The organism is Variovorax stachyos (assembly GCF_051400855.1).
Classification (GTDB): domain Bacteria; phylum Pseudomonadota; class Gammaproteobacteria; order Burkholderiales; family Burkholderiaceae_C; genus Variovorax.
Genome location: NZ_JBLFFN010000015.1, coordinates 1 through 55,969 on the forward strand (window position 1 = coordinate 1; position 55,969 = coordinate 55,969).

Consider the following 55,969-nt stretch of genomic DNA (forward strand, 5'->3'; position numbering starts at 1 on the left):
TTGTTGCCGACGGCAATGCCGCCTTGCTTGAGGTCGGTGCCGCCGCTGTAGCTGTTCTCGCCGGTGAGGGTCAGCGTCCCAGCGCCGGTCTTGGTGAGGCCCCCCACGCCGCTGACGGTGCCGCTCGCCGTGAGGTCGGCATCAGTCTGCAGGGTACCGCCGTCGCTGTCGAGGTTGACTCTGCGCGCGGTGGCGAAGGCGCCGGTGGTGCGCAGCGTGCCGCCATCGAGGACCAGGGGCGTCGAGGCCCGGCCCAGGTTGCGGTCTTGGGCGATCGACAGCGTCCCTTCGGCGATGGCGGTGCCTCCGCGGTAGGTGTTGGTGCCGCTGAGCGTCAAGGTGCCGGGGCCGATCTTGATGAGGGAACCGTCGCCGCTGACGACGCCACTGGCCGTGAGATCGGCGTCCGTGTGAAAGGCGATGCTGCCCTCGCCTAAAACGATCCTTCGCGCAGTGGCGAAGGCGCCGGTGGTGCGCAGCATGGTTCCACCATCGAGATTGAGCCGACCCGAGGCGTCGCCCAGGTTCTCGTCCCTGGAAATGGACAAGGTGCCTTGCAGGACCGTGGTGTCGCCACTGTAGGTGTTGGTGCCGGTGAGGGTCAGGGTGCCCCTGCGGGTCTTGAACAGGTAGCCTTCCCCCGAGATGACGCCGGTGGACGTCAGGTCGGCGTCGGTCCAAAAACCGCCGTCGAAGACTCCGATGGTGATGTCGCGCGGTGTCGTGATTGGCGCGATGTTCTGCAGCGCGCCGCCATTGAGGGACAGCAGGCCCGAGGGCGCACCCAGGTTGCGGTCTTCGGAGATCGCCAGCGTGCCCTCTTCGACGAAAGTGCCGCCGCCGTAGGTGTTGGCGCCGCTGAGCGTCAAGGTACCCTGGCCGAACTTGACCAGCTCACCGTCGCCGCTGATGTCCTGGGCGACGGCGCCGCGCGAGGCTTGTTCGAACCACAGCGTGCCGTTGTTGATGATGCCGCTGCCGCTTTGGATCCCGGACGCCGCGGTATCCAGGACCGCGCCGGCGTTGATGGTCGTCGTCCCGGTGTAGGTGTTGGCAGCCCGGTAGTAGACCCTGCCCGTGCCGGCGATGGTGACGCTGCCGCCGCCGACGGCGCCTTCCAGGATCAGGCCGGAGCCGTCGCTGCCGATGGTGTTGGTGCCTCCCGTGCCCAGGGTGACGGCGCCCCGGAGCAGGGCCTCGCCGGTGCTGCTGGTCAGCGTGCCGCCCATCAGGTTGACGTGTTGCGCTACCCCATACTGCCCGCCCAGGTCCAGGGTGCCGCCGCTGTTCACCGTGGCGGTGGCGCTGCTGGCGCCCAGACCGAAGGGGCTGTTGTCCAGACGCACCGTGCCTGCGTTGATCGTGACCCCTCCGGTGTGGGTGCTGTCGCGGTCCAGGGTCAGCGTTCCCGTTCCGATCTTGATCAGGCCGCCGCTTCCCGACATCACACCGCTGAAGGTGGTGCTGCTGTTGTCGCCTCCTGTCGTCAGCGTGCCGGTACCCAGGGTCACGAAGCCGAACCCGGCGAGGCTGCCGATGGTCTGGCTGAAGTTGTTGAGGTCCAGCGTGGCGCCGCCACCAAGCGTTACCGCGCTGGCCGTGCTGAAGGTGTTGGCCGCTCCGGCTCGCAGAGTGCCTCGGCTGATGGTTGTCGCGCCGGAGTAGCTGTTGGGGCCGGCGAGAACCAGGGTGCCGGTGCCGGTCTTGGTCACGCCGCCCGCGCCCGAGATGGACCCGGTGGAAGTCAGGTCGGCGTCGGTCTGGAAGCCGCCTCCGGCACTGCCGATGGTGATGGCACGCGCTGTCGTGACGGCGGCGGTGTTCTGCAGCGTGCCGCCATCGAGGGTCAGCGGGGCCGTTGCCGCGCCGAGGTTCTCGTCCGAGGAGATCGACAGCGTGCCGCCGGTGACGGTGGTGCCGCCGCTGTAGGTGTTGCGGCCGGAGAGAACCAGGCGTCCATCGCCTCTCTTGGCCAGGCCGATGCTGCCTGCGTTGGCGCCGGTGCCGCCGGAGCCGGTCTGGTCTGCGATCGCGTCGGCCACGGTCTGCGTGTCGCCTGCTCCAGGCGCGAAGGCCAGCGTGCTGCTCGTGCCCTGCATGAAGATGCCGCTGCCGAAGAAAGAGCCGTCTTGCGAATCGCCTGGCCGCCCGCCTTGCCCGCCCCCCACGCTGTTGTCGCGCACCTCGGTGCTGCCCCCCAAGGTGAGCGAGCCACCATGCATGACGAAGATGGCGCCGCCCATGCCTGCGCCGCCGCCGCCGCTGAGATATTCGCCATTGCCGCCGCCGAAGCCGGCGCCTTCCGTCGCGCGATCATAGTTGCCGCCGCCGCCGCCGCCAAAACCCCCAGCTCCCCCCGACCTACCGCCGCCGCCGCCGCCGCCAAAGCCTCCGTCGCCCCCCCTGTAAACCTCCGAAGTGAGACGGCCGGCACCGCCACCGCCACCGCCCAGGCCACCGTTTCCGCCCGTGTTGTCAGCACCGCCGCCGCCACTGTAGGCGCCGCCGTTTTCGCCGGTGTCCACGTTGCCTCCTGCGCCGCCATTCGGTCCACCGCCGTTGCCGTCGGCGGACCCATCGTCGAACAAGCCACCGCCTCCGCGGCCGAGCGAGCTGCCTCCGGATTCCCCCCCATTGCCACCCATGCCACCGCCACCGCCACCGCCGGCGTCATAGATCGTGCCGCCTGCACCACCGATCGCGTTGTTGCCAACGATGAGCACATCGTTCAAGTTCGCCCCAGCCCCGGTGGCCACGAACACCGCGCCGCCCGCGCCCATGCCGCCGCCGCCCGGGGTGACGCTCCGCCCGCCTTGCCCTCCCTGGGCACGCAGGTTCCGCATGGTCAGCTCATTGACAGTGGTGGTGCCCGAGCCAATGAAGAAGCCCCGGAATTGCCCCGCGCCGTCGAGCGTGAAGCCGTGACCGTTGATGGTCAAGGTCCCGACGCGCTCTACCACCGGCAGGTGCGCGCTCAGCGTGATGGACGCGGTCAGATCGATGACCGTGGCGGTCCCCGCGATGCAGGCGGCCAGTTCGGTGGTGCTGCCTGCGGTACACGCATAGGCGCCGGGCATACCGGCGCACAAGATGGCGGCCGTCAGCGCCGAAACCCGCGCGATGCCGCTGCGCTTGCCTCGCGAAAGGGTGTTCTCGGGAGCGGCAACCCAGGCGCCTAGAGCGGGGTTCCAAAGGCTGCGATGCGTTCTGTTCATGGGGATTCGCGGCTCGTTCAGGGATCCACGCGCGCGTGGCGCACGTGGCGGGCGATGCCACCTGAGCGAGGCCATGCTCCTCCGCATACAAGCCGGAAGTTCAGGCCGCAGTTCTTGGAACCCGAGGGATCAGCGGCCAGGGAATGCTAGGAATTCAGGGCGGCGCAATCAGACTGAAGCGACAAAAAGCGAGAATTCATTCGCCGTGCGGAGGGCACGGGACGTCCATGCCCTCGACGGCTGCGGAAAAAGAAAAGGGCACGCAATGCGTGCCCTGTTCGAACGGCTGGCGGCGTGCGCGACGCCTGGTCGCAGAACTACTGCTCAGCCAGCTCGTCGGCCCGCGCCTGCGCCGCGGCGAAGTCCAGGTCGCCCGAATAGATCGCGCGCCCGCAGATCACCCCCTCGACGCCATCGGCCTCCACGGCGCAGAGCTTGTCGATGTCGGCCATGTTCGAGAGCCCGCCGGAGGCGATCACCGGGATGGTGAGCGCTTGCGCGAGCTTGACGGTGGCATCGATGTTGATGCCCGAGAGCATGCCGTCGCGGCCGATGTCGGTGTAGATGATCGACTCGACGCCGTAGTCCTCGAACTTCTTGCCCAGGTCGGCGACCTCGTGGCCGGTGAGCTTGCTCCAGCCGTCGGTGGCGACCTTGCCGTCCTTGGCGTCGAGACCGACGATGATGTGACCGCCGAAGGCGCTGCAGGCGTCCTTCAGGAAGCCGGGGTTCTTGACCGCGGCGGTTCCGATGATCACGTAGCGCAGGCCGTCGTCGATGTAGCGCTCGATGGTGTCGAGGTCGCGGATGCCCCCGCCGAGCTGCACCGGGATGTCGTCGCCCACCTCCCGCAGGATCGCCTTGATCGCGGCGTGATTCTGCGGCTTGCCCGCGAAGGCGCCGTTGAGGTCGACCAGGTGCAGCCGCCGCGCACCGGCCTCGATCCACTGGCGTGCCATGGCGGCCGGGTCCTCGCTGAAGGTGGTGGACTGGTCCATGTCGCCTTGCTTGAGGCGAACGCAGTGGCCATCCTTGAGATCAATCGCAGGAATAAGGAGCATGGTGCGGGATTGCGCGGAGCGCGAGCGATGAAGCGCAGCGAAAAACTGCTTCAGGGATTCCAGTGGAGAAAGTTTCTGTACAGCTGCAACCCATGGTCCGCACTCTTCTCGGGATGGAACTGGGTTGCAAAAATATTATCGCGTGCAATGGCGGCGGTAAAGCGCTCGCCGTATTCGGCCTCGCCCGCGCTGTGGAGAGCATCGGCCGGCCGTGCGTAGAAACTGTGCACGAAGTAGAAGTAGCTGCCGTCCGGCACGCCTGCCCACACGGGGTGCGGGCGGGTCTGCAGCACCTGGTTCCAGCCCATCTGCGGCACTTTGTAGCGGCTGCCGTCGGGCTGGGTGCGGCCGGCCAGCTCGAACTTCAGGACCCGGCCCGGGATGAGGCCCAGGCCTTCGGTCGGGCCTTCGTCGCTCGCCGACAGCAGCATCTGCATGCCCACGCAGACGCCGAACAGGGGCTTGGAAGCCGCCGCCTCCAGCACCGACTCCTGCAGGCCGGAGTCGCGCAGCTCGCGCATGCAGTCGGGCATGGCGCCCTGCCCCGGCAGCACCACGCGGGTGGCGCGGCGCACCACCTCGGGGTCGGCCGTCACGAAAACCTCGACCCCGACCTGGTCGGCCGCATGCTGGACCGCCTGCGACACGGAACGCAGGTTGCCCATGCCGTAGTCGACGACCGCAACGGTGTTCTTGCTGCTGTTCAGAGTGAACCCTTGGTCGAAGGAACGACGCCGGCCGAGCGCGGATCGAGCTCGAGCGCGGCCCGCAGCGCCCGCGCGAAGGCCTTGAAGACCGTCTCGCACTGGTGATGCGCATTGACGCCCTTGAGGTTGTCGATGTGCAGGGTGACGAAGGCGTGGTTGGCGAAGCCCTGGAAGAACTCGTAGGTGAGCTGGCTGTCGAAGCCGCCGATCATGCCGCTGGTGAAGGGCACGTGCATCACCAGGCCGGGCCGGCCGGAGAAGTCGATCACCACGCGGCTGAGGGCCTCGTCCAGCGGCACGTAGGCGTGGCCGTAGCGGCGGATGCCCTTCTTGTCGCCGACCGCCTTGGCCACGGCCTGGCCCAGGGTGATGCCCACATCCTCCACCGTGTGGTGGCCGTCGATGTGCAGGTCGCCCTGGCATTCGATCTCGAGGTCGATCAGGCCGTGGCGCGCGATCTGGTCGAGCATGTGGTCGAAGAAGCCGATGCCGGTCGAGAGCTTCGAGCGGCCGGTGCCGTCGAGGTTGAGCGCGACCGAGATCTTCGTCTCGGCCGTGTTGCGCGTGACGGAGGCCGTCCGCGCGGCGGCGGCGACGACTGCTTCAGGGGCCTTGGGGGTGTTCATAGCGAGGCTTCGAGGGCCGCGAGCATCTGCGCATTCTCTTCGGCGGTTCCGACCGTCAGGCGCAGGCAGTTCGCGAGCAATGGGTGCATTCTAGAAACGTTCTTGACCAGCACCCCGCGGGACTTCATCCCTTCGAAGGTCCTGGCCGCGTCCGGCACGCGCACCAGGATCATGTTGGCGTCGCTGGGCCAGCTCCTGACGCCTGGAAGGCCGGCCAGCACCTCGAAGATGCGGGCACGCCCTTCGCGGATCCGGGCCGCCTGCTCCGCGAACACCTCGGCATGCTCCAGCGCGAAGAGCGCGCACTCGCAGTTGAGCACGCTGATGTTGTAGGGCGGACGCACCTTGTCGACCTCGGCGATCAGCGCCTGCGGCCCCATCATGTAACCCAGCCGGACCCCCGCCAGGCCGAACTTGCTGAGGGTGCGCATCAGCAGCACATGGCCATGACGCGCCGCCCGGTCGATGTAGCTGCGGGCCGCGAAGGGCTGGTAGGCCTCGTCGATGACGACCAGGCCGCCCTGCGCGCGCTGGGCCTCGACGATCTTCTCGATCACGACGTCGTCCCACAGGTTGGCAGTCGGATTGTTGGGATAGGCCAGGTAGACGATGGCCGGCTTCTCGCGCGCAATGGCCGCGTGCATGGCGGCCTCGTCGAGCTCGAAATCGGCGGTGAGCGGCACGCCGACGAAGCGCAAGCCCTGCAATTGGGCGCTCATCGCGTACATCACGAAGCCGGGCTCCGGCGCCAGGATGGCCGCTCCGGGCAGGTCGCAGGCCATGGCGAGCAGCGAGATCAGCTCGTCGGAGCCGTTGCCGAGCATCAGCCCGAAGCCCTCGGGCAGGCCGGCGTAGACGGCCAGCGCGCTCTGGAGGTCGCCGCTGCGCGGGCCCGGGTAGCGGTTCAGTGCCAGGGTGCCCAGGCGCTGGCCCAGCGCGGCCTGCAGCGCGGGGGGCAGGGCATAGGGGTTCTCCATCGCATCGAGCTTGAGCAGGCCGCGCGCGTCCTGCACGGCATAGGCATGCATGGACTGGACATCGGCGCGGATTCGGCCCAGGGCCCGGGTGGTGTCGTCGGAAGCGGAGGTCATTCGATTCAGGGGCAACGGTAGCTGTTGCGCAGCGCGGCGGAGAGCACCAGTTGCACCGGCATGTCGGCCTCGTAGCTGTCGGCGTTGCGCGTCAGTTCGGTCTGGTAGAGCGTCCTCGCCATCGAGGGTTCGAGCCGGCGGCCGTTGACGCAGAACAGCGGCTTCTGCCCGGCGCGCTGCTCGGCCTCGCTGGCCTCGCGCAGGCCCTCGAGGACGCCGACCAGGTAGTAGTTGGCGTAGGTCTTGCCATCCTTCTCGTTGGCTTCGAGCAAGCGCAGCTCGCGAATGCTCATGGCCTGGCAGGCGGCAGCGGCGACCACCAGGCCCAGGAGCACCAGGCAGCGGAGTGGCCGAAGCGTCAGGATCGCCATGCCGAACCCCTCAACGCAGGCGCATGCGGGCGGCCTCGGCGTGCGCCTGCAGGCCCTCCCCTTCGGCCAAGGTCACGGCGATGCGGCCCAGCGGCTGCGCGCCCGCTTCGCTGACCTCGATCAGGCTGGAGCGCTTCTGGAAGTCGTAGACCCCCAGCGGCGAGCTGAAGCGCGCCGTGCCGCTGGTGGGCAGCACGTGGTTGGGGCCGGCACAGTAGTCGCCCAGGCTTTCGCTGGTGTAGGCGCCGAGGAAGATCGCGCCGGCGTGCCTGAGCAGCGGCTCCCAGCGGTGCGGCTCGCGGCTGCTGACCTCCAGGTGCTCGGGCGCGATGCGGTTGCTGATCGCGCAGGCCTCTTCCATGCTCTTCGTGTGGATCAGCGCGCCGCGGCCGTTGAGCGAGGCGGCGATGATCGCGGCGCGCGGCATCGAGGGCAGCAGGCGGTCGATTTCCTGTTGCACCTGGTCGATGTAGGCCGCGTCGGGGCACAGCAGGATGCTTTGCGCGAGCTCGTCGTGCTCGGCCTGGCTGAACAGGTCCATCGCCACCCAGTCGGGGGGCGTGCTGCCGTCGGCCAGCACCAGGATTTCGCTCGGCCCGGCGATCATGTCGATGCCCACGGTGCCGAACACCCGCCGCTTGGCGGCAGCCACATAGGCGTTGCCGGGACCGGTGATCTTGTCGACCGCGGGGATGGTCGCGGTGCCGTAGGCCAGCGCGCCCACGGCCTGGGCGCCGCCGATGGTGAAGGCGCGCGTCACGCCGGCGACGTGGGCGGCGGCGAGCACGAGGACATTGCGCTCGCCCTTAGCGGCCGCCTCGCTGCCCGCCCCCCCGGTGGCGACGCTCCCCTTGGCGGGCGTCGGGACGGCCATGATGATCTCGGCCACGCCGGCCACGTGCGCGGGAATCGCGTTCATCAACAGGCTGGACGGGTACGCCGCTTTGCCGCCCGGCACATAGATGCCCACGCGATCCAGAGGCGTGACCTTCTGGCCCAGCAGCGTGCCGTCGGCGTCGCGATAGCTCCAGCTCTCGCCGCTGGCCTTCTTTTGTGCCTCGTGGTAGCTGCGGATCCGCTCAGCCGCCATGCGCAACGCGTCGCGCTGCACTGCAGGGAGCGAATCGAAGGCGGCCTTGAAGTCCGCTTGCGTCAGCTCCAGCTGCTGCACCGACTCGGCCTCCAACCCATCGAAGCGCCGTGTGTAGTCGAGCACGGCCGCGTCGCCGCGCCGGCGCACATCGGCCAGGATGTCGGCCACCACCTGTTCGATGGCGGCATCGGTGTCGGCCGACCAGTGCAACCGCGCCTGGAAATCGGCTTCGAAGCCGGCAGAAGCGGTCGACAGACGGGCGGGAGCGGCTTTCACGTTCATGTCAGCGCCCGCCCGGCCGCCCGAAGGGCGCTGAGCGCCCCCTCGGGGGGCAGCGATACACGAAGTGATGAGCGTGGGGGCATTTCATGTCAGGCGGAGGGAATGGCGGAGGCGAAGGCGTCGATGATGTGCCGGATGGGCGCCTGCTTGAGCTTGAGCGCGGCCTGGTTGACCACCAGGCGCGCGCTGATGTCCATGATGCGCTCGACCTCGACCAGGTGATTGGCCTTGAGCGTGTTGCCGGTCGACACCAGGTCGACGATGGCATCGGCCAGGCCGGTGAGTGGCGCCAGCTCCATGCTGCCATAGAGCTTGATCAGGTCCACGTGCACGCCCTTGCTGGCGAAGAACTCGCGCGCCAGGCCGACGTACTTGGTCGCGACCTTGATGCGCGAACCCTGCCGCACGGCCGAGGCGTAGTCGTAATCGGCGCGCACCGCCACGCTCAGGCGGCAGGTCGCGATGCGCAGGTCCAGCGGCTGGTAGAGGCCCTGGTTGCCATGTTCGAGCAGCACGTCCAGCCCGGTCACGCCCAGGTCCGCGCCGCCGTACTGGACGTAGGTGGGCACGTCCGATGCACGCACCAGCACCACGCGCACCTCCGGGCGCGTGGTCGCGAGGATCAGCTTGCGCGATTTCTCCGGGTCCTCGCTGACCTCGATGCCAGCCGCGGCCAGCAGCGGCAGGGTCTCGTCGAAGATGCGGCCCTTGGACAACGCGAGCGTGATCACGGCTGGTACTCCGCCGGCCCGGCCACGCGCTCGATGTCGGCACCCAGGCCGCGCAGCTTGCTTTCCATGCGGTCGTAGCCGCGGTCCAGGTGGTAGATGCGGTCGACCAGGGTTTCGCCCTCGGCCACCAGGCCGGCAATCACCAGGCTGGCGGAAGCGCGCAGGTCGGTCGCCATCACCGTGGCAGCCGACAGCTGGCGCACGCCCTCGATCACCGCCACCTTGCCGTCGGTCTGGATCTTGGCGCCCAGGCGCAGCATTTCGTCCACGTGCATGAAGCGGTTCTCGAAGATCGTCTCGGTCACGGTCGAGGTGCCCTCGGCGATCACGTTGAGCGCCATGAACTGGGCCTGCATGTCGGTCGGGAAGCCGGGGTACTCGGTGGTGCGGAAGCTCTGCGCCTTCAGGCGGCCCTGGCTGCGCACGCGAATGCCCTGTTCGACCGCATCCACCTGCACGCCGGCTTCGTGCAGCTTCTCGATCACGGCCTCGAGGTGGTCGGCACGGCCGTGACGCAGCAGCACCTCGCCCCCGGTGGCCGCCACGGCGCACAGGAAGGTGCCGGCCTCGATGCGGTCGGCCACCACGCGGTGCATGCAGCCGCCCAGCTTCTCCACGCCCTGGATACGGATGCGGCTGGTGCCCTGGCCTTCGATCTTCGCGCCCATTTCGATCAGCATCTCGGCCAGGTCGGTGATCTCGGGCTCTTGCGCGGCGTTCTCCAGCACGGTCTCGCCGTCGGCAAGCGCCGCGGCCATCAGGAAGTTCTCGGTTCCGGTGACGGTCACCATGTCGGTGGTGATGCGCGCGCCGTGCAGGCGCCGGCGGCCGCCCGCGATGCTCGCCACCATGTAGCCGTGCTCGACCACGATCTCGGCACCCATGGCCTGCAGGCCCTTGATGTGCTGGTCGACCGGACGCGAACCGATGGCGCAGCCGCCCGGCAACGAGACCCGGGCCTTGCCGAAGCGGGCCAGCAACGGGCCCAGCGCAAGCACCGACGCGCGCATCGTCTTCACCAGTTCATAGGGCGCCTCGGGCGCGTGCAGCGGACCGGCGTCGAGACGCACCGTGCCGTTGTCGTCGCGCTCGGCCGCCACTCCCATGTTGCGCAGCAGCTTGAGCATGGTCGTGACGTCGTTGAGCCGCGGCACGTTGTGCAGGGTGACGGCGCGGTCGCTCAGGAGCGCCGCGCAGAGCTCCGGCAAGGCCGCGTTCTTCGCGCCGGAAATGAGTACCTCGCCGCGGAGCTGGCGCCCGCCGCGAATCAGGAGTTTGTCCATGAACGGTCCAGCGACTAGGAGTTTTGAGCCGCCCATTCGGCGGGCGTATAGGTTTTCATCGAGAGCGCGTGCACTTCGTCGGTGTGCATTTTGGCACCCAGGGTGGCGTACACGCGCTGGTGTCGCTGGATCGCGCGCTTGCCCTCGAACTCGGTGGACACGATGGTCGCGTACCAGTGGCGGCCGTCGCCCTCGAGCGCGATGTGCTCGCAGGGCAGGCCGGCCTGGATGATGGATTGCAGCTCTTCGGCGGTCATGTCTTGGAAGGGGTCAGCCCCGGATCTTGTAGCCGATGCGCAGCAGATGGACGGCGATCGCGCTCACCACCAGCCAGGCGCCGCCGACGATGGCCAGGCTCACCCATGGCGAGATGTCGCTGACGCCGAAGAAGCCGTAGCGGAAGCCGTCGATCATGTAGAAGAAGGGGTTCAGGTGGCTCACCGTCTGCCAGAAGGGCGGCAGCGAATGAATTGAATAGAACACGCCCGAGAGGAAGGTCATGGGCATGATCAGGAAGTTCTGGAACACGGCCATCTGGTCGAACTTCTCGGCCCAGAGCCCGGCGATCAGGCCCAGCGTGCCGAGGATGGCCGCGCCCAGGAAGGCGAAGACCACGATCCACGACGGCGCGACGAAGCCCGGCACGGCGAAGAAGGCCGTCACGGCGAACACGCCCAGCCCGACCACGAGTCCGCGCACGATGGAGGAACCCACGTAGGCCAGGAACCAGCCCCAATGCGACAGTGGTGTGAGCAGGATGAAGACCAGGTTGCCCATGATCTTGCTCTGGATGATGGACGACGAGCTGTTCGCGAAAGCGTTCTGCAGCACGCTCATCATCACCAGGCCCGGCACCAGGAAGGCGGTGTAGCTGACCGAGCCGTAGACCGTGACGCGGCCTTCCAGCACATGGCCGAAGACCATCAGGTAGAGCAGCGCGGTGAGCACCGGCGCGCCGACGGTCTGGAAGCCGACCTTCCAGAAGCGCAGCGTTTCCTTGTAGAGCAGTGCGCGCCAACCCAATGCGTGAACCATCATGAGAGCCCCCACGCTCGGCACTTCGTGTCCTCGCTGCCCCCCGAGGGGGCGTGAGCTTGCTTGGGGCGGCCCGGCGCGGCGCTCATCTTGCGACCTCCAGCGGCGTCTGCTCGCCCGCCATCAGATCGATGAAGACATCCTCGAGATCGGCCTTACGCATCTCGACATCTTCCACGTCGAGCCCGGCCTCGCGGATCGCCGCCAGCAATTGCTCGACCTCGCGTGCGTTCTGCGCCGGCAGCTGCACGATGCGACCCGTGATGCGCGCATGCCGGGCCAATTCCCAGGGCAGCATGCCGTCGGTCTTGAAACGCAGCACGTTGCTGGCGGCCGAACGCAGCAGCTCGCTGGTGCGGTCCAGCGCGATCACCCGCCCCTGCTTGAGCATCGCGATGCGGTGGCACAGCGCCTCCGCCTCCTCGAGATAGTGGGTGGTCAGCAGCACCGTGCTGCCCTGCTTGTTGAGCTTGGCGACGAACTGCCACAGGGTCTGGCGCAGTTCCACATCGACGCCGGCCGTGGGCTCGTCAAGCACGATCACGGGCGGCTTGTGCACCAGTGCCTGGGCGACCAGCACGCGCCGCTTCATTCCGCCGGAGAGCTGGCGCATGTTGGCGCCGGCCTTGTCGGCCAGGCCGAGGCTGCTCAGCAGCTCGTCGATCCAGTCGTCGTTGTTCTTGATGCCGAAGTAGCCCGACTGGATGCGCAGGGACTCGCGCACATTGAAGAAGGGGTCGAAGACCAGCTCCTGCGGCACCACCCCGAGCTTGCGGCGCGCCTGGCTGTACTCGCGCTGGACATCGAAGCCGTGGACGCTGATGGCACCCGCGGTGGGCCTGGACAGGCCGGCCAGCATGCTGATCAGCGTGGTCTTGCCGGCACCGTTGGGCCCGAGCAGACCGAAGAACTCGCCCTCCTCGATCTGGAACGTGACCTCATCGACCGCACGCAGCCCAGGTTTTCCCTCGGCACGCTGCTGGCGCGAGCCAGGATAGGTCTTGGAGACCGATTGGAAGGAGATCGCAGACATGGGAGCCCGCGATTTTAGGGCTCCGCCGTTTTTCCGCTTTCGGGCGGGACAAAGGCCTGACGGCGGCCCACTGCTGCGCTAGATCATGGCGCGGCGGGCAGGAGGCCCGCCACGCCGTACAGCGACGCGAGCTCCCGCAGGCGCGGCGGCAGGCCCTTTACCGCGAAGCCGCGGCCCAGCGCACTGGATTCGCGCCGGCATTCGAGCAGCACCGCGAGCGCCGAGGAATCGAACTGTGCGAGCGCGCTCGCGTCCACCACGGTGGACGACGCGGCCTGCCCGGCGAGCCCCTGCCGCAGCATGAGCACGCAGGCCGGCGCCTCGTCGTGCGTGAGCTTGGGCGGCAGGACCAGCATCGAAAGTTCAGCTCTTGCCGTTGCGCTTGTTGCGCTCTGCCAGCGCAGCGATCAGGCCGTCGATCCCCTTGGCGTTGATCTCCTGCGCGAACTGGCTGCGGTAGGTATCGACCAGCCAAACGCCCAGGACGTTGAGGTTGTAGATCTTCCAGCCGCCCGCCGCGCCGGGCGTCTTCTCGAGCCGGTAATCGAGCTGCACCGGGTCGCCGCTGCCGCGGACTTCCGTGCGCACCAGCACTTCCTTGTCGTCGGGCGAGCCGCGGAAGGGGCGCACGACAACGCTCTGGTCGCTGACCTGGTCGAGCGCGCCGGCGTAGGTGCGCACCAGCAGCTTCTTGAACTCTTCCTGCAGGCGCTGCTGCTGCTCGGGCGTGGCCTGGCGCCATGCCGGGCCGACGGCCGAGGCGGTCATGCGCTGGAAGTTGACGTTCGGCATGATCTTGGTGTCTACCAACACCATGATCTTGTTGACGTCGCCGGCCTTGATCGACTTGTCGGCCTTGATGGTCTCGAGCACGTCGGTCGACAGGCGCTTGACCAGCGCGTCCGGTGCCTCGTCGGCGGCGTGGACCGGCCGCACGAAGGCGGCGGCGCCCGCGAGCAGCAGGCCGGCGAGCATCAGCCGCGCCACGGAGCGTCGTTGCAGGATCTGAATCATCGATGGTTCCCTTGTTGAAAATGTCGAGCCCTTGGGGCCAGTGACGAATTGGAGCAGAGGCCTGTCAACGGGGTTCCCGCCCCCGTGCAAAGCGCGCAACGGGATGCAAGCGCCGGATACACGGTCAATTGCCGTCGTTCGGCAGGTCCCCGTCATGCACCTCGTTCTTTCGGCGCTGCAGATAGGCATCGCGCGTGAACGTGTACTTGTCGAGCGCCGCGTTGTCGAGCAGTTGGCTGGCGCGCAGGAAGTTCGAGCGCGAATCGACCACGCGAACGAAGTAGAAGGAGTTGCGCCACGGAATGTCGTGGATCTGGTTCAGCAGGTCGCCCTGCCGATCGACCGTGAGGGCCGCCGTGTCGCGCACCGTCGATGAACCCAGCAATGGGAGCACCACGTACGGACCGCTCGGAACGCCCCAACGGCCCAGGGTCTGGCCGAAGTCTTCGGAGTGGCGATCGATGCCGGCCTCGGTGGCGACGTCGAGCAGGCCGCCCAGCCCGAAGACGGTGTTGACGTTCACGCGCATGAAGGTCTGGGCACTGTGCTCCAGCTTGAGCTGCAACACGCTGTTGGCGAAACTCCACACGTCGGAAAGGTTGCCGAAGAAATTGTTGACCCCCGTACGCACGAAGGAAGGCAGCACGCGGCGGTAGGCCGTCGCCGCCGGCACCAGCACGGCGTCGTCCACGACGTCGTTGAAGCGCATGACACCTCGGTTGAAGGGTTCGAGCGGATCGGCCGGATTGGCCCTGGGGCCCGAGGCGCAGCCGGTGGCCAACGCCAGCGCTGCAATGGCGCCAAGGTAGCGCAGGGCCGAGGCGGTGCCGCTGAGCACGCGCGGCAAATCGAAGGGGGATCGTGGTTTCATTTCTTGTTGCTGTTGCCCGCGGGCGTGCTGCCCTCGGCCGCCTTGCTGTAGAGGAACTGTCCGATCAGGTTCTCCAGCACGACGGCCGACTGCGTCGCGGTGATGGTGTCGCCGGCTTGAAGGGTCTTCTCCTCAGCCCCCGCCTCGATCCCGATGTACTGCTCGCCGAGCAGCCCACTGGTCAGGATCTTGAGGGAGCTGTCCTTGGGGAAACTGTAACGGCTCTGCAACGCCAGCGTGACGTTGGCCTGGAAATTCTTGTCGTCGAACGTGATCGATTCGACACGACCGACCACCACGCCCGCGCTCTTGACCGCGGTCTGCGGCTTCAGGCCGCCGATGTTGTCGAAACGCGCATTGACGGAATAGGTCTTCTGGAAGTTCAGGCTCAGCAGGTTGGCGGACTGGAGCGCGAGGAACAGCAGCGCCGCCGCGCCGATAAGCACGAACAAGCCAACCCAGACGTCATTCTTGGAACGTTGCATGGAGTGCCTTTTGCCTTTTGCTTTCTAGATACTGAACATCATCGCGGTCAGCAGGAAGTCGAGCCCCAGCACCGCGAGCGAGGCCACGACCACGGTGCGCGTGGTGGCACGGGACACGCCTTCGGGCGTCGGCTGGGCTTCGAAGCCCTGCAGCAGCGCGATGAAGGTGACGGTGAAGCCGAAGACGATGCTCTTGACCACGCCGTTGCCCACGTCGCGCCAGACGTCGACGCCGCCCTGCATCTGCCCCCAGAACGCGCCCGGATCCACGCCGAGCATCAGCACGCCGACCACCCAGCCACCGATCACGCCGACCGCGCTGAACACGGCTGCCAGCAGCGGCATCGTGATGACACCAGCCCAGAAGCGCGGCGCCAGGATGCGCTGCACCGGATCGACCGCCATCATCTCCATGGCGCTGAGCTGTTCGCCGGCCTTCATGAGGCCGATTTCCGCGGTCAGCGACGTGCCGGCGCGGCCCGCGAACAGCAAGGCCGAGACCACGGGGCCGAGCTCGCGCACCAGGCTCAGCGCCACCAGCAGGCCCAGGGCGTCCGACGAGCCGTAGCGCTGCAGCGTGTAGTAGCCCTGCAGCCCGAGCACGAAGCCGACGAAGAGGCCCGAGACCGCGATGATGGCGAGCGAGTAATTGCCAAGGAAATGGATCTGGTCGCGGACCAGGCCGAAGCGCCGCAGGCTGCCCGCGCCGCGCAGCGCGAGGCGCAGGAACAGGCGCGCGCCCATGCCGAGATCGCCCAGCTTGCCGCGCACGGCAAAGCCCACGTCGGCCGGCCTGTACCAGCTCATCCGCGCTCCCCGTGCGCGTTGTTGCCGAAGTCCTGCTCCACCGGAATGCCCGGGTAATGGAAATGGACCGGGCCGTCGGGCAGCGCGTTGACAAACTGGTGGACCAGCGGATCGCTGCTCTGGCGCACCTCTCCCGGCGGGCCCTGCGCGGCGATGCCGCCGTTGGCGAGGATGATCACGTGGTCCGCGATGCGAAAGGTCTCTTCCAGGTCGTGCGACACCACGACGCTGGTCAGTCCCAGTGTGTCGTTGAGCTGGCGGATCAGGCGGGCGGCGGTGCCCAGCGAGATCGGGTCGAGGCCGGCGAAGGGCTCGTCGTACATGACGAGGTCGGGGTCGAGCGCGATCGCCCGGGCCAGCGCCACCCGCCGCGCCATGCCGCCGGAGACTTCGCTGGGCATCAGGTGGCGCGCGCCGCGCAGGCCGACGGCGTCGAGCTTCATGAGCACGATGTCGCGCACCAGCGCCTCGGGCAGGCGCGTGTGCTCGCGCAGGGGGAAGGCGACGTTGTCGAAGACGCTCATGTCGGTGAACAGGGCGCCGAACTGGAACAGCATGCCCATGCGGCGACGCGCGACATAGAGCGGGTCACTGCCCATGCTGCCGATGTCCTGGCCGTCGAACAGCACCTCGCCGCGCTGCGCACGCACCTGGCCGCCGACGAGGCGCAGCACGGTGGTCTTGCCGCCGCCCGAAGCCCCCATGAGCGCCGTCACCTTGCCGCGGGGCACGGTGAAGGAGACGCCGTCGAGGATGGCGCGTTCGCCGTAACCGAAACGGACGTCGCGGAATTCAACCAGTGAGGACTCGGGTGGGTTCATGGACAACAGAAAAGCCGGGGCGCCTGAGGCATCCCCGGCTCGCGGTGGTCATCCATGATAAATGAAGCACAGGCCGTGCCCATCCACCGAAGTAAGGGGCTAATCCCCGCCTAATTCAGCATTTCGGCACCTTCAGCGCGGCAGGTCGCTGTAGCCCATCAGGAACTCGTCGACCGCGCGGGCGGCCTGGCGCCCTTCGCGGATCGCCCACACCACCAGCGACTGCCCGCGCCGGATGTCGCCGGCGGCAAACACCTTGGGAACGTTGGTCGCATAGCCGCCGACGAAGTCGACGTTGGCCTTGGCGTTGCCGCGGGCGTCCTTCTCGACGCCGAAGGCATCCAGCACGCCGGCGACGGGGCTCACGAAGCCCATGGCCAATAGCACCAGGTCGGCCTTCAGCACCGTCTCGGTGCCCGGCACCTCGATCAGCTTGCCGTCCTTCCAGTCGACGCGAACGGTCTTGAGCCCGGTGACCTTGCCCTTCTCGCCGATGAATTCCTTGGTGGAGATCGCGAACTCGCGCTCGCAGCCCTCCTCGTGGCTAGAACTGGTGCGCAGCTTGTAGGGCCAGTACGGCCAGGTCAGCGGCCGGTTCTCTTCCTCCGGTGGCTGCGGCATCAGCTCGAACTGGGTGACGCTGGCGGCACCATGCCGGTTGCTGGTGCCCACGCAGTCGGAGCCGGTGTCGCCGCCGCCGATCACGATCACGTGCTTGCCGTCCGCGCGGATCTGGCCCTTGACCTTGTCGCCGGCATTGACCTTGTTCTGCTGCGGCAGGAACTCCATCGCGAAATGGATGCCATCGAGATCGCGCCCGGGCACCGGCAGGTCGCGCGACTGCTCGGCGCCGCCGGTCAGGACAATCGCGTCGAATTCCTTGTCGAGCTGCTCGGGCGTCACCGTCTCCTTGGCCCAGTTGATGACCTTGGAGCCCTTGCCCAGCGGGTCCTTGGCGGCGCCGACCACCACGCCGGTGCGGAACACCACGCCCTCGGCCTTCATCTGCTCGATGCGGCGGTCGATGTGGATCTTCTCCATCTTGAAGTCGGGGATGCCGTAGCGCAGCAGGCCGCCGATGCGGTCGTTCTTCTCGAACAAGGTGACATCGTGGCCGACGCGCGCGAGCTGCTGCGCGGCCGCCATGCCGGCCGGGCCGGAGCCCACCACCGCGACCTTCTTGCCGGTCTTGTGCCTGGCCGGACGCGGCGCGACCCATTGCTCCTCCCAGGCGCGATCGATGATCGCGTGCTCGATCGACTTGATGCCGACCGGGTCGTCGTTCACGTTGAGCACGCAGGCTGCCTCGCACGGTGCGGGGCAGATGCGGCCGGTGAACTCGGGAAAGTTGTTGGTCGAGTCCAGCACCGTGAAGGCGCTCTGCCAGTCGTCGCGGTAGACCAAGTCGTTGAAGTCCGGAATGATGTTGTTGACCGGGCAGCCGCTGTTGCAGAAGGGCGTGCCGCAGTCCATGCAGCGCGCGCCCTGCACCTTGGCCTGCTCCGCGTCGAGGCCGATGACAAATTCCTTGTAGTGCTTGACGCGCTCCTCGACGGGCCTGTAACCCTCCTCGACGCGTTCGTGTTCCATGAAGCCGGTGATTTTTCCCATCGTGTTTCCTGGTTCTGTTCTTCGTCTGTCGCCGTGCTCAGGCAGCGACCGCCGGCTTCGTCAGCGCGTGCGGCTCGAGCCCCACGTGCGCGTTGTTGCCGCTGCTCGTGAGCTCGACCTTGCGGTCGTGGATCTCGGCCAGCGCGCGCTTGTACTCGTTCGGGAACACCTTGACGAAGCGCGTGCGCGCCACGGGCCAGGTGTCGAGCAGCTCGCGCGCGCGCTTGCTGCCGGTCCAGCGGTGGTGGTCCTCCAGCAGCTTCTTGAGCTTGGCCTCGTCGGTCTCGCCTTCGTGCCAGATCTTGCGGTGCACGCTCGCCGTCTGCTCGGCCGAGGTCAGCACCTTGTCGAGCGAGACCATCGCCAGGTTGCAGCGCGAGGCGAACTGCCCGTCCTCGTCGTAGACGAAAGCGACGCCGCCGCTCATGCCGGCCGCGAAGTTGCGCCCGGTCTTGCCGAGCACCACCACCGTGCCGCCGGTCATGTACTCGCAGCCGTGGTCGCCCGTGCCTTCGACCACCGCGGTGGCACCGGACAGGCGCACCGCGAAGCGCTCGCCCGCGACGCCGCTCAGGAAGGCCTCGCCGGTGGTCGCGCCGTAGAGCGCGGTGTTGCCGACGATGGTGTTGCGCGTGGCCTCGCCGCGGAAGTCGAGGCTGGGACGCACCACCACGCGGCCGCCCGACAGGCCCTTGCCGGTGTAGTCGTTGGCGTCGCCGATCAGGTACAGCGTGATGCCGCGCGCCAGGAAGGCGCCGAAGGACTGCCCGCCCGTGCCCTCGAGCTGGATCCGGATCGAGTCGTCGGGCAGGCCCTGCGGGTGCACCCTGGTCAGCGCGCCCGAGAGCATGGCGCCGACCGAGCGGTTGACGTTGCGCGCCACCTCGATGAACTGCACCTTCTCGCCCTTTTCGATGGCGGGACGCGACTTTTCGATGAGCTTGTTGTCCAGGCTCTTCGCGAGGCCGTGGTCCTGCGCCTCGACGTGGTAGCGCGGCACGTCGGCCGGCACGTTCGGCTGCGCGAACAGGCGGCTGAAATCCAGGCCGCGCGCCTTCCAGTGCTCGATGCCCTTCTTGGTGTCGAGCAGATCGGCGCGGCCGATCAGGTCGTCGAACTTGCGGATGCCCAGCTGCGCCATGATCTGGCGCACTTCCTCGGCGACGAAGAAGAAGTAGTTCACCACGTGCTCGGGCTTGCCCGAGAACTTCTTGCGCAGCACCGGGTCCTGCGTGGCCACGCCGACCGGGCAGGTGTTGAGGTGGCACTTGCGCATCATGATGCAGCCCTCGACCACCAGCGGCGCAGTCGCGAAGCCGAACTCGTCGGCGCCCAGCAGCGCGCCGATGGCAACGTCGCGGCCGGTCTTCATCTGGCCGTCGGCCTGCACGCGGATGCGGCCGCGCAGGCGGTTGAGCACCAGGGTCTGCTGGGTCTCGGCCAGACCGATCTCCCACGGGCTGCCCGCGTGCTTGATCGAGGACCAAGGTGAAGCGCCGGTGCCGCCGTCATGGCCGGCGATCACGACGTGGTCGCTCTTGCACTTGGCGACGCCCGCGGCAATGGTGCCGACGCCGACCTCGCTGACCAGCTTGACGCTCACGCTCGCATGCGGCGCGACGTTCTTCAGGTCGTGGATGAGCTGCGCCAGGTCTTCGATCGAATAGATGTCGTGGTGCGGCGGCGGCGAGATCAGGCCCACGCCGGGCACGGAGTAGCGCAGCTGGCCGATGTAGTTGGAGACCTTGCCACCGGGCAGCTGGCCGCCCTCGCCCGGCTTGGCGCCCTGCGCCATCTTGATCTGCAGCTGGTCGGCCGAGACCAGGTATTCGGCGGTGACGCCGAAGCGGCCGGAGGCGACCTGCTTGATCTTCGAGCGCAGCGAATCGCCGTCCGCCAGCGAGAGGTCGACCTCGACGTTGGCCTCCCCGATCACGCTCTTGAGGGTGTCGCCCTGCTTGATCGGGATGCCCTTGAGCTCGTTGCGGTAGCGCGCCGGGTCTTCGCCACCCTCGCCGGTGTTGCTCTTGCCGCCGATGCGATTCATGGCCACCGCCAGGGTCGCGTGTGCCTCGGTGCTGATCGAGCCCAGCGACATGGCGCCGGTGGCAAAGCGCTTGACGATCTCGCTCGCGGGCTCCACCTCGTCCACCGGAATGGCCTTGGCCGGGTCGATCTTGAATTCGAACAGGCCACGCAGGGTGAGGTGACGCCGGTTCTGGTCGTTGATGAGCTGCGCGTATTCCTTGTAGGTGTTGAAGTTGTTGGCGCGCGTGCTGTGCTGCAGCTTGGCGATGGCGTCCGGCGTCCACATGTGCTCTTCGCCGCGGACGCGCCATGCGTATTCGCCGCCGGCGTCCAGCATGCTGGCGAGCACAGGGTCGTCGCCGAAGGCCGCCTTGTGCATGCGGATGGCCTCCTGCGCGATCTCGAACACGCCGATGCCTTCCACCCGGCTGGCGGTGCCGGTGAAGTACTTGGCCACCGTGTCGCTGTTGAGGCCGATGGCCTCGAAGAGCTGGGCGCCGCAGTAGCTCATGTAGGTGCTGACGCCCATCTTCGACATGATCTTGGACAGGCCCTTGCCGACTGCCTTGACGTAGTTGTAGATCGCCTTCTCGGCGCTCAGGTCGCCCGACAGGTCCTCGTGCATCGCAGCGAGCGTCTCCATGGCGAGGTACGGGTGCACTGCCTCGGCGCCGTAGCCGGCCAGCACGCCGAAGTGATGGACCTCGCGCGCCGAGCCGGTCTCGACCACCAGGCCCGCCGTGGTGCGCAAGCCCTCGCGCACCAGGTACTGGTGGATGGCCGAGAGTGCCAGCGGCGCGGGAATGGCGATCTGCGTGGCACTGATCGCACGGTCGCTCACGATCAGGATGTTGTGGCCGCCCTTGATGGCGTCGACCGCTTCGGCACACAGCGATGCCAGCTTGGCCTCGACGCCCTCCTCGCCCCAGGCGAGCGGGTAGGTGATGTCGAGCGTGTAGCTCTTGAACTTGCCCTGCGTGTAGGCGCCGATGTCGCGCAGCTTCGCCATGTCGGCGAAGTCGAGGATCGGCTGGCTCACCTCGAGCCGCATCGGCGGGTTCACCTGGTTGATGTCCAGCAGGTTCGGCTTCGGGCCGATGAAGGACACCAGCGACATCACGATCGCCTCGCGGATGGGGTCGATCGGCGGATTCGTGACCTGCGCGAACAGCTGCTTGAAGTAGTTGTAGAGCGGCTTGTTCTTGTTGGACAGCACGGCCAGCGGGCTGTCGTTGCCCATCGAGCCGATGCCTTCCTCGCCGGCGGCGGCCATCGGACTCATCAGGAACTTGATGTCTTCCTGCGTGTAGCCGAAGGCCTGCTGGCGATCCAGCAGGCTGACCTGGCTCACCGGCGCCGAGACGCCGTGCGCCTCGACGCTGTCGAGCTTGATGCGCAGGTTCTCGATCCACTGCTTGTAGGGCTTGCTGTTGGCGAGGGTGGCCTTGACCTCCTCGTCGTCGATCATGCGGCCCTGCTCCAGGTCGATCAGGAACATCTTGCCGGGCTGCAGGCGCCACTTGCGCACGATCTTCTGCTCCGGCACCGGCAGCACGCCGGATTCGGAAGCCATGATCACCAGGTCGTCGTCGGTCACGCAGTAGCGCGAGGGGCGCAGGCCGTTGCGGTCGAGCGTGGCACCGATCTGGCGGCCGTCGGTGAAGACGATGGACGCCGGGCCGTCCCACGGCTCCAGCATCGCCGCGTGATATTCATAGAAGGCGCGGCGGCGCGGGTCCATGGTCGCGTGCTGCTCCCAGGGCTCCGGGATCATCATCATCACCGCCTGGCTGATCGGGTAGCCGGCCATGGTGAGGAGCTCGAGGCAGTTGTCGAAGGTGGCGGTGTCCGACTGGTCGGCGAAGCTGATCGGGTAGAGCTTCTGCAGGTCGGCGCCCAGCACGGGCGAGGACATCACGCCTTCGCGCGCCTTCATCCAGTTGTAGTTGCCCTTGACGGTGTTGATCTCGCCGTTGTGGGCGACGTACCGGTAGGGGTGGGCCAGCGGCCACTCGGGGAAGGTGTTGGTCGAGAAGCGCTGGTGCACCAGGCCGAGGGCCGAGATGCAGCGCTTGTCCTGCAGGTCGAGGTAGTAGGTGCCGACCTGGTCGGCCAGCAACAGCCCCTTGTAGACCACCGTGCGGCTCGACATGCTGGGAACGTAGTACTCCTTGCTGTGCTTGAGCTTCAGGCGCTGGATGGCGGCGCTGGCGGTCTTGCGGATCACGTAGAGCTTGCGCTCCAGGGCGTCCTGCACGATCACGTCGTTGCCGCGGCCGATGAAGACCTGGCGCAGCAGCGGCTCCTTCTTGCGCACGGCGGGCGACATGGGCATTTCGCGATTGACCGGGACATCGCGCCAGCCCAGCAGCACCTGGCCTTCCGCCTTGATGGCACGCTCCAGCTCCTGTTCGCAGGCCTCGCGCGAGGCGTGCTCCTTGGGCAGGAAGATCATGCCGACGCCGTATTCGCCGGGCGGGGGCAGCGTCACGCCCTGCTTCGCCATCTCGTCGCGGTACAGGACATCCGGCAGCTGGATCAGGATGCCGGCGCCGTCGCCCATCAGCTTGTCAGCGCCCACTGCGCCGCGATGGTCCAGATTCTCGAGAATCTTCAAGCCCTGCAGGACGATCGAGTGGCTTTTCTCGCCCTTGATGTGGGCCACGAAGCCGACGCCACAGGCGTCGTGCTCGTCAGCGGCGGAATAGAGACCGTTTTGTTGGAGATACTCGATCTCGGCAGCCGTGGTCATGGCGCACTCCTTCAGTTTTTCGCGGGGAAGGGAAGGATATTGCGTTGCACAAACAATGCCAAGCGCTTTATTAGGGGTCAGAACACGATTAAATTCCGACCCTGAAGCTCGGAATAAAAACGGGGACACATCAAAACCGAAGCGCGCGAGGCCCTCCGTTCCGGGGGAAATCAGGCCCGGGAGGCGGGCGGCCGCCCCGGCCGGGACTTCAGGACGCGCCGCGAGGTATCCCTTTGAAGCGCCTCGAGAAAGTCGCGATCCCCCGCGGCCCACCCATGGAGGGTGGCTTCGGTCAGCACGGCTTGGTCGGCCGCCGCAACGCCGCCGCGCACAAGATCGGCGTAGGCGGCCTCCCGGGCAAATGGCGTGTTGCCCAGCGACCAGTAGAGCGGATGCGGCGTCACCAGCCTGTCGTGCCGCAGCCCGGCGTAGTGCGCATGGCTGGACCACGGGTAGTCGCGGGCCTCGGCCACGAGGCCGGCGCGCACCGGGTTCAGGTCAATGTAGGCCATGCAGGTCAGCAGGTACCGTTCGGTCTGGATCAGCGTGGACTTGTAGCGCCCCTCCCACAGGGTGCCGGTGCGCCCGTGCCGGTCGTTGTAGTAGCGCACGTAGCGCCGGCCGATGGCCTGCATCCATAGCGGCAGCCCGTCGGCGCTCGCGGGCGTGGCCAGCAGGTGGTAGTGGTTGTCCATCAGCACGTAGGCGTGCAGCGCGATGCCGAAGCGCGCCGCGTTCTCGCCGAGCAGGCCCAGCAGCATTTGGCGGTCTGCGCGGTCGACGAAGATGGCCTGGCGGTTGTTGCCGCGCTGGATGACATGGTGCGGCTGCTCGGCCAGCGTAAGACGGGGAAGGCGGGCCATGGCGGAATCACCCGAGGCGGAAGCGCGTCTCCAGCAGCGACTCCAGCCCGAACTCGGCCAGCAGCTGCTCGAGCCGAGCCGCAGCGCTGGCTTTGCGCTGGCCGGTGCGCCGGGCGATGATCAGCTCGTTCTTCAGGCTGTGCTCCCAACCCACCAATTCAGTCACCGTGACCTGGTAGCCGTTGGCCTCCAGGTAGAGGCACCGCAGGACGTTGGTGAGCTGGCTGCCGATTTCGCGCGTGTGCAGGGGATGACGCCAGAGCTCGGCCAGGGGCGTGCGCGAGAGCGACAGCGCCTTGGTCTGACGCAGGCAGGCGGCGACCTCGGCTTGGCAGCAGGGCACGAGCACCATGAAGCGCGCCTGCTTGGCCAGCCCGAAGGCGATGGCGTCGTCGGTGGCGGTGTCGCAGGCATGCAGCGCGGTCACCACGTCGATCTGCGCCGGGAGCTCGGCCGCGTCGGCCGAATCGGCGGCGCTGATGTTGAGGAAGGCCATGCGCTCGAAGCCCAGCCGCTTGGCCAGGGCGCGCGACTTGTCGACCAGGTCGGCACGCGTCTCGATGCCATACACCTGCCCGCCGCCGCGCGGACCGAAGAACAGGTCGTACAGGATGAAGCCGAGATAGGACTTGCCGGCGCCATGGTCGGCCAAACTGGCGTGCGCGCCCTCCTCCGGCAGCTCGATGAGTAACTTCTCGATGAACTGGAACAGGTGGGAGACCTGCTTGAGCTTGCGGCGCGAGTCCTGGTTGAGCCGCCCCTCGCGCGTGAGGATGTGCAGCTCCTTCAGCAGTTCGACCGACTGGCCAGGGCGCAGGATCTCCTGCAGCTCGGATTGCGCCTTCGAGGCTTTGGCAATGGCCTTGCCGTTCATCGCGGGGCTCCGCCGGGGCCGACATCCAGGGCTGCCCAGCCCTGGGCGCCGAGCTGCTCCAGGATCTGCATGTTGCGCCGGAAGATGGCCTGCGCATCGGGAAAGGCCTCGACGGCACGGCTCACGCTGTCCTCGCGCAGCAGGTGCAGCGTCGGGTACGGCGCGCGATTGGTCGCGTTGGTGATGTCTTCGGGCTCCGCGCCGGCGAACTGGAAGCGGGGATGGAAGCTCGCCAGCTGGAGCTGGCCCTCGAACCCGGCGCGCGCCAGGCGACGCTCGGCGCGCGCCGTCAAATCGTTGAAGTCGAGGAAATCGGCCAAGGTGTTCGGTGCGATCAGGAGGGTGGTGTCGCGGTCGGAAGCACTGCAGGCAGCCAGCGCGCGCGCTTCGTCCAGCAGTGCGTCGACCAAGCCGCCATCGTCCTCGTGCAGGTACAGCGCATAGTGGATCTGGCCGCGCGCATGCACCGCCTTGGCGAAGGGGCAGAGGTTGAGCCCGATCACCGCGCGCTCGAGCCAGCGCTGCGTGTCCGCCTGGGCTTGCGCCGCGGTGATGATGGAATTGCCGCTCATCCTGCAGTCCCCCTGCGGGATCTCGCCGGCGCGACGCGCGCCGCCAGCGCCAGGCCGGCAAGCGAGCACGCCAGGGTCACGCCCCAGGTCCATTGCCAGCCGCCGACCCGATGGGCGATCCAGGCGACCACGGGCGGCGCGATGAACTGGCCGAGCGAAGAGGCCTGCTGCATCATCCCCACGGTCGTCGAAATCGTCGACGGGCTGGGCGCGAGCCGGGTGGAAAGCATGAAGAGGGTTGCCGGGATCATCCCGCCGGCCAGCGAGAACAGGCAGACGGCGACATAGCGCAATGCAGGTGGCAGGCTCGCAGTGCTGCCGGACAGGCCGATCTGCGCGAAGGCCGCCACGCCGCCGAGCGCCATGACGACGAAGCCCCAGCGCAGCAGGCGCCCCGGCGCGACGCCGTGCTGCAGGAAGCGGCCGCCGCTGATGTTGCCGACGATGTTCATCGCGGCGGCTAGCGCAGTCAGCGCCGCGTTCCAGGCGGCCGGCACGCCGGCGTCGGCATAGATCGCGGGAAGGAAGCCGATGACGGCCATCCATTGCGCGGAGTAAACGCCGAAGGCCAGGGCCAGCGTCCGAGGGCCGCTGGCGCGGAACGTGTCGAGGAGGGGCGCGGTCCAGCGCGACGCCGAAGAGGCCGCAGGCGCCGTGGCTGACCGCCGGTCCGCCGGCACTGCGAGCAGGACCCACAGCGCCGCGGCAGCCGAAACCGCCGAGAGCACCCACCACCAACCCGGCCAGCCGCCCCAGGCGATCAAGGCCGGGCCGAGCAGGAGCGCCAGCGCCACGCCCAGCGGCATGTAGGCGCCCCAAAAGCCAAGCGCCTTCTTCTCCGCGGTCGACGGCGAGAGGGCGCGAATCAGCCCCGGGCCGGGCATCACGGCCAGCAAGAAGCCGACGCCTTCGAGTGCGCGCAAGGCAAGCAGCCAATGGATGGCGCCGGGGCCGGGGTCGACCGTGCGGCCGACCCAGCCGCCAAGCACGCTCGCAACTGTCACCACGGCCAGGCCCGCCAGCATGCTGCGACGCAGGCCGATGGCATCTGCCACCAGTCCGAACACCATGCCGAGGCACATGCCCGCAACCTGCACCAGCGACAGCAGGAAGCCTGCTTCGACCAGATCGACGCCCAGCGTCGCCTGCAACGCCGGCACGGCTGGCGGCAGCTTGCCCAGGTGCAGGGCCGCAGCCACGCCGGCAAACACCACGGCCAGCGCCGGGCGGGAAACGGGGGCGTGCGACAACGTGCGGCTCATTGGAGCACCTTCGCCTTCGGAACGGCCGGGCGGCTCATTGGTCCCACTGCCTTCCCGTCAGGCGTTCGTACTCGCGGATCGCGAAGCGGTCGGTCATGCCGGCGATGTAGTCGGCCACTGCACGATGGCGGTCGTCGCGCTGCGTGTAGGAAGCCGGCATCTGCCGGGCATCGTCGATGTAGGCCGCGAACAGCTCGCGCACGACCTCCTTCGCCCGGCTCGTGGTCTGGACGACGCGCGGATGCCGGTAGAGGTTGCGGAAGAGGAACTGCTTGAGCTCGGTGGACTGCGTTCGCATGGCGTCGCTGAAGAGCACCAGCGGCGCGGAACGGCGCACGCCATCCGCATCGCCCGGCGCTGCCGCCTCGAGTGCACTGCGCGTCGCGTCGATCACGTCGTAGACCTGCGCGCTCAGCATCCGCCGGATGGCTTCGTAGAGCACGCGCCGGCCCTGCAGCTGCGGATGCTCCGCCAGCGTCTCGCGCAGGTAGCGGCTGAAAAGCGCGACCTCGCCCAGCCGCTCGAGGCCGATGAGCCCGGAACGCACGCCATCGTCGATGTCGTGCGCGTTGTAGGCGATCTCGTCGGCGAGGTTGCACAGCTGCGCCTCGAGGCTGGGCTGCGTGCGATCGAGGAAGCGCCGCCCCACCCCGCCGGGCTCCACGGCCTCCAGGCGCTCGGCATTGGCCCGCGAGCAATGCTTGAGGATGCCTTCCCGCGTCTCGAAGCTCAGATTGAGTCCGTCGTACTGCGGATAGCGATGCTCGAGCGCATCCACCACCCGCAGGCTCTGCAGGTTGTGCTCGAAGCCGCCGTGCGCCTCCATGCAGGCATCTAGCGCATCCTGCCCGGCATGACCGAAGGGGGTATGGCCCAGGTCGTGCGCGAGGGCGATGGCCTCGACCAGATCCTCGTTGAGCCGCAGCGAGCGCGCGATCGAGCGGCCCAGCTGCGCAACCTCGAGCGAGTGGGTGAGCCGGGTGCGGAAAAGATCGCCCTCGTGGTTGAGGAAGACCTGGGTCTTGTAGACCAGCCGCCGGAAGGCAGTGGAATGCACGATGCGGTCGCGGTCGCGCTGGAAGGCGTCGCGCGTGGGAGCCGCGGCCTCGGCATGGCGCCGGCCGCGGGACTGCGCCGGATGGCTGGCGTGGGGTGCCAGGCTCATCGTCGCCCCGATGTTCGATTCAGGCAGCACAGCACTGCGCCAGCACCTCGCGCACGAGGGCGTCGGGGGCGCTGCGCACGACGGCCGAGCCGGGCTTGTCGATCACCACGAAGCGGATCTCGCCCGCTTCAGACTTCTTGTCGATGCGCATCAGCTCGAGGTAGCGCTCGGCCCCGAGCGCGGGAGCGACCACGGGCAGCCCCGCCCGGTCGATCAGCGCCGACAGCCGCCGGACAAAGGCCGCATCGACGCCGCCGAGCCGCTGCGACAGTTCGGCGGCCAGGACCATGCCGCAGCCGACCGCTTCGCCGTGCAGCCAGCGGCCGTAGCCCAGGCCTGCCTCGATCGCATGACCGAAGGTGTGGCCGAAGTTCAGGATCGCGCGCACGCCGGTCTCGCGCTCGTCCTGCCCCACGACCGCGGCCTTGATCTCGCAGCTGCGCCGGACCGCGTGGGCGAGCGCGGCCGGCTCCCGCGCCACCAGCGCTTCGATGTTCGCTTCGATCCAGTCGAAAAAGCGCATGTCGTAGATCGGGCCGTACTTGATGATCTCGGCCAGCCCCGCGCTGAGCTCGCGCCGCGGCAGCGTGGCGAGCGTGGAGAGATCGCACAGGACGAGGCGCGGCTGGTAGAAGGCGCCGATCATGTTCTTGCCGAGCGGATGGTTGATCGCCGTCTTGCCGCCCACCGACGAGTCGACCTGTGCGAGCAAGGTGGTCGGCACCTGCACGAAGGGCACGCCTCGCATGTAGCTGGCAGCGGCGAACCCGGTCATGTCTCCCACGACCCCGCCGCCGAGCGCGAAAAGCACCGTCTTGCGATCGCAGCCATGGCGCAGCAGTGCATCGAAGATCAGGTTGAGCGTGGGCCAGTCCTTGTGCGTCTCGCCGTCGGGCAGCTCCAGCATGTGCACGGCCCGGAAGCGGCCGGCCAACGCCCTGCGCAGCGACTCGCCGTAGAGCGGTGCCACGGTGGTGTTCGTGACGATCAGCGCCGCGGCCGCTGCAGGCACGGCGTCGAAGCTCCCGGGCTCGCGGAGCAGCTCGCTGCCGATCAGGATCGGATAACTGCGCTCGCCGAGCTGGATCTCGACGCATTCGGGGGAGGCGGACACTCGCATGGCTCCGAGTTTAGGCGCATGGCGCGCTGCCCCGGCTCAGCCGGGCGGATCGCTTCCGGAGCCCGGGGATATGACGCCGGCGAGCTCCAGCTGCATCACGATGATGTTCACCAGCATCGCAACCGAGGGCCGGCCGGTCTCGACCACATCATGGGCGGCCTCGCGGTAGAGCGGGTCGCGCGCACTGTAGAGCTCGTGCAGCCGACCCAGCGGGTCCGCCACCTGCAGCAGCGGCCGCTTGACGTCGTGCCGCAGGCGCCTGAACAGGTCCTCGGGGGAGGAGCGCAGGTAGATCACATGGAAGTGCGAGCGCAGCTGGATCCGGTTGGCCTCGCGCAGCACGGAGCCGCCGCCGGTGGACACGATGCCCCGGGCCGAGGCCGCGAGCTCGGCGATCACGCTCTCTTCGAGGTCGCGAAAACTCTGCTCGCCTTCGCGTTCGAAGTAGTCCCGGATGGAACAGCCGATGCGGCGTTCGATGACCTCATCGCTGTCGATGAAGGGCAGCTGGAGGCGCTGCCCGAGACGCCGGCCTACCGCGGATTTTCCGGCGCCGGGCAAGCCGACGAGTGCGACCGCCACGCGGTGCTGCGAACGCCCACGCGCCTCAGCGCGCGGCGTTCCGGTCGGTAATCATCTTCGGGGTGATAAAGACGAGCATTTCGGTCTTGTTGGCAACGCGTTCGCGCTTGCGGAACAGCGCCCCGACATAGGGCACTTCACCGAGCACCGGCACGCGCGATTCATCGTTGGTTTCGGTGAGTTCGAAGATACCACCGATGACCACCGTGCCGCCGTTCTCGACCAGCACCTCGGTCTGCACGTGCTTGGTGTTGATCGCGAAGCCGGCGGTCGTTGCCTGGCCGACCGTGTCCTTGTTGACGTCCAGCGTCAGGATGATGTTGCCCTCGGGCGTGATCTGCGGCGTGACCTCGAGCTTGAGGTTGGCCTTGCGGAAGGCAATCGACGTGGCGCCGCTGGAGGTCGCGACCTGGTAGGGCAGTTCCGTGCCCTGCTCGATCAGGGCCTTGGTCTGGTCGGCCGTGACCACGCGGGGGCTCGACACCACCTTGCCCTTGCCGTCGGCTTCGAGGGCGGAGATTTCCAGGTTCAGCATGCGCGAGAAGCTGGAATTGAACAGCGAGATGGCGAAAGTGCCGGGCGCATTGCCGTTGCCGGCCACGCCGGTAGAGGGCAGATTGACGAAGTTGGAGTTGGTGAAGGTGGTCAACGCGCTGCCCGGCGTGGTTGCGGTAGCCGGAGTGACGACGGGGAATGCGCCGATGTTGCCGAAGACCGGACGCCCGTTGTTGGAGCCCACGGTGCCGCCCGCGAGGCCGCCACCGAGCCGCACGCCCAGCGACTTGCCGAAGGTGTCGGAGGCCTCGACGATGCGTGCCTCGATCAGCACCTGGCGCACCGGAATGTCCAGCTTCTGGATGAGCTCGGCAACCTGCTGCAGGCGCGAAGGAATGTCCGACACGAAGAGCTGGTTGGTGCGCGATTCGGCGATCACGCTGCCGCGCGGGCTCAGGATACGGGTCGTGGTTCCGGAGCCGCCGCCGCTGGAAGCGCCCGTGCCCGTCAGGCCCTGGGCGATGGCGATGGCCTTGGTGTAGTTCAGCTGGAAGGACTGGGTGCGCAGGGGCTCCAGGTTCTGGATCGCGGCCTGGGCCTCGAACTCGAGCTTTTCCTTGGCGTTGATTTCGTCCTTGGGCGCGATCCACAGCACGCTGCCGTTCTTGCGCATGCCCAGGTTCTTCGCCTGCATGATGATGTCCAGGGCTTGGTCCCAGGGCACGTCCTTCAGGCGAAGGGTCAGCGCGCCGGTCACCGAGTCCGAGGTCACGATGTTGAAGTTGGTGAAGTCGGCGATCACCTGGAGCAGCGAGCGGATCTCGATGTTCTGGAAGTTCAGCGACAGCTTCTCGCCGGTGTAGCCCACGCCCTGGGTCAGCTTGGTCGGGTCCACCTTGCGCGGCCGCACCTCGACCACGAACTGGTTCTCGCTCTGGTAGGCGCTGTGCTCCCAGTCGCCCTTGGGCTCGATGGTCATGCGCACCCGGTCGCCGGCCTGCTGGGTGGTGACGGTCTGCACCGGCGTGCCGAAGTCCGACACGTCGAGGCGGCGGCGCAGCCCCTCGGGGAGCGTCGATTTGGTGAATTCCACCACCAGGTTGCGGCCTTGCTGGCGGATGTCGACGCCCACCTGGTTGTTGGCCAGATCGACGACCACGCGGCCCGTGTTGTCCGAACCCAGGCGGAAATCGACGTCGCGCAGCGGCAGCGTGTCGCGGTTGCGGTTCTCGGCGAAAGCCTGGGGCGTCGAAGAGACGAGCGCGGCACCCGGGACGGGCTCCAGTGAAACCAGGAGCGACTTGCCCTGGATCTCGGCCTTGTACGCGGTGGCCTGCTTGAGGTTCAGCACCAGACGAGTACGCTCACCGGCCTGGACCACGTTGACGGAACGCAGATTGCCCTGATTGACGTCGATGGTCGAGCGGCCGATGGCGTTGGTCACGCCCGGGAAGTCGAGAGCGATGCGCGCCGGCGCCTGGATCGCGAAGCCCGTCGGCACGGCGGCCAGCGGTTGCGTCAGATCGACGCGGATGACTTCGGCACCCGACTGCATCGAACTGGTGACCGACTCGATGGCGTTCTGGGCATGCGCCGCCGCCGCCGCGCCGAGCGTGAGCAGGCTGACGCCGACCACGCGCAGCCACTGCGCGAACTTTGATTTCTTGGGTTTCATTTCGACCTCTCTTGCAACTGCAGCGTCGCCACGCGTTCGATCCATTCACCGGCGGCGTCCTGCACGATTTCACGCAAGGCGAGTTCGGTTTCGCTGATACGGGTGATGCGCCCGTAGTTGAGTCCCAGATAGTTTCCGACCCGAACCTGGTAGAGCAGCTTGTCGACGGTGACCAGGGCCACCGGCTGACCATTGCGGTTCATGCTGCCTACCATTGCCATCGAGTCGAGCGGGAAAGCCTCGAGCGCTTCCTTGCGACGCGCCAGCTCCGGCGCGATAAGACCCGAGGTGCTCGGCTGGGCCGAATCGCGGCGCAAGGCCTGCGTGAGCTTCTGCATGTTGAAGGGCTCGAACGCAGTGCCCTCGGTATAGGCCTGGGGCGTGAATTTCTTGGGCTCCGTGATGGGCGGCACCGTGGGGCGCACATTCGCCCGTTGTTCGGCCATCCATTGCTGGAGCTCTTCCTGGTCCGAGCCCATGCAGCCGCTCAGGCCGACGGCCGCAACGCCGAGGCACACCGCAATAGCAAGCCTGCTCATTTCTTCTTCGCTCCCGCCGCGGCGCGCTTCTGCGCGGCCTGCTCTTCATCGTCCAGGTAACGGAAGGTCCTCGCCGTGGCGTCCATCGTCAACATCCCGTCTTTCGCGGGAACGACGGCCAAGTTGTTCAAGGTCACAATGCGCGAGAGATTGGCAATGTCGGCCGCAAAGGCACCCATATCGTGATAGCGGCCCGTCACGCGCACGGCGATCGGCAGCTCGGCGTAGTAGTCCTTCACAACCACCTGGCCCGGGCGGAACAGCTCGAATTGCAGGCTGCGGCCGAGACCGGCCTGGTTGATGTCGGAGAGCAAGGCATCCATCTCGGCCTTGCTCGGGAGCTGCTTCTCGAGCAGCGTCACGTACTGCTGTACCTGCTCGCGCTGCTTTTTCAGCAATTCGAGATTGGCAGCCTGACCCACCTTCTTCTGGTAGTCGGCCCTGAGCGCGACTTCCTTGGCTCGCTCGGCCTCGAGCTCGTCGTTCGAATTGGTGAGCCAGACGAACCATAGGGCCACCAGGACCAGGACAGTGACCAGCACGCACAGCGCGTAGCGCGGCACCGGAGGCCAGACGGAGGGGTCGTTCGGATTCAGCCCGCGGAACTGGTCGCCGAAGCGCTGCAGACTGCCGGCAAAGTCGATGTTGGAGGATGCGCGTTGGGTTGCCATGATGCCCCTCAGCCCTTTCCTGCGGCCGACGCTGCGGCACCGCCGGCCCCGGGGGCGGCCTTCTGCGCATCCGTGGGCCGCTTGAGCCCGATGCGCATCGTGAAGTTCGCCACGCGCCGCTGGTCGCGGGGGCTCAGATTGACATTGCCGGACGTGATTTCCACCAACTCCGGCTTGACCAGCCACGGGCTGTTGTTGCCGAGGTTGCGCAACAGTTCCGAAACCCGCTCGTTGGACTGCGCCTGACCCAGGAGGGTGACGGTCTGGTTGTCCTGTTTCATGCTCGTCAGGTAGACGCCGTCGGGCAGCTGCCGCACGAGCTCGTTGAGCAGGTGCACCGGCATGTTGCGGTCGCCCTGAAGATCCTCGACGGCCTGCTGGCGAGCGCGCAAGGCGGCAATTTCAGCCTGGAGGGTGGAGATTTCCTTGATCTCGGCTTCGAGCTTCTTGATCTCGGCCTGGAGGAAGCTGTTCTTGCCCTGCTGGCTGGAGATCTGGGCCTGGTACCAGAGATAGGCGCCACCCGCGATCAGGAAGCCTGCCACTGCCGAGGTACCCAGAGTGGCATAGAAGGTTTCCCGCCGGCGCTTGCGCGCAGCCTCCCGGTGCGGGAGCAGGTTGATCAGGATCACTGCAGGAACCTCCGCATGGCAAGCCCGCATGAGGTCAGGTACGAAGGCGCTTCGCGCCGCACCTTCTTCTCGCGGATGCCGCTTCCGATCTCCATGCCGTCGAAGGGATTGACCAGCGAGCAGGCAAAGGAGGTCTGCCGCGTCACGGCACTGGTGAGGCCCGGCAACGCCGCCGACCCGCCCGCCAGCAGCACATAGTCGACGCGGTTGTGCGGCGTGCTGGTAAAGAAGAACTGCAGCGCGCGCGCGATCTCCTGGGCAATGCTCGCCACGAAGGGCTTGAGCACGCCCGAGCCGTAGTCGTCGGGCAGGTCGCCGCTTCGTTTCTTGGTCTCCGCCTCTTCCGCGGAAAAGCCGTACTGCCGCACGATCAGCTGCGTCAGCTGGGCGCCGCCGAAGGCCTGGTCGCGGTCGTAGAGCACTTCCTGGTTGCGAAGCACTTGCATGCTGGTCGTGAACGCGCCCACCTCGAACAGGGCCACCACGGCGTCGCGGCCCTGGCCGGGCAATTGCTCGATCAACCGCGCGGTCGCCAGTCGCGACGCATAGGATTCGACATCGAGAATCACCGCCTTGAGACCTGCCGCTTCGGCCAGCCCCTGTCGGTCCTGGACCTTCTCCTTGCGCGAAGCCGCAATCAGGACTTCGACATCCCCGGTCGAATTGGCACTCTGCCCGATGACGCAGAAGTCCAGGCTCACCTCGTCCAGGGAGAAGGGGATGTACTGGTTGGCCTCGGATTCGACCTGGATCTCGAGCTCCTGCTCGCTCATGCCGCCGGGCAGGACGATCTTCTTCGTGATGACGGCCGACGGCGGCAGGGCGAGGGCGGCATTCTTGGTACGGCTGCCGCTCTTGCGGACGGCGCGCCGGACCGCCTCGGCCACTTCGTCGAACTTCTCGACGTTGCCATCGGTGATCCAGCCTCGCTCCAGCGGTTCTATCGCGCAACGTTCCAGAATCAACTTGCCGCTGGCGTCGCGGCCGAGCTCAACCAGCTTGACACTGGATGAGCTGACGTCCAACCCGAGCAAGGGCGCGGGTTGACGGCTGAACAGCGATCCCAAGGCAGCCAAGTTATATCCCGTTGTGTTTGTAACGATTGGAAATATTTGCGTGTGGGTGCATGCTAGCAGGAGGTGTACAGCCATCCAAGCGCCTTCGCCTCAACTGTCGCATCAAGCGTTGTCAAAAGGGAACGTAACAGTCTCGATTCACAACTTACGTCACAAATGCGAGTACTTGGGTTTTATGTGCCTCCAAGGGGCCGTTCGAGGGCCTCGCTTTTATAATTGGCGCTGACTTCAACCTCGCTTCATGCCCGAAAAAATACGCCCCAACGGGCCTGCCAAGACGCCCACTCCTGCTCCGCGGCCTGTCTGGCTCACCTGGTTTCTGCGCTTCGTGGTGTGGGGACTGGGCATCGCAGCGGCTGGCGTGGTGTCCTTGGTCTGCGTGGTCGCCGTGGCCCTGGCCGTGGCCTACCCGAACCTGCCGGACATTTCCGATCTGGCGGATTACCGGCCCAAGCTGCCGCTGCGGGTGTTTTCCTCCGAAGGCATCCTCATCGGCGAGTTCGGCGAGGAACGTCGTAATCTGACGCCCATCGCAACAATCCCCAAGGTGATGAAGGACGCGGTGCTGGCCGCCGAGGACGCCCGCTTCTACGACCACGGCGGGGTCGACTACAAGGGCCTCGTGCGCGCAGGAATCGCCAACATGAATCGGGTGAAGAGCCAGGGCGCCTCCACCATCACCATGCAGGTCGCGCGCAACGTCTACCTGAGCTCCGAGAAGACGCTGACCCGCAAGATCTACGAAGTGCTGCTGACCTTCAAGCTCGAGCACCTGCTCAGCAAGGACCAGATCTTCGAGATCTACCTGAACCAGATCTACCTGGGCAACCGCGCCTACGGCTTCGCGGCCGCCTCGGAAGCCTACTTCGGCAAGCCGCTCAGGGACATCACCATTGCCCAGGCCGCCATGCTCGCCGGCCTGCCGAAGGCGCCGGGCGCGAACAACCCGGTGAACAACCCCACGCGCGCGCGCGGGCGCCAGCTCTACGTGATCGACCGGATGCAGGAAGCCGGCTTCATCACCGCCGAACAAGCGGCCGAGGCCAAAAAGGAAGAGCTGCACCTGCGCGACGGGGCCGACCCCACCCGCCTGCATGCCGAATACGTGGCCGAGACCGTGCGGCAATTGATGTACGCGCAATACGGCGACAGCACCTACACGCGCGGCCTCAAGGTCTACACCACGTTGGTGGCTGCCGACCAGGCCGCAGCCTACAAGGCGCTGCGCAAGGGCATCATGGACTACGAGCGCCGGCAGATCTACCGCGGCCCCGAGAAGTTCGTCGATCTGCCCAACGATCCCAAGGAACTGGACGAAGCCGTGGACGATGCGCTGGCCGAGCATCCCGACAACGGCGACGTCATGTCGGCTGTCGTGCTCAAGGCCAATGCCAAGGAAATCAATGCCGTGCGTGCCAACGGCGATGCGGTGCAGATCACCGGCGAAGGGTTGCGGCCGGCGCAGTCAGGACTGTCGGACAAGGCACCGCCCAACATCAAGATTCGCCGGGGCGCCGTGATCCGCGTCGTCAAGACGCCGAAGAACACCTGGGAGATCACCCAGTTGCCCGAGGTCGAGGGCGCCTTCATTGCGCTCGACCCGCGCGACGGCGCCGTCAAGGCCATGATCGGCGGCTTCGATTTCGACAAGAACAAGTTCAACCACGTGACGCAGGCCTGGCGTCAGCCGGGCTCCAGCTTCAAGCCCTTCATCTACTCGGCGGCTCTGGAGAAAGGGTTCACGCCCGGAACCGTCGTCAACGACGCGCCGCTCTTCTTCGACGCCGGTACCACCGGCGGCCAGCCTTGGGAACCCAAGAACTACGACGGCAATTTCGAGGGCCCGATGTCCCTGCGCCGCGCGCTGGCCAAGTCGAAGAACATGGTTTCGATCCGCGTGCTGCAGTCGATCGGCACGCGCTACGCACAGGATTGGATCGGCAACTTCGGCTTCGAGCGCGAGAAGCACCCGGCCTACCTGCCGATGGCCCTCGGTGCCGGCGTGGTCACGCCGATGCAGATGGCAACGGCGTATGCGGTATTTGCCAACGGCGGCTATCGCGTGAATCCCTATCTCGTGACGCGCATCACCGATCACAAGGACAAGGTGCTGGTGGAAACCCAGCCGCCGCTGCTCAACGAGACCATGCGCGCCATCCCGCAGCGCAACGCCTTCATCATGGACAGCCTGCTGCAGGAAGTCGCACGCACCGGCACGGCCGCCAAGGCACAGGCCATGCTGAAGCGGCCCGACATCTACGGCAAGACCGGCACCACCAACGACTCGCTGGATGCCTGGTTCGCCGGCTTCCAGCCGACGATGGCAGCGGTGGCCTGGATGGGCTACGACACGCCGCGCAAGCTGGGCGACCGCGAGACCGGCGGCGGGCTGAGCCTGCCGATCTGGATCAGCTTCATGGAGACCGCCATCAAGGGCGTGCCGGTGACCGAGCTGACCGCCAAGCCTCCGCCCGGCGTGGTCAACGTGGGCGGCGAGTGGTACTACGACGACTATGCACCGGGTCGCGGCGTCGCGACCCTGGGCGTCGACACGGGCCCGACGCCGCCAGCCGAGGCGATCTCGGGCGCGCCCATCGGTCCGGCGCCGCAGCCGGAAGAGCGCAGCCGAATCCTCGATCTCTTCCGCAACTGATCACCTCAGTCGATCGCCTCAGCCGGCGCTGAACTGCAGCGGCACGCCGGCCTGCGCGCTCGCCTCGCGCGACAGTTGGGCGAAGAACTCCTCGCTCGTCTTCGTGTCGATCCATGCACGGCCGTCGTGCCGATAGTGGTAGCCGCCCGAGCGCGCCGCAAGCCAGATCTCCTGCAAGGGTTTCTGCAGGTTGATGATCAGCTGACTGCCGTTGCGGAAGGTAATGGTGATCATGCCCCCCACGCGCTGGTTGTCGATATCGGCATCGGTCGTGTCGTTGATGCGGTCGCAGCCGCGTTCGACGGCGGCCAGCACGGCCTCGGCGCGGTCCATGTACTCGGGGTCGGTCATTACAATTTCGTCATGCTGAATGTTCGTCAAATTCTAGTGAGCGCGATTGGCCTCGCGATTGTCGGGGTCGCGCTCGCCGGCTGCGGCCAGAAAGGTGCGCTCTACCTGCCCACCGAGCCCGCTGCGGCGAATCGCGCCACCCTGCCAGGGCTGCTCCTACCGGGTTCGGGCAGCGCGGATCGTGCAGCGAGCCCCGGAACGGGTGCTGCGCCCGCTCCCGCAGCTGCCAGCAGCGCACCCGCGCCCCGCGAAGGAACGAAGTGACGAGCGCCGAACGCCTCCCTGGCCATCCCTACATCGCGTACAAGAACGGCACGCTGCACGTCGAGGCAGCGGCGCTGCCCGAACTGGCACGCGAGCACGGCACGCCGCTTTTCATCTACTCGAAGCAATGGATGCTCGACGCACTGGCCGCGTACCAGCGCGGCTTCGAAGGACGGGACGCGCTGGTCTGCTACGCCATCAAGGCCAACTCCGCGCTGGGCGTGCTGCGCATCTTTGCCGAGGCGGGCTGCGGCTTCGACATCGTGTCCGGCGGCGAGCTCGCGCGGGTGCTGGCGGCGGGCGCAGATCCGGCCAAGGTGATCTTCTCGGGCGTCGGCAAGACGAAGCAGGAGATGCGGCAAGCGCTGGCTGCGGGCATCGCCTGCTTCAACGTGGAGAGCGAAGCCGAGATCGACGTGCTCAACGCGGTCGCGCTCGAGGAAGGAAGGCGCGCCGCGATCAGCGTGCGCATCAATCCCAACGTCGATCCGAAGACGCATCCCTACATCTCGACCGGTCTCAAGGGCAACAAGTTCGGCATCGCGCACGATCGCGCGCTCGCCATCTACCGGCACGCCGCCTCGCTGAAGGGCCTGCGGGTGGTCGGCATCGATTGCCATATCGGCTCCCAGATCACCGAGGCCGCGCCCTACCTCGAGGCGCTGGAGCGGGTGCTCGACCTGGTCGAGGCCATCGAGAAGGCCGGCATCGCACTGCACCACCTCGACTTCGGCGGCGGGCTGGGCATCGACTACAACGGCGACACGCCGCCCGCAGCCGATGCGCTGTGGCGTCAGCTGCTCGGGCGCCTCGATGCGCGCGGCTTCGGAAAGCGCAGGCTGATCGTCGAGCCGGGGCGCTCGCTGGTCGGCAATGCCGGCGTCTGCGTGACGGAAGTGCTCTATACCAAGCCCGGCGAGGCCAAGAATTTCTGCATCGTCGATGCGGCGATGAACGATCTGCCGCGGCCTGCGATGTACCAGGCCTACCACCGGATCGTCCCGCTGACGCCACGCCAGGGTGAGACCGTCAGCTACGACGTTGTCGGCCCGGTCTGCGAGAGCGGCGACTGGCTCGGCCGCGACCGCGCGCTCGATGTGCAGGCGGGCGACCTGCTGGCGGTGCTGTCTGCTGGCGCCTATTCGATGGCGATGGCGAGCAACTACAACACCCGCGGCCGCGCGGCCGAGCTGCTGGTCAGCGGCGATCGCGCCACGCTGATCCGCCGCCGTGAAAGCATCGAGGACCAGTTGCGCAGCGAGCAGTTCGAGGGCTGAGCGCCCTCGCCTTCATTTGCTCAACTGCACGCGCCCGGCGGGTGCAGGCTGCGGCACCTTCCTGCTCTTGGCAAAGTTCCAGACGCGCCATCCGAGCAGCACCGCGACGATGGCGGCATAGACGAAGACTTCGGCGAAGTCGTTCTTCCCGGCCCGCATCCAGAAGAAGTGCAGCAGGCCGAGGCCAGCGATCACATAGACCAGCCTGTGCAGCGTCTGCCAGCGCTTCGCGCCCATCGCCTTGATCGCGCGGTTGAAGGAGGTGGCTGCGAGCGGCGTGAGCAGCACGAAGGCGCTGAAGCCCACCAGGATGAAGGGCCGCTTGGCGATGTCCTTGGCGATCTCCGGGATGTCGAAGCCCATGTCGAACAGGCTGTAGCTCAGCAGGTGGACCACCACGTAGAAGTACGCGAACAATCCCAGCATGCGGCGAAAGCGGGCCAGTGCATTGGTCCTGGTCATCACGCGCAGCGGGGTCACAGCCAGGACGATGCAGATGAAGCGCAGCGTCCAGTCGCCGGTCGAGCGGATCAGGTACTCAGCCGGATTGGCGCCCAGCCCATCGGTGAACGCACCGTAGGCCAGCCAGGCGAAAGGCAGCAAGCACAGCACGAACACCAGGGGCTTGGCCGCCGGATGCAGGAGCAGCTTGTTCATGGCCGGCCAGGTCAATAGAACTTCTTGAGGTCCATGCCGGCGTAGAGCTGGCCCACCTGCGCCTCGTACCCATTGAAGATCAGCGTCTTGTGGCGCTTGGCGAAGAGACCGCTGCCGTCGCCGATGCGGCGCTCGGTCGCCTGGCTCCAGCGCGGGTGGTCGACGTTGGGATTGACGTTCGAATAGAAGCCGTACTCCTGCGCCGCCGCCTTGTTCCAGGCCGTGCCCGGCTCCTTCTCGACGAAGCGGATCTTGACGATCGACTTGGCGCTCTTGAAGCCATACTTCCACGGCACCACGATGCGCACGGGCGCGCCGTTCTGGTTGGGCAGCACTTCGCCGTACATGCCGAAGGTGAGGAGCGTCAGCGGATGCATCGCCTCGTCCATGCGCAGGCCTTCGGTGTAGGGCCAATCAAGGACGCGCGAGCCGACGAAGGGCATGGTCTTGGGATCGGCCAGCGTAATGAACTCGACGTACTTGGCATTGCCCTGCGGCTCGACCCGCTTGATGAGCTCGGCCAGCGAGTAGCCGACCCACGGGATCACCATCGACCAGCCTTCGACGCAGCGCAGCCGGTAGATGCGCTCTTCCTGCGCACTGAGCTTCAGCAAGTCCTCGATGGCGTACTTGCCCGGCTTCTTGACCAAGCCTTCGACCTCGACGGTCCAGGGCCGCGTCTTCAGCGTGCCGGCGTTCTTCACCGGATCGCCCTTGTCGGTGCCGAACTCGTAGTAGTTGTTGTAGCTGGTGGCGTCCTTGTAGTCGGTGAGCTTTTCCATGGTCTGGGCACCAGGGACTGCCGACTTCTCACCCTTCAGCGGGGGCAGCTTGCCTGGGGCGCTGGCCTGGGCCAGTGCTTCACGGCCGGCCCAGGAGGCCATGGCCGCGCCGGTGGCCAGCAACTTCAGCAGATCGCGGCGCCCCTCATAGATCGCGCGCGGCGTGATTTCGCTCGGATGCGGATGGATGAAGCCCTGGTCCTTGGATCGAATCAACATGGGTCGCCTTTCGCCTGTTTTGCTGTACTGGGATCTATTCGTTCCCAATGCTGATTCGGTTACGCGCCGGACGTTCCGCGGGTTTCAACGTGCCCGCTGCCCTGCGGGCAGCGCCTGCTACAAGGTCCCGTAGCTGTGCAGGCCGCTCAGGAACATGTTGACACCCAGGAAAGCGAAGGTGGTCACGGCCAGTCCGCCCAGCGCCCACCAGGCCGCCACGGTGCCCCGCAATCCCTTGACGAGCCGCATGTGCAGCCACGCCGCATAGTTGAGCCAGACGATCAGCGCCCAGGTTTCCTTCGGGTCCCAACTCCAATAGCCGCCCCAGGCGTCGGCGGCCCAGAGCGCGCCGAGCACGGTGGCGATGGTGAAGAAGGCGAAGCCGACGGTGATCGACTTGTACATCACGTCGTCCAGCACCTCGTTGGCCGGCAGCCGTGCCGCGATGCGCTTGCGGCCCAGCAGGATGCCCGCTGCGATCAGCGCCGAAATCGCCGCGTAGACGAACCAGTAGCTGCCCCCCGCCTCCTGCGCACGCTGGCGGAATGCCACCGGGACGAAGCACAGCGCCACACCCAGGAGCCACATCGGCGTGAGCTTGTACCAGCGCGTCTCCTGCGCCTGCTCCTTGATGAGGTAGGCGAAGGCCACCATCGCCGCCAGCGCGAAGGTCCCGTAGCCGATGAAGTTGGCCGGCACGTGCAGCTTCATCCACCAGCTTTGAAGGGCAGGCACCAGGGGTTGGATCTCGTGGGCCTCGCGCACCAGCGTGTACCAGAGCAGGAAACCGACCGCCGCACTCACCACCAGCATCACGAAGGCGCCCAGCGCCCGGGTCCCGTAGCGCGACTCGAAGTACAGGTAGAACGCTGCCGTCAGCCAGCAGAACAGCACGAAGACTTCGTAGAGATTGCTGACCGGGATATGGCCGATGTCCGGGCCCAGCTGATGGCTTTCGTACCAGCGCACCATCGTGCCGATCAACGCCATCGTGACCGCTGCCCAGGCCAGGCGTGAGGCGATCAGGTCCATGGTGTCGGCCTGCCGGCCGCCGAAGAAGCCGATCCAGTAGAACAGCGTACTCATGAAGAAGAGGACGCTCATCCACAGGATGGCCGATTGGCTGGACAGGAAGTACTTGAGCCAGAACACGGTGTCGGCGCGCCCCAGGTCGCCCTGGTAGGAAACGATGCCCAGCAGCGCCGCCGCGGCCACCACGATGGCCAGGACCTGCAACGGCCGCCAGAACCAGCCAAGCCAGACGGCGAAGGGCATGGCGGCCAGCAGGATCACCTTTTCGTAGATGTCCATCGCGCTCGCGTACTGCGCAAAGGCGAAGAGTCCGCCGGCCAGGACCAGGGCGGCGAACACCCAGTCGAAAGCGTTGCGGCGCGACAGGAAGCCGTCGTTCAGTGTGAGAGTGGTGGTGGTCATTGCTTAAGCCTCCGCGCTGTGCGCTACGGTATTCGCCCTGGGAGCAGCCCGGCTCATGGAGCGCCGTCCTTCCCGATGGCGAGCAGCCTGTTCTTCAGGCGCTCGAACTCGCGGTCGCTGTCGATGGTCTTGCGATTCACGGAATAGGCCATCGTGGCCGCCGTGCCGCCGGCACCCGCGTCTTTCGCGAGCCACACCCAGAGCCTGCGCTCGCGAACGTACAGCATGGCAAAAATGCCCACGATCAGCAACAGGCAGCCCAGGTAGACGACGTTCTTGCCAGGGGCGCGGGCGACCTGGAACACGCTCGCCTGCACCTGCTTGAAGTCGGTCATCATCATCGCCACGGGCGCGGGATAGAAGTAGGCGTCGCTGATGGCCAGCACCGCCTGCGTCAGGAAGGCCTGGGATTTCTCGTCGGCGGGCAGCGGCGCCAGGCCCGCCTTCTCGCGGCTCAGGTTCAGCACCTCGAAGAGCGCGTCGTTGAGGATGCGCACCAGCACGGCGCCGGCGCGCTCGCGCTCGGCCTCGGGCACGTTCGCCTCCATGAATTCGGCGATTGCCTGCCACCCGCCGCCGCTCACCGCGTCGGCCTTCGCGCGTTCGGCGCCGGCGAACAGCGCGAGCGCGCGGCCGGCCGAGATGCGCAGTTGCGCGGCCAGCTCGGGTCGCTTCGGGTCGGCGGCGCGCGCGATGTAGCGCTCGATCGCGCGCGTGCGGGTGTCCGCGTCGGCCAGGGCTGCGCGCATGCGCACGAAGCTGTCGATCGAGCCCTGCTCGTCGGCCGGCACCCGCAGGTAGCGGAAAGGCTCCTCCGGCCGCTCGCGCATGCCGAGCAGGAACACCGGTTGGCCGTCGCCGGTGTCGACCGGCACCATGTAGTTCTGGTACTCGCGCGCCTGGCCGGCGGCATCACGCAGCTTGTAACCGATGCTGGGGCCGATGTTGCGCAGCACCTTGGGCTTGTTGGTCTTGTTGGCCGCGCCCAGGCGCGACTCGATGTCGTTGCGCAGGTCGACCTTGCGCACGTCGGCACCGCTCTGCATGGCGCCGGCGTCGCCGAAGTTCTCGACATTGATCACGCGCAACGCCGTGTACTCCAGCGTCAGCCGCTCGCTGCCGTTGGTGATCTCCGAGCTGTTGCCGATGATGCCCTCGACCTCGAAGGGCTTGGCCGCAGCCGCCATCGGCACCGCCTTGAGCTTCACGGTGGAACCGCCGTCGTCGAAGCTCGACTGGTAGATCTCGATGCCCTTGTAGCTGGCGGGATGGTTCACCTCGATCCGCGCGGGCACCTGCTCGCCGGTCGCGCGATCGTGCAGCACCACCTCGCTCGCGAACAGCTTGGGCATGCCGGTCGAGTAGTAGTCGACGATGAATTTCTTGAGCTCGATGGAGAAGGGCAGGTCCTGCAGCAGCACGCCATCGGCCTGGTTCAGGATGGCAACGCTGGCCTGACCCCCTTCGGGCACGAGGATGTTGCCGCGGAAGGTGGGGTTGTTCGGCGACAGCCGATGCTGCGGCGCCACATCGGCGATCAGCCCGCCGCCGGTGTAGACGCTCTTGCCGTTGAACCAGGTCTGGGCGCGCACCACCAGGTTGCCGTCGAGCAGCCCGCCCAGGCACACCAGCACGATGGCGCTGTGCGCCGCGATGTAGCCGAGCTTGTGGGCGCCGCCCGCCCGCGCCGCCACCATCCAGCCGTCGCCGTCGCGGTGCTGCAGCTTGACTTTCCAGCCGCCGCCCGCGAGCAGCTGGCCGATGCGGTTGGCCGCGACGTCCGGCGTTTCGTCGAGCGCGGTCTCGGCACGCTGGCCGAAGGCACGCAGGCTCTGGACGCGGATGCTCTCCTTGAAGTTCTTCAGGTCGGTGAAGATGCGCGGCGTGTTGCGGGCGATGCACAGCGAGGTGCTGACCACCAGGAAAGCCAGGATCAGCAGGAACCACCAGGCGCTGTAGATCGAATCGAGCCGCGCCGCACGGAACACCTCGGCCCAGAAGGGCCCGAACTGGTTGACGTAGTTGTTGATCGGCTCGTGCTGCTTGAGCACCGTGCCGATGATGGATGCGATGCAGATGACCGTCAGCAGCGCGATCGCGAAGCGCATCGACGACAGCAGTTCCACCGCCGCACGGACCGCGTGGGGACCGCGGCGGACGCGAAGGCCATGGGTGGAGACTGTTGACATGGACGCGGGGGTGGAAAGCAAAAAGGCGGGCCATCCTCGCTGGATCGGCCCGCCCTGTTGGGGTTTGTTATCGGCGGTTAGTTCACGCTGGTGCCGGGGCCGTCAACGCAGGCCGGCAATGTAGTCGGCCACGGCCTTGATTTCGCGGTCGTTGAGCTTGGCGGCCACGCCGATCATCTGGGGGCTGTTCTGGCGGGTGCCGTCGCGGAACTGATCGAGTTGGGCAATGGTGTAGTCGGCATGCTGGCCGCCCAGGCGCGGGTACTGGGCCGGGACGCCGGCGCCGTTCGGGCTGTGGCAGCCGGCGCAGGCCGGGATCTGACGATCGGCGATACCGCCGCGATAGATCTTCTCGCCCAGGGCGACCAGGTCCTTCTCTTTCGCGAAGCCGGGCTTGACCTTCTTGGAGCCGACGAACCAGGCGACGTTGCGCATGTCCTCCTCGGACAGCGCCGAGGCCAGCGGCTTCATGATCGGGCTCTTGCGCTTGCCGGACTTGAAGTCCTGCAGCTGCTTGAGGATGTATTCGGGGTGCTGTTGCGCCAGCTTGGGGTTGGCCGCGATTGCCGAGTTGCCGTCGGCGTTGTGGCAGGAGGCGCAGCTCTGGCTGTTGGGCGGGGTGTTGTTGAAGATGGTGTCGCCCTTGGCTGGATCGGGCTTGGCCACCTTGGCGGGCGCCGCGGCGGGAGCAGGCTTGGCGCCCGGATCGTCGGCCGCGAAGCCGATGCTGGCGGCGGCGCCCATGAGGGCTGCAAGCAGGAAACGGGCAAACAACTTCATATCGGGGGCTCTGGATTTATGGCGCAAAACCGCGCGATTCTACAATGGCGCCCCGTTACCGAGGCTCCACCCATGACCACCCCGAGCCGCAAGCCGGCCGCCCCCTTCTCCCGCACGGCCGCAGTCGTGGATGCCGCAGCGGCCGAACGCGCCCGCATCGCGCGCGGCTGGCTGCATACCGCCCACTTCCTCACCAGCGCCCCGCAGCTGGAGCACCTGCCCACCCTCGAGTTGCCGGAAATCGCCTTCGTGGGGCGGTCGAACGCCGGCAAGTCGACGGCCATCAACACCCTTACGCAGCAGACCCGCCTGGCCTTCGCCTCCAAGACGCCCGGCCGCACCCAGCACATCAACCTGTTCGGCGTCGGCAAGCAGAAGGTGGACGACGCCGTGCTGGCCGATCTGCCGGGCTACGGCTACGCGGCCGTGCCGCGCGAGGCGAAGCTGCGCTGGCAGCGGGTGATGGGCAACTACCTGATGACGCGCGAGAGCCTGCGCGGCGTGGTGCTGATGTGCGACCCGCGCCACGGCCTTACCGAACTCGACGAGATCCTTCTGGAGGTGATCCGCCCGCGGGTCGAGCAAGGCCTGAAGTTCCTGGTACTGCTGACCAAGGCCGACAAGCTGACACGCTCGGACGGCGCCAAGGCGCTGTCGATTGTGCGACTGCAGGCTGGCGGCGGTGAGGTCAAACTGTTCTCGGCCTTGAAGCAACAGGGAGTGGACGAGGCGGCTGAACTGCTGTGGCGCTGGGCCCATCCGCAGGACGAGCTGCCCGCAGAACCGACCGAAGGAGACAGCCCGCCATGATCCAGACCTTTGCCCGAGCGCTGCCGAACGGCACCACGCTGAGCTGCCGCGCCGCCGGCGAACCCGGCCGTCCCTTGATGGTTTTCCTGCACGGCTTTCCTGAAGCCGCCTTCATCTGGGACCTGTTGCTCGAGCATTTCAGCCAGCCTGAGCACGGCGGCTGGCGCTGCGTGGCCCCGAACCTGCGCGGCTTCGAGAAGTCGAGCTCCCCGACCGAGGTGTCGGCGTACCGTGCGCACCTGCTGATCCAGGACATCGAGCAGCTCGCGCAGAGCGAGCGCGAGGACGGCCGCATCGAAGCGCTGGTCGCGCACGACTGGGGCGGGGCCTTCGGCTGGGGCTATGGCAACCAGCATGCGGACAAGCTGGGCCGGCTCGTCATCATCAATTCGCCGCATCCGGGCACCTTTGTGCGCGAGCTGCGCGACAACCCCGCCCAGCAGGCCGCCAGCGCCTACATGAACTTCCTGGCGCGACCGGACGCCGAAGCGCTGCTCGCGGCCGACGACTACAAGCGGATGTGGCTCTCGTTCACCCAGATGAAGGCCGGGCCGGAGGGCTACGGCTGGCTGACCGAGGAGGTCAAGGCCAAGTACCGCGAGGTGTGGGACCACGGCCTCACGGGCGCCTGCAACCTCTACCGGGTAACGCCGATGAAACCGGCCGTGCCGGGCCAGCCTGCCGCCGGACTACCCGAGCTGCCGCGCGAACGGCTGGTGGTGGAGGTGCCCACCTTCGTCTTCTGGGCGCTGGATGACAAGGCCCTGCTGCCGGGGCTGCTCGACGGCCTGGAGGACTACGTGCCGAAGCTCGACCTCAAGAAAGTGCCCGATGCCACGCACTGGATCGTGCACGAGCAGCCCGAATTCGTGGCCAGCGAGATCGAGGCCTTCCTGCAGCGGACTCAGTAGACCGGCGCCGCGCCCTCGGGGCGCGTCTTGAAGCGCCGGTGCACCCAGTAATACTGCGATGGCATGGTGTCGATGTAGCCCTGCAAACGCTGGTTCATCAGCGCGGTGTCGGCCACCACGTCGTCGGTCGGGAAGTCCCGCCAAGCCGGCAGCACCTCGATCTCGTAGCCGGTGGGCGTGAGCTTCGAGACGACCGGCACCACCTTGGCCCGCCCCAGGCGGGCGAAGCGCGACAGCGAGGGCACGGTGGCCGCAGGCACGCCGTAGAAGGGCACGAAGACGGTCTGGTCGCGGCCGAAGTCCATGTCGGGCAACAGGTACAGCAGCCCGCCCTTGCGCAGCCCCGCGATGATCGGCTTGATGCCGTCGACCCGGTTGAGCGTGATCACGTTGCCGAAGCGCTTGCGGCCCTCGCGGATCCACTCGTCCACCATCGGATCGCGCTGCGTGGTGTAGATGGTGGTGGAGGGCCGCGCCGTGTGCATGGTGAGCGCGGTGGCCGCCGCATCGAGGCCATAGAAATGTGGCGCGAAGAGGATCATCGGCTCCTTGCCGTTGGCGATCTCGTCGATTTCCTGCGGCGAGCCCTTCACCTGCAGCCGCGCGGCCACGATCTTTTCGGGCGCATGCCAGAGCCAGCTGCGGTCCAGCCAGGACTGCGCCACGTAGACGAAGGTCTCCCGCGCAATGCGCCGCCGCTCGGCAGGCGATTTGTCGGGGAAGCACAGCGTCAGATTGGCGTCGACCACGCGCCGGCGCGGCGCTGCGACGGCATGCAGCACGTGGCCCAGCACGGTGCCGAAACCGCGGACCAGCGGCAGCGGGACATGGGCCAGGGTGCGCATGAAGACGATGCCGAGCCGCGAAAGCACGCTCATCGCGCGGCCTCCGCTTCGGTCAGCGCGGCTGCTTCGCCGCGCGGCTGCTTGTAGCGCGCGTAGTCCCAGACGTATTGGCCCGGCAGTGCACGGATCAGTGCTGCGATGCCTTCGTTCATCGCGGCGGCGGCGGCCTCCGGCGTGGCCTTCGGGTCGCCCAGGGCAGTGCCGTCGAAGGGCATCAGGCGAATGACATAGCCCGCCCCACGCGGCAGCCTTTCGCATACGCCGAAGAAGACGCGCGCCCCGGTCTGCTGCGCCAGGCGCGGCAGCAGCGTCATGGTGTAGGCAGGCCGGCCGAAAAAGGGCGCCCAGACGCCCTGCCCCAGCGGCGGCACCTGGTCCGGCAGGATGCCGGTGTAGCCGCCGGCCCGCAACGTGCGGATCAGCCCGCGCACGCCGGCCACGCTCGTGGGCAGCATCTGCAGGCCGCGCCGCTCGCGCGAGCCGGCTCCGATCAGCTCGGCCATCCATTTCTTGCGGGCCGGACGAAAGAGGGCCGTGATCGGGCCGTAGGTGTCGACGAAGCGCTCGCCGAGCGCCTGCCCCAGGATCTCCCAGCAACCGACATGCGGCGAGGCGACGATCACGCCCTTGCGCGCCGCCAGCGCGGCCTCGAGCTCGGAGGCGCCCTCCCAGCGCACGATGCGCGGCAGCACGCTCTCGCCCTGCGGCCGGGCCCACAGCCAGGGCAGCTCGGCCACCATGGCGCCGGCGGCGCCGATGGCCGGGCGGTACTGCGCAGGCGTGAAGCCGGCGCGCTCGGCGTTGTCCTTGAAACGCTGGCGATAGGTGGGCGAACCCCACCACACCAGCCAGCCCAGGCAGCGGCCGGCGGCTTGCATCCACCGCAACGGCACATGGGCGAGCAATCGAAACAGAAGAATCATCCAGTTGGAGGGGGTGAAAACCAGGACGCGCACGCGGGCTATCGCGCGGCTCGAATACAATCGAAATTGTCGCTGAGTTATGGAACTACTTGCAGGGCGACGTTAAACATCACTGCTAAAGCGTTCGCCGAACTCCGAATGGATTGGCAACGCGCCAATTCAACTGCTTGGAGTTTCATCGATATGGCGAACGACTTCCTCTTCACCTCCGAATCGGTCTCCGAAGGCCATCCCGACAAGGTCGCGGACCAGATCTCGGATGCCATCCTCGACGCGATCTTCGCCCAGGACCCGCGCAGCCGCGTAGCCGCCGAGACGCTCACCAACACCGGCCTGGTGGTGCTCGCCGGCGAGATCACGACCAACGCCCACGTCGACTACATCCAGGTGGCGCGCGACACCATCAAGCGCATCGGCTACGACAACACCGACTACGGCATCGACTACAAGGGCTGCGCGGTGATGGTCTGCTACGACAAGCAGTCCAACGACATCGCCCAGGGCGTGGACCACGCGAGCGACGATCACCTCAACACCGGCGCCGGCGACCAGGGCCTGATGTTCGGCTACGCCTGCGATGAGACGCCCGAGCTGATGCCCGCGCCCATCTACTACGCCCACCGCCTGGTCGAGCGCCAGGCCCAGCTGCGCAAGGACGGCCGCCTGCCCTTCCTGCGCCCGGACGCCAAGAGCCAGGTCACGATGCGCTACGTCGACGGCAAGCCGCACAGCATCGACACCGTCGTGCTCTCCACCCAGCACCACCCCGACCAGAGCGAGACGCCGACCAAGATGAAGGCCTCGTTCAACGAAGCCATCATCGAGGAGATCATCAAGCCGGTGTTGCCCAAGGAGTGGCTGAAGGACACCAAGTACCTGATCAACCCGACCGGCCGCTTCGTCATCGGCGGCCCGCAGGGCGACTGCGGCCTCACGGGCCGCAAGATCATCGTCGACACCTACGGCGGCGCCTGCCCGCACGGCGGCGGCGCCTTCTCGGGCAAGGACCCGAGCAAGGTGGACCGCTCGGCCGCCTACGCGGCGCGTTCCGTGGCCAAGAACATCGTGGCTGCGGGCCTGGCGCGCCAGTGCCAGATCCAGGTCGCCTACGCGATCGGCGTGGCGCGCCCGATGAACGTGACGGTCTACACCGAAGGCACCGGCGTGATCCCCGACGACAAGCTCGCGGAGCTCGTGCAGGAGCATTTCGACCTGCGTCCGAAGGGCATCATCCAGATGCTGGACCTGCTGCGCCCGATCTACGGCAAGACCGCGGCCTACGGCCACTTCGGCCGTGAAGAGCCCGAGTTCACCTGGGAAGACACGAGCAAGGCAGCGGCGCTGCGAGCCGCCGCCGGCCGCTGAGGGTGCAGGGCGCCTCCTTGGGTCAGGCGCCCTCGCCCTGCAACAGGCGGCGCACCTCTTCATCGCTGGTCTGGCCGAAGTCCTCGTACCAGATGCCCACCGCGCGGAACGGCTCGGGCATGTGGACGCAGACCACCTCGTCGGCCACCGTGCCGAGCAGTTGGACGGCCTCTCTCGAGCCCACGGGGACCGCCACCACGATGCGCCGCGCCTGCATCGCGCGCACCGCAAGCACGGCCGCGTGCATGGTGGCGCCGGTGGCGAGGCCATCGTCGACCAGGATCGCGACGCGCCCGGCCAACAGCAGCGGCGCGCGCTCGCCGCGGTAGAGCTGCTCGCGGCGCGCCAGTTCGGCCTGCTCGCGTTCGACCACCTGCTCCACCTCCGCATCGGCCACAGGCCACATCCGCGGGATATCGGACATCACGCGCACGCCGCCGGGGCCGATGGCGCCCATCGCGAGCTCCTCCTGCCCCGGAAAGCCGAGCTTGCGCACCACCAGCACATCGAGCGGTGCCTGCAGCGCCTGGGCGACTTCCCAGGCTACCGGCACACCGCCGCGCGGCAGCGCCAGCACCACCAACTCAGACTGGCCGCGCCACGCCCCCATTGCGCTCGCGAGCACGCGGCCGGCTTCGTATCGATCCTTGAATTCCATCTGCGCCCCTCATCCTGGCAGCGGGAATTCAGAAACGATACGCCGCCCCCATGCCGACCGTCCAGTTGCGTCCCGGCGCGGGCTCGAAGTAGCGAGCATTGCCCTCGTTGACGATCACCGACCCGACATAGCGCCGATCGAAGAGGTTGTCGACCCGCGCAAAGGCGTTGAAGTCCCAGCGGGCCCAGCGCTTCACGTAGCCGGCATAGAGCGAGGCCACCGCATAGCCCGGCGTGCGCGCGTTGTTGCGGTCGTTGGCCGCGATGCCGCTGAGCGCGCGCAGCTCGGCGCCGGCGCGCCAGCCCTCGGGCGGCACCCAGCCGAAGGAGGCGAAGAGCGCGTGCTCGGCGATGCCGGGGATGCGGTTGCCGGCGGGTACCGTGCTGGCCGCGCTGCAGGGAGAAGGCGAGCAGAAGCCATCACGGTAGCGCGCGTCGAGCCAGGTGTAGGCCAGCTGCGTGCGCCAGTGGTTCAGGGTCTCGTGCTGCCAGGCAAGTTCGAAGCCATCGCGCTTCGTGCGACCGGCGTTCTGGAAGGTGGCGCGGCCGCCGACGTTGGTGTTGGTCACGATCTCGTCGCGGGTGCGGGTCTGGAACAGGGCCGCGGTCAGCAGCCCTCCCGCGAGGCGCGCCTTGGCCCCCACCTCGACGCTGGTGTTGACCGAAGGCTGCAGCCCGAAATTGAGCCCGCCGATGCCATCGGCGCGGTAGGACAGCTCGTTGAGGGTCGGCGTCTCGAAGCCACGGCCGGCGGAGGCGTAGAGCGCCAGGTCGGGCGTGGCCTGGTAGCGCAGCGAGGCCACGGGCAGGGTCTTGCCGTAGCGCGCGCTGCCGCTGTCGTCGCGGTTGGGGCCGACGATGTAGAGGTCGTGCGAGGAGAAGCGCACGTTGCTGCGGCGCACGCCGGCTTCCAGCGTCCAGCGATCGGTGAAGCGCCAGCTGGCCTGCACATAAGGATCGAGGTTGCGCACCTCGTTGCGCTCGTCGCGGCGCGGTCGGCCCTGCACGCCGAGCGCCAGCGGCGCCGCCGCGCGTCCGAAGAAGTTCTCGAAGCCGCGGCGCTTCTCTCGCAGGTTGTCGTAGGCCAGGCCGGCGACCAGGTCGAAGGGCCGATCGGCCAGCTGCAGGTTGGCACTCCAGCGCAGGTCCACGCCGCCGTAATCGCGTGACAGGTCGATCACCCCGCCGGCGTGCAGCGGGTTCAGCTGTGCCGAAGGCGGGATCGACTGGAACTGCACAGTGCTGCGCTGCCCGCCGTAGACCATCAGGCGCAGCGCGTTGCGCGCATCGATGCGGCGCTCGTAGATGAGGCCCAGCTGCTGCTGGTCCACCGTCTTGCGGGTGTCGAACTGCGTTGCCAGGGCGGCGCCGCGGGGATTGAGCGCGTACTGCTCGGCCGACAGGCCCAGCGGGTCCTGGGCGTAGACATGCACGCTGTTGAAGACCAGGGTGAGCTTGCTGCCGTCGTCCAGGCGAAAGCCCAGCTTGCCGTTCTGGATCTCGCGGTCCGCCGCGCTGTGCTCGCGCCAGCCGTCGGTGTGGAAGCGGCTCGCGCTCAGGGTGTAGTCGACGGCGCCGGCCGAACCGCTGAGCTTGCTGCCGGCGCGCCAGGTGCCGAAGCTGCCGCCGGCCACCGAGAAGCCCAGCGTGGGCGGCCCCTCCCCTTCCTCGGTGAAGACCTGCACCACTCCACCGGACGAATTCCCGTAGAGCGCCGAAAAAGGCCCGCGCAGGATCTCGACGCGTCCAGCCGAGCCGATATCGATGTTGGAGGTCTGGCCCTGGCCGTCCGGCAGCGTCGCCGGGATGCCGTCCACGTAGAGGCGCACGCCGCGCACGCCGAAGGTGGAGCGCGCGCCGAAGCCGCGGATGGACAGCTGCAAGTCTTGCGCGTAGTTCTGCCGGTTCTGGACCTGCAGCCCCGGCACCGGGCCCAGGCTCTCCGAAAGGTTGACCCCCAGCCGCGCATCGCGCATCTCGCTGCCTTCGACCCGGTCGACCGAGCCCGGCACGTCGAAAGGCCGTACTTCGCCGCGCGGGGTGGACACGGTGATCTCGCGCAGCATGGGCGCGGGCGGGGCGTCCTGCGCCTGGATGGCACAGGAGGCGGCGGCGAACAGGCCGGCCGTGGCGAGGCGGGATTTCATCGCGGCGATTCTGCGGCCAGCCGCCGTGCCGCCGTGGCGGGCAAGACCCTATGGCGCGGTATGCGCCCTTGAAACTACGAGCCCCTGCGCGGGCGTCGCCAGCCGTACCAGAAGCCTGCCCCGGTCGGGATGCCGAGCGCGACCCAGGCCACCGCATCGCCCAGCCCGCCGTCGCTGAAGAGCGCCGACACCAGGCCGACGCAAGTGAGCACCCCCAGCACGATCGGCCAGCCCCACAGGTGCCAGAAAGGACGGCGTGGCTTCGTCATGACCCCACCTTCGCCGTGACGGCCGGCCGCCCCGCCGGCGCCGCCGGCACGCCCTGTGCCGGTGCACCCGCCGGTGCCCCGGCGGGCACGGCCTTGCCGCGCTTGAGCCACAAGTACAGGCCGCTGCCCAGCACGATGATGGTCGCGATGTCCAGCAGCGCCCAGAGGATCTGCATCGGCATGCCACCGTAGTCGCCGAAGTGCAGCGGCTGCGAGACCAGCAGGGCCGTGAGGTACCAAGGCAGCTGCGGACTCGCGGTCACCTCTGCGGTCCTGGCATCCACCAGCACCGGCTGCAGCAGGCGCGAGGTGAAGGGTTCGTTGCCGCGCAGGAAGACCGTGTTGTGGTGCGGGCTCGAGAAGGCCGTGCCCGGGAAGGCGATGAACGAGACCTTCATCCCCGGTGCGCGCTCGAGCGCGACCTCCAGCGAACGCTGCACCGAGCCGCGCTCGGCCTTGGGCGTCTCCGGCTGGCCCTTGTAGGGCGCGAGCAGCGCACTGAGCTGGTCGTACTGCCAGTACTTGATCACCAGGTCGGCCCAGGTGTTGATCATGCCGGTGGCGCCCACGGTGAAGGCCCACACCAGCGTGACGATGCCCAGCAGGTTGTGCAGGTCCAGCCACTTCAGCCGCGGCCGGCGCTCGCGCCGCACGGTGCCGAAGTCGAGCTTGCGCATGAAGGGCGCATACAGCACCACCCCGCTGACGATGGCCACGAGCAGCAGCAGGCCCATGAAGCCCAGGAACAGCTTGCCGGGAAGCCCGGCGAAGAGGTCGACGTGGAGCTTGAACATCACCCACATGAAGCCTTCGTCGAACTTCGGCTGCGCCAGCACCTGGCCGGTGCGCGCGTCGACCGCGACCGACTTGAAGTCGTCGGTGGGCGCGGGCGTCGGCGTGAGCGTGACGAACCAGAGGCCGTCGTCGTCCTCGGGCTGCGAGACGAACTGCACCACGCGATCGGGATGCAGCGCATGTGCCGTCGCGATCACGCGATCCAGGCTGGCGCGCGGCGTGCCAGGTGCCATCTTCGGCGCCTCGACCTCGGTGCCCAGCAGGTGGCCGATCTCGTGGTGGAAGATCAGCGGCAGCCCGGTGATGCACAGGAGCAGCATGAAGACGGTGCAGACCAGGCTGCTCCACTTGTGCACCCAGGCCCAGGTCTTGATTCGTCTGGTGTTCATCGCGGGAACTCCTCGGGTCTAGAAGCGGTACGTGGCGCTGGCCACGACGTTGCGGCGCGTGCCCCACCAGCAGTCGCCGCGCGACAGGCAGGTGCTGAAGTACTCCTTGTCCGTCGCGTTGTTGATGTTCAGCGCATAGCGCCAGTTGGCGGTCTCGTAGGCGAACACCAGGTCCAGCAGGGTGACGCTGGGGATGCGTGGGCCGTAGCCGCCGAAGGACACGTCGCGGAACGCGCCCATGTGGCGCACGCCGGCGCCGGCCGAGAAGCCGGGCACGCCCGCGATCGCGAAGCGGTACTTGGCCCACACGGCGGCCTGGTGGCGCGGCAGGCCCTCGAGTTGCGGGTCGAGGTCGGTGTAGTTGTAGTGCGCCGTGACGTCGAGGTTGGGCGTGATCGAGCCCTTGGCCTCCAGCTCGACGCCGCGCGTCTTGGTCTCGCCGAGCTGCGTATAAATGTTGGGGAACGGTTGCGCGACCTGGTTCTTCTCGCGCAGGTCGTAGACCGCGGCGTTGAAGGCAAGGCCGCGCCCCGGGGGCTCGTACTTGACGCCCACTTCCCACTGCTCGCCGCGCAGCGGCGCGAACACCCGGCCGTCGCGGGGCGACTGCGGCGTGAAGGACTCCGCATAGCTCACGTACGGCGACCAGCCCGAGGGGAAGGCATACAGGACGCCGAAACGCTTGCTGGTCGCGCTGTCCCTGGCGTCTTCGCTGCCTTCGGAGCCGGCGACCACCCGGTCATGCCGAAGGCCGGCGATGAAGTTCCAGTTGCCCAGCTTGATCTGGTCCTGCAAATAGATGCCGGTCGCGCGCTGCGTGGTGCGCGGCCGCGCCGCGCGTTCCGGCTCCACCCGGTTGCCGTAGAGCGGCGCATAGGCGTCGATCTCGCTCGTGGAGATCCCCGCCCACACGTTCTCACGATGGCGCTGGTAGTCGGCGCCGACGAGCAGCGTGTGCTTGAGCACACCGGTATCGAAGTGGCTCTCGAGATGGTTGTCCAGCGTGTCGATGCGGTTGCGCGTGAGAGAGCTATCGAGGAAGCGCGACAGACGACGCTTGCCGACGGGGTCCGCGCCCCAGCCTCCGGGGATGGTGAAGGCGTCTGCCCAGTGGTAGCTGTTGTCGTTTTCGTTCTGCGCGTGACGGAAGTTCTGGCGGAAGGTGAAGTTGTCGTTGAACTTGTGCTCGAACAGCCAGCCGAAAGTCTTGCGCTCGCTGTCGTAATAGTCGCCGGGCTCGCCGATGAAGCGGCTGGTCGGCAGGCGCCCGTTCGGGTTGGGCAGGATCGTGCCCTCCCAGGGGAAGAACTGGGAGGTCGTGCCGCTCTTGTCCTTCTGATAAAGGCCCTGCAGCGTGAGCGAGGTGGCAGCGCTGGGACGCCACGTCAGCGATGGCGCAATCATGCGGCGATCGTCGGGAACGAAATCGACCTGGGTGTCTGCCTCGCGCGCGACCGCGATCAGGCGGTACGACCATTGGCCGTCGGCGCTCAGCGGACCGGTCAGGTCGGCCTGGAGCTGGCGGCGGTTCCAGCTGCCCAGCTGCACGCCGAGCTCGCGCTGTGCCTCCTGCAGCGGCCGCTTGCTGACCATGTTGACGATGCCCGCCGCCGTGCCAGACCCGAACAGCATGCCGGAGGGGCCGCGCAGCACCTCGAGGCGTTCCAGCATGTAGGGCTCGGTGCGCGTGGTGCTCGTGTAGTGGCCGTAGGCCTGCCGCAGGCCGTCGAGGTAGACGTCAGAATAGGCGCCGCGCACGCGGAACGAGTCGGTCCGCGCATCCAGGCCGTAGGCGTCGGAACGCACGCC

The 55,969-nt window shown here is 67.4% G+C and carries 51 protein-coding genes (1 of these 51 cut by a window edge); 6 read left to right on the forward strand and 45 right to left on the reverse strand.

Annotation, left to right across the window (positions count from 1 at the left end):
- The 32 genes from ACMGEZ_RS22445 to ACMGEZ_RS22600 form a co-directional block, all read right to left on the reverse strand.
- On the reverse strand, positions 1-3,215 hold a 3,215-nt coding region (locus tag ACMGEZ_RS22445), incomplete at its 3' end, for an ESPR domain-containing protein (protein ID WP_436824489.1).
- A 317-nt stretch (positions 3,216-3,532) separates the two neighbouring features.
- Positions 3,533-4,276 (reverse strand): 1-(5-phosphoribosyl)-5-[(5-phosphoribosylamino)methylideneamino]imidazole-4-carboxamide isomerase, encoded by a 744-nt coding sequence (gene hisA, locus ACMGEZ_RS22450; RefSeq protein ID WP_436824490.1) that lies wholly within the window; start codon positions 4,274-4,276, stop codon positions 3,533-3,535.
- A gap of 50 nt (positions 4,277-4,326) precedes the next feature.
- The gene (gene hisH / locus ACMGEZ_RS22455; RefSeq protein WP_436824594.1) at positions 4,327-4,983 is read right to left on the reverse strand and encodes an imidazole glycerol phosphate synthase subunit HisH; all 657 of its coding nucleotides are present in this window, start codon (positions 4,981-4,983) and stop codon (positions 4,327-4,329) included.
- Complete coding sequence (gene hisB / locus ACMGEZ_RS22460) at positions 4,980-5,609, reverse strand: imidazoleglycerol-phosphate dehydratase HisB (RefSeq protein WP_436824491.1); 630 nt, start codon at positions 5,607-5,609, stop codon at positions 4,980-4,982. Before hisB ends, hisH begins: the two co-directional genes overlap by 4 nt.
- Positions 5,606-6,700, reverse strand: coding sequence for a histidinol-phosphate transaminase (gene hisC, locus ACMGEZ_RS22465; protein WP_436824492.1), 1,095 nt, complete (start codon positions 6,698-6,700; stop codon positions 5,606-5,608). The genes hisB and hisC overlap by 4 nt, the downstream gene beginning before the upstream one ends.
- 5 nt (positions 6,701-6,705) lie before the next feature.
- Entirely contained in the window at positions 6,706-7,071 is a 366-nt protein-coding gene (locus tag ACMGEZ_RS22470) for a hypothetical protein (protein WP_436824493.1), read from the reverse strand.
- A 10-nt stretch (positions 7,072-7,081) separates the two neighbouring features.
- Entirely contained in the window at positions 7,082-8,446 is a 1,365-nt protein-coding gene (gene hisD, locus ACMGEZ_RS22475) for a histidinol dehydrogenase (protein WP_436824494.1), read from the reverse strand.
- An 89-nt stretch (positions 8,447-8,535) separates the two neighbouring features.
- Positions 8,536-9,177, reverse strand: a complete 642-nt coding sequence (gene hisG / locus ACMGEZ_RS22480) for an ATP phosphoribosyltransferase (protein WP_436824495.1) — start codon at positions 9,175-9,177, stop codon at positions 8,536-8,538.
- Positions 9,174-10,460 (reverse strand): UDP-N-acetylglucosamine 1-carboxyvinyltransferase, encoded by a 1,287-nt coding sequence (murA, locus tag ACMGEZ_RS22485; RefSeq protein ID WP_436824496.1) that lies wholly within the window; start codon positions 10,458-10,460, stop codon positions 9,174-9,176. Before murA ends, hisG begins: the two co-directional genes overlap by 4 nt.
- Before the next feature lie 14 nt (positions 10,461-10,474).
- On the reverse strand, positions 10,475-10,717 hold the full coding sequence (locus ACMGEZ_RS22490; protein ID WP_436824497.1) for a BolA family protein: 243 nt from the start codon (positions 10,715-10,717) through the stop codon (positions 10,475-10,477).
- 13 nt (positions 10,718-10,730) lie between these two features.
- Entirely contained in the window at positions 10,731-11,495 is a 765-nt protein-coding gene (locus tag ACMGEZ_RS22495) for an ABC transporter permease (protein WP_436824595.1), read from the reverse strand.
- An 85-nt stretch (positions 11,496-11,580) separates the two neighbouring features.
- A complete protein-coding gene (locus ACMGEZ_RS22500) occupies positions 11,581-12,528 on the reverse strand; it encodes an ABC transporter ATP-binding protein (protein ID WP_436824498.1) in 948 nt (315 codons plus the stop codon).
- 83 nt (positions 12,529-12,611) lie between these two features.
- The gene (locus ACMGEZ_RS22505) at positions 12,612-12,884 is read right to left on the reverse strand and encodes an STAS domain-containing protein (RefSeq protein ID WP_436824499.1); all 273 of its coding nucleotides are present in this window, start codon (positions 12,882-12,884) and stop codon (positions 12,612-12,614) included.
- Positions 12,885-12,891: 7 nt separating this feature from the next.
- Positions 12,892-13,503 (reverse strand): MlaC/ttg2D family ABC transporter substrate-binding protein, encoded by a 612-nt coding sequence (locus ACMGEZ_RS22510; protein ID WP_436824596.1) that lies wholly within the window; start codon positions 13,501-13,503, stop codon positions 12,892-12,894.
- A 163-nt stretch (positions 13,504-13,666) separates the two neighbouring features.
- The gene (locus ACMGEZ_RS22515; RefSeq protein WP_436824500.1) at positions 13,667-14,413 is read right to left on the reverse strand and encodes an MlaA family lipoprotein; all 747 of its coding nucleotides are present in this window, start codon (positions 14,411-14,413) and stop codon (positions 13,667-13,669) included.
- Positions 14,410-14,898: an outer membrane lipid asymmetry maintenance protein MlaD gene (gene mlaD, locus ACMGEZ_RS22520; RefSeq protein WP_436824501.1), complete on the reverse strand. Its 489-nt coding sequence runs from the start codon at positions 14,896-14,898 to the stop codon at positions 14,410-14,412. The genes ACMGEZ_RS22515 and mlaD overlap by 4 nt, the downstream gene beginning before the upstream one ends.
- 24 nt (positions 14,899-14,922) lie before the next feature.
- Positions 14,923-15,705 (reverse strand): lipid asymmetry maintenance ABC transporter permease subunit MlaE, encoded by a 783-nt coding sequence (gene mlaE, locus ACMGEZ_RS22525; RefSeq protein WP_436824502.1) that lies wholly within the window; start codon positions 15,703-15,705, stop codon positions 14,923-14,925.
- On the reverse strand, positions 15,702-16,526 hold the full coding sequence (locus ACMGEZ_RS22530) for an ABC transporter ATP-binding protein (RefSeq protein WP_436824503.1): 825 nt from the start codon (positions 16,524-16,526) through the stop codon (positions 15,702-15,704). The genes mlaE and ACMGEZ_RS22530 overlap by 4 nt, the downstream gene beginning before the upstream one ends.
- A gap of 132 nt (positions 16,527-16,658) precedes the next feature.
- Positions 16,659-18,137, reverse strand: a complete 1,479-nt coding sequence (locus ACMGEZ_RS22535; RefSeq protein WP_436824504.1) for a glutamate synthase subunit beta — start codon at positions 18,135-18,137, stop codon at positions 16,659-16,661.
- A gap of 37 nt (positions 18,138-18,174) precedes the next feature.
- Positions 18,175-22,917 carry a glutamate synthase-related protein gene (locus tag ACMGEZ_RS22540; RefSeq protein WP_436824505.1) on the reverse strand — a complete coding sequence of 1,581 codons (4,743 nt, stop codon included), beginning with the start codon at positions 22,915-22,917 and terminating at the stop codon, positions 18,175-18,177.
- A 170-nt stretch (positions 22,918-23,087) separates the two neighbouring features.
- Positions 23,088-23,780 carry a transposase gene (locus ACMGEZ_RS22545; protein WP_436824506.1) on the reverse strand — a complete coding sequence of 231 codons (693 nt, stop codon included), beginning with the start codon at positions 23,778-23,780 and terminating at the stop codon, positions 23,088-23,090.
- Between the two features lie 7 nt (positions 23,781-23,787).
- Positions 23,788-24,654 (reverse strand): class I SAM-dependent methyltransferase, encoded by an 867-nt coding sequence (locus tag ACMGEZ_RS22550; RefSeq protein ID WP_436824507.1) that lies wholly within the window; start codon positions 24,652-24,654, stop codon positions 23,788-23,790.
- Complete coding sequence (locus ACMGEZ_RS22555; protein ID WP_436824508.1) at positions 24,651-25,226, reverse strand: DUF1415 domain-containing protein; 576 nt, start codon at positions 25,224-25,226, stop codon at positions 24,651-24,653. Before ACMGEZ_RS22555 ends, ACMGEZ_RS22550 begins: the two co-directional genes overlap by 4 nt.
- Positions 25,223-26,488 (reverse strand): MFS transporter, encoded by a 1,266-nt coding sequence (locus ACMGEZ_RS22560; protein WP_436824509.1) that lies wholly within the window; start codon positions 26,486-26,488, stop codon positions 25,223-25,225. Before ACMGEZ_RS22560 ends, ACMGEZ_RS22555 begins: the two co-directional genes overlap by 4 nt.
- A gap of 34 nt (positions 26,489-26,522) precedes the next feature.
- Entirely contained in the window at positions 26,523-27,653 is a 1,131-nt protein-coding gene (locus ACMGEZ_RS22565; protein WP_436824510.1) for a deoxyguanosinetriphosphate triphosphohydrolase, read from the reverse strand.
- A gap of 19 nt (positions 27,654-27,672) precedes the next feature.
- Positions 27,673-28,773 (reverse strand): 3-dehydroquinate synthase, encoded by a 1,101-nt coding sequence (gene aroB, locus ACMGEZ_RS22570; RefSeq protein ID WP_436824511.1) that lies wholly within the window; start codon positions 28,771-28,773, stop codon positions 27,673-27,675.
- A gap of 36 nt (positions 28,774-28,809) precedes the next feature.
- Positions 28,810-29,355 (reverse strand): shikimate kinase, encoded by a 546-nt coding sequence (locus tag ACMGEZ_RS22575; protein ID WP_436824512.1) that lies wholly within the window; start codon positions 29,353-29,355, stop codon positions 28,810-28,812.
- 25 nt (positions 29,356-29,380) lie between these two features.
- Positions 29,381-31,525, reverse strand: coding sequence for a type IV pilus secretin PilQ (locus ACMGEZ_RS22580; protein WP_436824513.1), 2,145 nt, complete (start codon positions 31,523-31,525; stop codon positions 29,381-29,383).
- Positions 31,522-32,004, reverse strand: a complete 483-nt coding sequence (locus tag ACMGEZ_RS22585; protein ID WP_436824514.1) for a pilus assembly protein PilP — start codon at positions 32,002-32,004, stop codon at positions 31,522-31,524. Before ACMGEZ_RS22585 ends, ACMGEZ_RS22580 begins: the two co-directional genes overlap by 4 nt.
- Before the next feature lie 56 nt (positions 32,005-32,060).
- Positions 32,061-32,735 (reverse strand): type IV pilus inner membrane component PilO, encoded by a 675-nt coding sequence (locus ACMGEZ_RS22590; protein ID WP_436824515.1) that lies wholly within the window; start codon positions 32,733-32,735, stop codon positions 32,061-32,063.
- An 8-nt stretch (positions 32,736-32,743) separates the two neighbouring features.
- Entirely contained in the window at positions 32,744-33,367 is a 624-nt protein-coding gene (locus tag ACMGEZ_RS22595) for a PilN domain-containing protein (protein ID WP_436824516.1), read from the reverse strand.
- The gene (locus tag ACMGEZ_RS22600; protein WP_068675727.1) at positions 33,364-34,443 is read right to left on the reverse strand and encodes a pilus assembly protein PilM; all 1,080 of its coding nucleotides are present in this window, start codon (positions 34,441-34,443) and stop codon (positions 33,364-33,366) included. Before ACMGEZ_RS22600 ends, ACMGEZ_RS22595 begins: the two co-directional genes overlap by 4 nt.
- Before the next feature lie 241 nt (positions 34,444-34,684).
- Here ACMGEZ_RS22600 and ACMGEZ_RS22605 point away from each other — a divergent pair, with 241 nt between their 5' ends.
- Positions 34,685-37,096, forward strand: a complete 2,412-nt coding sequence (locus tag ACMGEZ_RS22605; RefSeq protein WP_436824517.1) for a penicillin-binding protein 1A — start codon at positions 34,685-34,687, stop codon at positions 37,094-37,096.
- 18 nt (positions 37,097-37,114) lie between these two features.
- Here the strand turns inward: ACMGEZ_RS22605 and cyaY are convergent, their stop codons facing one another.
- On the reverse strand, positions 37,115-37,447 hold the full coding sequence (gene cyaY, locus ACMGEZ_RS22610) for an iron donor protein CyaY (protein WP_436824518.1): 333 nt from the start codon (positions 37,445-37,447) through the stop codon (positions 37,115-37,117).
- A gap of 12 nt (positions 37,448-37,459) precedes the next feature.
- On the opposite strand from cyaY, the gene lptM reads away from it, so the two are divergent.
- Both lptM and lysA read left to right on the forward strand, forming a co-directional pair.
- Positions 37,460-37,711 carry an LPS translocon maturation chaperone LptM gene (gene lptM / locus ACMGEZ_RS22615; RefSeq protein WP_436824519.1) on the forward strand — a complete coding sequence of 84 codons (252 nt, stop codon included), beginning with the start codon at positions 37,460-37,462 and terminating at the stop codon, positions 37,709-37,711.
- A complete protein-coding gene (gene lysA, locus ACMGEZ_RS22620; RefSeq protein ID WP_436824520.1) occupies positions 37,708-38,988 on the forward strand; it encodes a diaminopimelate decarboxylase in 1,281 nt (426 codons plus the stop codon). Before lptM ends, lysA begins: the two co-directional genes overlap by 4 nt.
- A gap of 12 nt (positions 38,989-39,000) precedes the next feature.
- Here the strand turns inward: lysA and msrQ are convergent, their stop codons facing one another.
- The 5 genes from msrQ to ACMGEZ_RS22645 form a co-directional block, all read right to left on the reverse strand.
- Positions 39,001-39,645, reverse strand: a complete 645-nt coding sequence (gene msrQ, locus ACMGEZ_RS22625) for a protein-methionine-sulfoxide reductase heme-binding subunit MsrQ (protein WP_436824521.1) — start codon at positions 39,643-39,645, stop codon at positions 39,001-39,003.
- Positions 39,646-39,656: 11 nt separating this feature from the next.
- Positions 39,657-40,646, reverse strand: a complete 990-nt coding sequence (gene msrP, locus ACMGEZ_RS22630) for a protein-methionine-sulfoxide reductase catalytic subunit MsrP (protein ID WP_436824522.1) — start codon at positions 40,644-40,646, stop codon at positions 39,657-39,659.
- A gap of 117 nt (positions 40,647-40,763) precedes the next feature.
- Complete coding sequence (gene ccsB / locus ACMGEZ_RS22635) at positions 40,764-42,080, reverse strand: c-type cytochrome biogenesis protein CcsB (RefSeq protein ID WP_436824523.1); 1,317 nt, start codon at positions 42,078-42,080, stop codon at positions 40,764-40,766.
- 53 nt (positions 42,081-42,133) lie between these two features.
- The gene (locus ACMGEZ_RS22640; RefSeq protein WP_436824524.1) at positions 42,134-44,269 is read right to left on the reverse strand and encodes a cytochrome c biogenesis protein ResB; all 2,136 of its coding nucleotides are present in this window, start codon (positions 44,267-44,269) and stop codon (positions 42,134-42,136) included.
- A gap of 102 nt (positions 44,270-44,371) precedes the next feature.
- Positions 44,372-45,049: a c-type cytochrome gene (locus tag ACMGEZ_RS22645; protein WP_436824525.1), complete on the reverse strand. Its 678-nt coding sequence runs from the start codon at positions 45,047-45,049 to the stop codon at positions 44,372-44,374.
- Positions 45,050-45,121: 72 nt separating this feature from the next.
- On the opposite strand from ACMGEZ_RS22645, the gene yihA reads away from it, so the two are divergent.
- Together yihA and ACMGEZ_RS22655 are read left to right on the forward strand one after the other, a co-directional pair.
- Entirely contained in the window at positions 45,122-45,859 is a 738-nt protein-coding gene (gene yihA / locus ACMGEZ_RS22650) for a ribosome biogenesis GTP-binding protein YihA/YsxC (RefSeq protein ID WP_436824526.1), read from the forward strand.
- The gene (locus tag ACMGEZ_RS22655) at positions 45,856-46,770 is read left to right on the forward strand and encodes an alpha/beta fold hydrolase (protein WP_436824527.1); all 915 of its coding nucleotides are present in this window, start codon (positions 45,856-45,858) and stop codon (positions 46,768-46,770) included. Before yihA ends, ACMGEZ_RS22655 begins: the two co-directional genes overlap by 4 nt.
- Here ACMGEZ_RS22655 and ACMGEZ_RS22660 read toward each other — a convergent pair.
- Both ACMGEZ_RS22660 and ACMGEZ_RS22665 read right to left on the reverse strand, forming a co-directional pair.
- The gene (locus ACMGEZ_RS22660) at positions 46,764-47,648 is read right to left on the reverse strand and encodes a lysophospholipid acyltransferase family protein (RefSeq protein ID WP_436824528.1); all 885 of its coding nucleotides are present in this window, start codon (positions 47,646-47,648) and stop codon (positions 46,764-46,766) included. The two genes, ACMGEZ_RS22655 and ACMGEZ_RS22660, sit on opposite strands and share 7 nt — an antisense overlap.
- Complete coding sequence (locus ACMGEZ_RS22665) at positions 47,645-48,538, reverse strand: lysophospholipid acyltransferase family protein (RefSeq protein ID WP_436824529.1); 894 nt, start codon at positions 48,536-48,538, stop codon at positions 47,645-47,647. The genes ACMGEZ_RS22660 and ACMGEZ_RS22665 overlap by 4 nt, the downstream gene beginning before the upstream one ends.
- 183 nt (positions 48,539-48,721) lie before the next feature.
- Here ACMGEZ_RS22665 and metK point away from each other — a divergent pair, with 183 nt between their 5' ends.
- Positions 48,722-49,903: a methionine adenosyltransferase gene (metK, locus tag ACMGEZ_RS22670; RefSeq protein WP_436824530.1), complete on the forward strand. Its 1,182-nt coding sequence runs from the start codon at positions 48,722-48,724 to the stop codon at positions 49,901-49,903.
- A 22-nt stretch (positions 49,904-49,925) separates the two neighbouring features.
- On the opposite strand, the gene ACMGEZ_RS22675 is transcribed toward metK, so the two are convergent.
- From ACMGEZ_RS22675 to ACMGEZ_RS22695, 5 genes are all read right to left on the reverse strand, one after another.
- Complete coding sequence (locus tag ACMGEZ_RS22675) at positions 49,926-50,561, reverse strand: phosphoribosyltransferase (protein ID WP_436824531.1); 636 nt, start codon at positions 50,559-50,561, stop codon at positions 49,926-49,928.
- Positions 50,562-50,589: 28 nt separating this feature from the next.
- Positions 50,590-52,707 carry a TonB-dependent receptor family protein gene (locus ACMGEZ_RS22680; RefSeq protein WP_436824532.1) on the reverse strand — a complete coding sequence of 706 codons (2,118 nt, stop codon included), beginning with the start codon at positions 52,705-52,707 and terminating at the stop codon, positions 50,590-50,592.
- Between the two features lie 74 nt (positions 52,708-52,781).
- Positions 52,782-52,976: a hypothetical protein gene (locus tag ACMGEZ_RS22685; protein ID WP_436824533.1), complete on the reverse strand. Its 195-nt coding sequence runs from the start codon at positions 52,974-52,976 to the stop codon at positions 52,782-52,784.
- Entirely contained in the window at positions 52,973-54,160 is a 1,188-nt protein-coding gene (locus tag ACMGEZ_RS22690; RefSeq protein ID WP_436824534.1) for a PepSY-associated TM helix domain-containing protein, read from the reverse strand. The genes ACMGEZ_RS22685 and ACMGEZ_RS22690 overlap by 4 nt, the downstream gene beginning before the upstream one ends.
- An 18-nt stretch (positions 54,161-54,178) precedes the next feature.
- On the reverse strand, positions 54,179-55,969 hold the 3' portion of the coding sequence (locus ACMGEZ_RS22695) for a TonB-dependent siderophore receptor (protein ID WP_436824535.1). The gene runs 258 nt beyond the window's last position; only the last 1,791 of its 2,049 coding nucleotides appear in the window; its start codon lies off the right edge, out of view — the gene reads right to left on this strand; its stop codon occupies positions 54,179-54,181.

What these genes read in the sequence shown, in the direction of transcription:
- hisA (WP_436824490.1), bottom strand. Translation starts at nt 4,276, where the DNA reads ATGCTCCTTATTCCTGCGATTGATCTCAAGGATGGCCACTGCGTTCGC.
- hisB (WP_436824491.1), bottom strand. Translation starts at nt 5,609, where the DNA reads ATGAACACCCCCAAGGCCCCTGAAGCAGTCGTCGCCGCCGCCGCGCGG.
- hisC (WP_436824492.1), bottom strand. Translation starts at nt 6,700, where the DNA reads ATGACCTCCGCTTCCGACGACACCACCCGGGCCCTGGGCCGAATCCGC.
- ACMGEZ_RS22470 (WP_436824493.1), bottom strand. Translation starts at nt 7,071, where the DNA reads ATGGCGATCCTGACGCTTCGGCCACTCCGCTGCCTGGTGCTCCTGGGC.
- hisD (WP_436824494.1), bottom strand. Translation starts at nt 8,446, where the DNA reads ATGAACGTGAAAGCCGCTCCCGCCCGTCTGTCGACCGCTTCTGCCGGC.
- murA (WP_436824496.1), bottom strand. Translation starts at nt 10,460, where the DNA reads ATGGACAAACTCCTGATTCGCGGCGGGCGCCAGCTCCGCGGCGAGGTA.
- ACMGEZ_RS22490 (WP_436824497.1), bottom strand. Translation starts at nt 10,717, where the DNA reads ATGACCGCCGAAGAGCTGCAATCCATCATCCAGGCCGGCCTGCCCTGC.
- ACMGEZ_RS22495 (WP_436824595.1), bottom strand. Translation starts at nt 11,495, where the DNA reads ATGGTTCACGCATTGGGTTGGCGCGCACTGCTCTACAAGGAAACGCTG.
- ACMGEZ_RS22500 (WP_436824498.1), bottom strand. Translation starts at nt 12,528, where the DNA reads ATGTCTGCGATCTCCTTCCAATCGGTCTCCAAGACCTATCCTGGCTCG.
- ACMGEZ_RS22505 (WP_436824499.1), bottom strand. Translation starts at nt 12,884, where the DNA reads ATGCTGGTCCTGCCGCCCAAGCTCACGCACGACGAGGCGCCGGCCTGC.
- ACMGEZ_RS22510 (WP_436824596.1), bottom strand. Translation starts at nt 13,503, where the DNA reads ATGCTCGCCGGCCTGCTGCTCGCGGGCGCCGCCGCCTTCGTGCGGCCG.
- ACMGEZ_RS22515 (WP_436824500.1), bottom strand. Translation starts at nt 14,413, where the DNA reads ATGAAACCACGATCCCCCTTCGATTTGCCGCGCGTGCTCAGCGGCACC.
- mlaD (WP_436824501.1), bottom strand. Translation starts at nt 14,898, where the DNA reads ATGCAACGTTCCAAGAATGACGTCTGGGTTGGCTTGTTCGTGCTTATC.
- mlaE (WP_436824502.1), bottom strand. Translation starts at nt 15,705, where the DNA reads ATGAGCTGGTACAGGCCGGCCGACGTGGGCTTTGCCGTGCGCGGCAAG.
- ACMGEZ_RS22530 (WP_436824503.1), bottom strand. Translation starts at nt 16,526, where the DNA reads ATGAACCCACCCGAGTCCTCACTGGTTGAATTCCGCGACGTCCGTTTC.
- ACMGEZ_RS22535 (WP_436824504.1), bottom strand. Translation starts at nt 18,137, where the DNA reads ATGGGAAAAATCACCGGCTTCATGGAACACGAACGCGTCGAGGAGGGT.
- ACMGEZ_RS22540 (WP_436824505.1), bottom strand. Translation starts at nt 22,917, where the DNA reads ATGACCACGGCTGCCGAGATCGAGTATCTCCAACAAAACGGTCTCTAT.
- ACMGEZ_RS22545 (WP_436824506.1), bottom strand. Translation starts at nt 23,780, where the DNA reads ATGGCCCGCCTTCCCCGTCTTACGCTGGCCGAGCAGCCGCACCATGTC.
- ACMGEZ_RS22550 (WP_436824507.1), bottom strand. Translation starts at nt 24,654, where the DNA reads ATGAACGGCAAGGCCATTGCCAAAGCCTCGAAGGCGCAATCCGAGCTG.
- ACMGEZ_RS22555 (WP_436824508.1), bottom strand. Translation starts at nt 25,226, where the DNA reads ATGAGCGGCAATTCCATCATCACCGCGGCGCAAGCCCAGGCGGACACG.
- ACMGEZ_RS22560 (WP_436824509.1), bottom strand. Translation starts at nt 26,488, where the DNA reads ATGAGCCGCACGTTGTCGCACGCCCCCGTTTCCCGCCCGGCGCTGGCC.
- ACMGEZ_RS22565 (WP_436824510.1), bottom strand. Translation starts at nt 27,653, where the DNA reads ATGAGCCTGGCACCCCACGCCAGCCATCCGGCGCAGTCCCGCGGCCGG.
- aroB (WP_436824511.1), bottom strand. Translation starts at nt 28,773, where the DNA reads ATGCGAGTGTCCGCCTCCCCCGAATGCGTCGAGATCCAGCTCGGCGAG.
- ACMGEZ_RS22580 (WP_436824513.1), bottom strand. Translation starts at nt 31,525, where the DNA reads ATGAAACCCAAGAAATCAAAGTTCGCGCAGTGGCTGCGCGTGGTCGGC.
- ACMGEZ_RS22585 (WP_436824514.1), bottom strand. Translation starts at nt 32,004, where the DNA reads ATGGGCTCGGACCAGGAAGAGCTCCAGCAATGGATGGCCGAACAACGG.
- ACMGEZ_RS22590 (WP_436824515.1), bottom strand. Translation starts at nt 32,735, where the DNA reads ATGGCAACCCAACGCGCATCCTCCAACATCGACTTTGCCGGCAGTCTG.
- ACMGEZ_RS22605 (WP_436824517.1), top strand. Translation starts at nt 34,685, where the DNA reads ATGCCCGAAAAAATACGCCCCAACGGGCCTGCCAAGACGCCCACTCCT.
- cyaY (WP_436824518.1), bottom strand. Translation starts at nt 37,447, where the DNA reads ATGACCGACCCCGAGTACATGGACCGCGCCGAGGCCGTGCTGGCCGCC.
- lptM (WP_436824519.1), top strand. Translation starts at nt 37,460, where the DNA reads ATGCTGAATGTTCGTCAAATTCTAGTGAGCGCGATTGGCCTCGCGATT.
- msrQ (WP_436824521.1), bottom strand. Translation starts at nt 39,645, where the DNA reads ATGAACAAGCTGCTCCTGCATCCGGCGGCCAAGCCCCTGGTGTTCGTG.
- msrP (WP_436824522.1), bottom strand. Translation starts at nt 40,646, where the DNA reads ATGTTGATTCGATCCAAGGACCAGGGCTTCATCCATCCGCATCCGAGC.
- ccsB (WP_436824523.1), bottom strand. Translation starts at nt 42,080, where the DNA reads ATGACCACCACCACTCTCACACTGAACGACGGCTTCCTGTCGCGCCGC.
- ACMGEZ_RS22640 (WP_436824524.1), bottom strand. Translation starts at nt 44,269, where the DNA reads ATGTCAACAGTCTCCACCCATGGCCTTCGCGTCCGCCGCGGTCCCCAC.
- ACMGEZ_RS22645 (WP_436824525.1), bottom strand. Translation starts at nt 45,049, where the DNA reads ATGAAGTTGTTTGCCCGTTTCCTGCTTGCAGCCCTCATGGGCGCCGCC.
- yihA (WP_436824526.1), top strand. Translation starts at nt 45,122, where the DNA reads ATGACCACCCCGAGCCGCAAGCCGGCCGCCCCCTTCTCCCGCACGGCC.
- ACMGEZ_RS22655 (WP_436824527.1), top strand. Translation starts at nt 45,856, where the DNA reads ATGATCCAGACCTTTGCCCGAGCGCTGCCGAACGGCACCACGCTGAGC.
- ACMGEZ_RS22660 (WP_436824528.1), bottom strand. Translation starts at nt 47,648, where the DNA reads ATGAGCGTGCTTTCGCGGCTCGGCATCGTCTTCATGCGCACCCTGGCC.
- ACMGEZ_RS22665 (WP_436824529.1), bottom strand. Translation starts at nt 48,538, where the DNA reads ATGATTCTTCTGTTTCGATTGCTCGCCCATGTGCCGTTGCGGTGGATG.
- metK (WP_436824530.1), top strand. Translation starts at nt 48,722, where the DNA reads ATGGCGAACGACTTCCTCTTCACCTCCGAATCGGTCTCCGAAGGCCAT.
- ACMGEZ_RS22675 (WP_436824531.1), bottom strand. Translation starts at nt 50,561, where the DNA reads ATGGAATTCAAGGATCGATACGAAGCCGGCCGCGTGCTCGCGAGCGCA.
- ACMGEZ_RS22680 (WP_436824532.1), bottom strand. Translation starts at nt 52,707, where the DNA reads ATGAAATCCCGCCTCGCCACGGCCGGCCTGTTCGCCGCCGCCTCCTGT.
- ACMGEZ_RS22685 (WP_436824533.1), bottom strand. Translation starts at nt 52,976, where the DNA reads ATGACGAAGCCACGCCGTCCTTTCTGGCACCTGTGGGGCTGGCCGATC.
- ACMGEZ_RS22690 (WP_436824534.1), bottom strand. Translation starts at nt 54,160, where the DNA reads ATGAACACCAGACGAATCAAGACCTGGGCCTGGGTGCACAAGTGGAGC.